Genomic DNA, 57,671 nt, shown 5'->3' with positions numbered 1-57,671 from the left:
CGGTCGGCCACCTCGATCCGCACGCCTTCGTCACCGCGCAGACACAGAACGTCGGCGGAGGTGCCCGCGTGCACGACGGCGTTGGTCACCAGTTCGCTGGTGAGGACGACGGCGTCGTCGACGATGTCGGCGAACCCCCACCCCTGGAGGGTGTCGCGGACGAAGGAGCGGGCGCTCGCCACCGATCGCCCGACGGGATCGAAGCTGGCTGCCGCGCGCGCGGTGATCACAGAACTCCTCGTCCGGTTGTCGACGTGCAGGGCTCCGGCGCCGACCGGCTCCCGCCGCTGGTGCGGCAGGCCCCCGCCCGTCGGCCCGTCCGGGGTTGGTGCCCCCGGGATCAGTCCGGTGGTCATGTCCGGCTGCCCCTCCGTTGCCCGCTCGTGCTCCTCCTGCCACCGCCCAGGCCGGACGGACCGGCGCGGCTGGACAGCCGCATGCAAGGTTACTTACCTTCGCCGTCCGCGCGGATGCCGGTCTGCAGTGTTTCCGTCCGGAGGGTGTGCGGACCATGTGCGAAGCTGCCGAACTGTTATGGCCGGGTTCAGGCGGGGTGAAACACTGGGCAGGCTTCTTGTGAAGGTCCTGGCAGGCTGGGTGTCATGCGCGCACCGCGGGCAGCAGCACGTGGTGCGGCCCGGTGCGTCCGGCGGGACCACCCGGTGGTAGCGGGTACGCGGGAGCAGCAGGACCCGAGCACAGCAGTAACGGTCGACCCCTGCGGGAGGGACACAGTGGAGTCTGGCGCGGCGGCGCGGAGCACTAGGACGCGCGCGAAGGGCGGACAGTCCCCGAAGGATCAGCGCCCGGTGCGCGGCGGGACCACCGCGGTGGACACGGCTGCCCTGAACCGGCTGATGGCGGCCCTGGTGTCGATGCGGGACGGCAACTTCCGCAAGCGGCTCACGGTGTCCGGGGACGGCGTGATGTCGGAGATCGCCGCCGTCTTCAACGAGGTGGCCGACCGCAACCTCCATCTCACGGGTGAGCTGTCGCGGGTGCGGCGCGTGGTCGGGCGTGAGGGCAAGCTCACGGAGCGGCTGGAGACGGGCGCGTGCGAGGGCTCCTGGGCCAGCGCCGTCGACCACTCCAACGCCCTGGTCGACGATCTCGTACGGCCGGTCTCCGAGGTCGGCCGGGTGCTGACGGCGGTGGCCGAGGGCGACCTGTCGCCGCGCATGGAGCTGCGGACGCAGGCCCAGGACGGGGCGGGGCATCCGCTGCGGGGGGAGTTCCTCAAGGTCGGCCGGACCGTGAACAACCTCGTCGACCAGCTCTCGACGTTCACCGACGAGGTCACGCGCGTGGCCAGCGAGGTGGGGACCGAGGGCAAGCTCGGCGGGCAGGCACGCGTGCGTGGCATGTCCGGGTCGTGGAAGGACCTGACGGACTCAGTCAACACGATGGCGTACCGGCTGACGGCGCAGGTGCGCGACATCGCGCTGGTGACGACGGCCGTGGCCAAGGGAGACCTGTCGCGGAAGGTCACCGTCCAGGTGGCCGGCGAGATGCTGCAGCTGAAGAACACCGTCAACACGATGGTGGACCAGCTGTCGTCGTTCTCCTCCGAGGTGACGCGCGTCGCGCGCGAGGTGGGCACCGAGGGTGAGCTGGGCGGCCAGGCCCAGGTGCCGGGTGTGGCAGGCGTGTGGAAGGACCTCACCGATTCGGTGAACCTGATGGCCGGCAACCTGACGGCCCAGGTGCGCGGTATCTCGCAGGTGACGACCGCGGTCGCCAACGGTGACCTGTCGCAGAAGGTGACCGTGTCGGCGCGGGGCGAGGTCGCCCAGCTCGCGGACACGATCAACCAGATGACCGAGACGCTGCGGATCTTCGCGGACGAGGTCACGCGCGTGGCCAACGAGGTCGGTGCCGAGGGGCGGCTGGGCGGCCAGGCGAACGTGCCGGGCGCGGCGGGCACCTGGAAGGATCTGACGGACTCCGTGAACACGGTGTTCCGGAACCTGACGGTGCAGGTGCGCGACATCGCCGCGGTGACGACGGCGGTGGCCAGTGGTGATCTGTCGCAGAAGGTCACGGTCGACGTGGCCGGCGAGATGCTGGAGCTGAAGAACACCGTCAACGGGATGGTGGACCAGCTGTCGTCGTTCGGCAGCGAGGTCACCCGGGTCGCCCGTGAAGTGGGTGTCGAGGGTGAGCTGGGCGGCCAGGCGCAGGTGCCGGGGGCCGCGGGGACGTGGAAGGACCTGACGGACTCCGTCAACACGGCGTTCCGGAATCTCACCGGACAGGTGAGGAACATCGCTCAGGTCACCACGGCGGTGGCCAACGGCGACCTGTCGCAGAAGGTCACGGTGGACGTCTCGGGCGAGATGCTCCAGCTGAAGAACACCGTGAACACGATGGTGGACCAGTTGTCCTCGTTCGCCGACCAGGTCACGCGGATGGCCCGGGACGTGGGCACCGAGGGCCGGCTCGGCGGTCAGGCCGTCGTACCGGGTGTGTCCGGTACGTGGAAGGAGCTCACCGACTCCGTCAACTTCATGGCCGGAAACCTGACGTCCCAGGTCCGGCAGATCGCCCAGGTGACCACGGCGGTGGCGCAGGGTGACCTGTCGCAGAAGATCGACGTGGACGCGCGCGGGGAGATCCTGGAGCTGAAGAACACCATCAACACGATGGTCGACCAGCTCTCCGGGTTCGCCGAGCAGGTGACGCGGGTGGCCCGCGAGGTGGGCACCGAGGGCCGGCTGGGCGGGCAGGCGCAGGTGCCGGGCGTCGCCGGTGTGTGGCGCGACCTGACGGACTCCGTGAACGGCATGGCAGGCAACCTGACGGCGCAGGTACGCAACATCGCGCAGGTCGCGACGGCGGTGGCCCGCGGTGACCTGTCGCAGAAGATCACCGTGGACGCGCGCGGGGAGATCCTGGAGCTCAAGAACACGCTGAACACGATGGTGGACCAGCTGTCGTCGTTCGCGGAGGAGGTCACCAGGGTCGCCCGCGAGGTCGGCACGGAGGGCCAGCTCGGCGGCCAGGCCGAGGTGCAGGGGGTCTCCGGCACCTGGAAGGACCTCACGCAGTCCGTGAACTTCATGGCGAACAACCTGACCATCCAGGTGCGCCAGATCGCCGAGGTCACGACCGCGGTCGCCAAGGGCGACCTGTCGAAGAAGATCACCGTCGACGCCAAGGGCGAGATCCTCGAGCTGGTCACGACGGTCAACACGATGGTCGACCAGCTGTCGTCGTTCGCCGAGCAGGTGACCAGGGTGGCCCGTGAGGTGGGCACCGAGGGCATCCTGGGCGGTCAGGCGCACGTTCCGGGTGTCACGGGCATCTGGAAGGACCTCAGCGGCAATGTGAACCTGATGGCCAAGAACCTGACCATGCAGGTGCGGAACATCTCCCAGGTGGCCGCGGCCGTCGCCAACGGCGACCTGACGCGCACGGTGACGATCGAGGCGCGCGGTGAGGTCGCTCAGCTGGCCGACACCTTCAACACCATGGTGAAGACGCTGAGTTCGTTCGCCGACCAGGTCACCAAGGTGGCCCGCGAGGTGGGCACGGACGGCATCCTGGGCGGTCAGGCGCATGTCCCGGGTGTGGCGGGCACCTGGAAGGACCTCACCGAGTCCGTGAACCAGATGGCGTCCAACCTGACCGGCCAGGTGCGCAACATCGCCATGGTCACCACCGCCATCGCCAAGGGCGACCTGACGAAGAAGATCGACATCGACGCCCGGGGCGAGATCCTGGAGCTGAAGACGACGATCAACACGATGGTCGACCAGCTGTCGTCCTTCGCCGAGGAGGTCACCCGGGTGGCCCGCGAGGTGGGCACCGAGGGGCAGCTCGGCGGCCAGGCACGCGTGCGTGACGTCGACGGCACCTGGCGCGACCTCACCGAGTCCGTGAACGAGATGGCCGGGAACCTCACCCGGCAGGTGCGGGCCATCGCGCGCGTGGCGACCGCGGTGACCCGCGGCGACCTGAACCTGAAGATCGACGTCGACGCCTCCGGCGAGATCCAGGAACTCCAGGACTACATCAACAAGATGATCGCCAACCTGCGCGACACCACGATCGCCAACAAGGAGCAGGACTGGCTCAAGGGCAACCTGGCCCGGATCTCGGCGCTGATGCAGGGCCGCCGGGACCTGGCGGACGTCGCCTCGCTGATCATGAGCGAGCTGACCCCGGTCGTCTCGGCGCAGCACGGCGCGTTCTTCCTGGCGATGCCGCGGATGGTCGACGGCAAGGACGTGGGAGCCGAGGGCGAGGACCGGTACGAGCTGCGGATGCTGGGGTCGTACGCCTACTCGATGGGGTCCATGCCGACCTCGTTCAGCCCGGGGGAGGGGCTGATCGGGACCGCCGCGCTGGAGAAGCGCACGATCCTCGTGGAGAACGCGCCCAGCGGCTATCTGAAGATCTCCTCGGGTCTCGGTGAGGCGCCGCCGGCGCAGGTGATCGTCCTGCCGGTGCTGTTCGAGGGGAAGGTGCTCGGCGTGATCGAGCTGGCGTCGTTCACGCCGTTCACGCAGATCCAGAAGGACTTCCTCAACCAGATCGCGGAGATGATCGCGACCAGCGTCAACACGATCTCGGTCAACACCAAGACAGAGGTGCTGCTGAAGCAGTCGCAGGAGCTGACCGAGCAACTGCGGGACCGCTCGGAGGAGTTGGAGAACCGGCAGAAGGCCCTCCAGGCGTCCAACGCCGAGCTGGAGGAGAAGGCCGAGCTGCTGGCCCAGCAGAACCGCGACATCGAGGTGAAGAACACCGAGATCGAGGAGGCACGCCAGGTCCTGGAGGAGCGCGCCGAGCAGCTCGCGGTGTCGATGCGCTACAAGAGCGAGTTCCTGGCCAACATGTCGCACGAGCTGCGTACGCCGCTGAACTCGCTGCTGATCCTCGCCAAGCTGCTCGCGGACAACGCCGAGGGCAATCTCTCGCCCAAGCAGGTCGAGTTCGCCGAGACCATCCACGGCGCGGGCTCCGACCTGCTGCAGCTGATCAACGACATCCTGGACCTGTCGAAGGTCGAGGCGGGCAAGATGGACGTCTCGCCGACCCGGATCGCGCTGGTCCAGCTCGTGGACTACGTGGAGGCCACGTTCCGGCCGCTGACCGCGGAGAAGGGCCTGGACCTGTCGGTGCGGGTCTCCCCGGAACTGCCCGCCACCCTGCACACGGACGAGCAGCGCCTCCTGCAGGTGCTGCGCAACCTGCTGTCGAACGCGGTGAAGTTCACCGACTCCGGTTCGGTCGAGCTCGTCATCCGGCCCGCCGGCACGGACGTGCCGCAGACGATCAGGGAGCAGCTGCTGGAGGCCGGTTCGCTGGCCGAGGCGGGCGCGCCGCTGATCGCGTTCTCCGTGACCGACACCGGCATCGGGATCGCGGCCAGCAAGATGCGGGTGATCTTCGAGGCGTTCAAGCAGGCCGACGGCACGACCAGCCGCAAGTACGGCGGTACGGGTCTGGGGCTGTCCATCTCGCGGGAGATCGCGCAGCTGCTCGGCGGGGAGATCCACGCGCAGAGCGAGCCGGGGCGCGGCTCGACGTTCACGCTGTATTTGCCGCTGCACCCCAGTGAACTGCCTCCGCACGGCTACCAGCAGCAGTTGCCCGCGCTGGACGCGGGCGACCTCGTGGCCTCGGCGGCGGAACTGGCCGAGCCCGCCGACGTGGAGGTCGAGACGCCGGCGGAGGTCAGGTCGTACCGCGAGACACAGAACGGGGCGGCCGCCCTCTTCCGGCGCCGCCGCCGGGCCGCCTCCGAGCTGGAGCAGCGGCCGGCCTCCCAGGAGCAGTGGTCGCCGCTCGGCGAGCAGGAGCCGGCGCCGAGGTCGATGCGGGGCATCCGCTTCAGCGGGGAGAAGGTGCTCATCGTGGACGACGACATCCGCAACGTCTTCGCGCTGACCAGCGTGCTGGAGCAGCACGGGCTGTCCGTGCTGTACGCGGAGAACGGCCGTGAGGGCATCGAGGTGCTGGAGCAGCACGACGACGTGGCGGTCGTCCTGATGGACATCATGATGCCGGAGATGGACGGTTATGCGACGACGACGGCGATCCGCAGGATGCCGCAGTTCGCCGGGCTGCCGATCATCGCGTTGACGGCGAAGGCCATGAAGGGCGACCGTGAGAAGGCGATCGAGTCGGGGGCGTCCGACTACGTCACCAAGCCGGTCGACCCCGATCATCTGCTGGCCGTGATGGACCAGTGGATGAGGGAGCAGTGACAGAAACGGACAGCGTTCACCGGATGTTGCTGACGGAGTGTGCGCGAAGCCGTGTAGAAGTGCGGGATCCGGGGAACCTTCTGTTCTCTCGCCGCGTTTCCGCTACGTGCACAGTGACATCGCGGTGACAGGGTGTGGCGACAGGCGGGGTGCGGCTACCATGACCGGCACGAGGACGGGCGGCGTTAGGGAGTCGTCCCCTGGGGCGGAGCCCGGTGCACTGCCGGGACGAGGAGGGCGGGCCATGGTGCAGAAGGCCAAGATCCTCCTGGTCGATGACCGGCCGGAGAATCTGCTGGCGCTGGAGGCGATCCTCTCCGCGCTGGACCAGACCCTGGTGCGGGCATCGTCCGGGGAGGAAGCGCTCAAAGCACTGCTGACGGACGACTTCGCGGTCATTCTGCTGGACGTCCAGATGCCGGGAATGGACGGTTTCGAAACCGCCGCGCACATCAAGCGGCGGGAACGGACCCGGGACATCCCGATCATCTTCCTCACCGCGATCAACCACGGCCCGCACCACACCTTCCGCGGGTACGCGGCGGGCGCGGTGGACTACATCTCCAAGCCGTTCGACCCGTGGGTGCTGCGGGCGAAGGTCTCGGTGTTCGTCGAGCTGTACATGAAGAACTGCCAACTGCGCGAGCAGGCGGCCCTGCTGCGGCTCCAGTTGGAGGGCGGCGGCAAGGCGGCGGGAGCCGACGCGAAGGAGCCTGCCGGACTGCTGGCCGAGCTGTCGGCGCGGCTCGCGGCGGTCGAGGAGCAGGCGGAGGCGCTGTCGAAGCAGCTCGACGACGACTCGGCGGACGCCGCCGCGGTGGCCACCGCGGCCCATCTCGAACGCAAACTCACCGGATTGCGGCGGGCGCTGGACGCGCTCGAACCGGGCACCGGCAGCACCTCCCCGGTGTCCTCGCAGAACTGACGCCATGACGGCTCCGGTTGACGGCTCCGTGTTCCGCTATGTCCGGTGTGTGAATCCGTGTCAGTTCACCGTCCCGGGCAGGGCGACACGAACGGGTGAAGCAGTGAGCACACGTGTCCACTGTCGCCTCCCCCGGTAACCTCACCTCCATGGCCTCACGTTCCCCCGCAGCCAAGAAGCCGCCCGCGAAGAAGGCGGCCGCTTCGGCGAAGGCTCCGGCGAAGAAGGCCGCCGCCAAGAAAGCCCCCGCGAAGAAGGCGCCGGCCAAGAAGCCCGCGGCGAGGAAGAGCGCGCCCCCGCCCAAGCCGGCACCCAGCCCCACCGGGGGCGTGTACCGGCTCGTCCGCGCCGTCTGGCTCGGCCTCGCGCACGCCGTCGGCGCGGTGTTCCGCGGCATAGGACAGGGTGCGAAGAACCTCGACCCCGCCCACCGCAAGGACGGCGTGGCGCTGCTGCTGCTCGGCCTCGCGCTGATCGTCGCCGCCGGCACCTGGTCCAATCTGCGCGGCCCGGTCGGCGACCTGGTCGAGATCATCGTGACCGGCGCCTTCGGCCGGCTCGACCTCCTGGTGCCGATCCTGTTCGCCCTCGTCGGTGTGCGCTTCATCCGGCACCCCGAGAAGCCCGAGGCCAACGGACGCATCGTCATCGGCCTGTCCGCGCTCGTCATCGGCGTGCTCGGCCAGGTCCACATCGCCGTCGGCGCGCCCGCCCGCAGCGACGGGATGCAGGCCATAAGGGACGCCGGCGGGCTGATCGGCTGGGGAGCGGCGACCCCGCTGACGTACACCATGGGCGAGGTCCTCGCCGTTCCGATGCTCGTGCTGCTCACCGTGTTCGGCCTGCTGGTGGTCACCGCGACCCCCGTCAACGCCATCCCGCAGCGGCTGCGGCTGCTCGGCGTCAGACTCGGCATCCTGCCCGACCCCGAGGACGACGAGGACGCGTACGCGGACGACGACGAGCGCTACGACGACCAGTGGCGCGAGGCACTGCCCGCGGCGCGCGGCCGCAAGCGCGCTCCGGCGCGTGAGCCCTACGACCCCGACGGCGCCGAGCAGGAGGCCCTCTCGCGGCGTCGCGGCCGCCCGAGGCGTTCCGCGGTGCCGCAGCCCGAGACGGACCGTCCCCTGGACGCTGTGGACGTCGCCGCGGCGGCCGCCGCGGCGCTCGACGGCGCCGTCCTGCACGGGATGCCGCCCTCGCCGATCGTCGCCGACCTCACCCAGGGCGTCAGTGTCGGCGACCGCGAGGAGACCACCCCGGTGCCCACACCGGTCCCGGCGGCGCGGCCCAGGCAGGAGAAGCTCCCCAAGGCCGGACCCGCGGCGGGCGTACCCGACCTGACCAAGGCCGAGGTGCCGGACCTCACCAAGGAGGCGCCCGAGCAGACCCGCGACCTGCCGCCGCGCGCCGAGCAGCTCCAGCTCTCCGGCGACGTCACCTACGCGCTGCCCTCGCTCGACCTCCTCGAACGCGGCGGTCCCGGCAAGTCGCGCAGCGCCGCCAACGACGCCATCGTCGACTCGCTCACGCAGGTCTTCACCGAGTTCAAGGTCGACGCCCGCGTCACCGGCTTCACGCGCGGGCCGACGGTCACGCGCTACGAGGTCGAGCTCGGGCCCGCGGTGAAGGTCGAGCGGATCACCGCGCTGACCAAGAACATCGCCTACGCCGTCGCCAGCCCGGACGTACGGATCATCAGCCCGATCCCCGGCAAGTCCGCGGTCGGCATCGAGATCCCCAACACCGACCGCGAGATGGTCAACCTCGGCGACGTGCTGCGCCTGGCGGCCGCCGCGGAGGACGACCACCCGATGCTGGTCGCGCTCGGCAAGGACGTCGAGGGCGGCTACGTGATGGCCAACATCGCGAAGATGCCCCATGTGCTGGTCGCCGGCGCCACCGGATCCGGCAAGTCGTCCTGCATCAACTGCCTGATCACCTCGATCCTGATGCGGGCGACCCCCGAGGACGTGCGCATGGTCCTGGTCGACCCCAAGCGCGTGGAGCTGACCGCCTACGAGGGCGTCCCGCACCTGATCACGCCGATCATCACCAACCCCAAGCGGGCCGCCGAGGCCCTCCAGTGGGTCGTACGCGAGATGGACCTGCGCTACGACGACCTCGCCGCCTACGGCTACCGGCACATCGACGACTTCAACGCGGCCGTCCGCAACGGCAAGGTGAAGGCCCCGGAGGGCAGCGAGCGCGAGCTGCAGCCCTACCCGTACCTGCTCGTCATCGTCGACGAGCTCGCCGACCTGATGATGGTGGCGCCGCGGGACGTCGAGGACGCCATCGTGCGCATCACCCAGCTCGCGCGTGCCGCCGGCATCCATCTGGTGCTGGCCACCCAGCGCCCCTCGGTCGACGTGGTCACCGGCCTCATCAAGGCGAACGTGCCCTCCAGGCTCGCGTTCGCCACCTCCTCGCTCGCCGACTCGCGCGTCATCCTCGACCAGCCCGGCGCCGAGAAGCTCATCGGCAAGGGCGACGGGCTGTTCCTGCCCATGGGCGCGAACAAGCCGACGCGTATGCAGGGCGCGTTCGTCACCGAGGACGAGGTCGCGGCCGTCGTCCAGCACTGCAAGGACCAGATGGCGCCCGTCTTCCGGGACGACGTCGTCGTCGGGACCAAGCAGAAGAAGGAGATCGACGAGGAGATCGGCGACGACCTCGACCTGCTCTGCCAGGCGGCGGAACTGGTGGTGTCCACGCAGTTCGGGTCGACGTCGATGCTCCAGCGCAAGCTGCGCGTCGGGTTCGCCAAGGCGGGCCGTCTGATGGACCTCATGGAGTCGCGCGGGGTCGTCGGACCCAGCGAGGGCTCCAAGGCGCGTGACGTCCTGGTGAAGGCGGACGAGCTGGACGGCGTGCTCGCGGTGATCCGCGGGGAGGCTTGAAAGCGCCGGTGCCCGCGGGCCGGAAGGCGTGAAGACGACGGCGGCGGCAAAGCGAGATCAATGGCCGCCGTACGGGTGGGTGGGCGAGGGGCCGATGTCCGATCGTGACCCACCCGTGAGCGATCATTGAGCAACCGTTCCCCCTCGGCGTACGTCAAGTTGAGGGAAGCGGCAACTCGCGCCCGACCATCGGTGTGTCCGGCCATACCGATGGCGTACAAAGTCCCGCCGTCCGGTTGCCCCGCTCTTTCGTCACCCCCCTAGACTGAACCTCCAGCACAGGTGGCTCAAACGCTCGAAAGGCGCCCCCGTGTCCCTCGACAACTCCCCTGAAGACGAGCGTCCGTTCGAAGACGTGTCCGACGACTCCCGCCCCTCGATCGGGCGTGCCCTCCAGCAGGCGCGCGTCGACGCCGGGCTGACCGTCGAGGACGTCACCAACGCCACCCGGGTCCGTATCGCCATCGTGCGGGCCATCGAGGCCGACGACTTCACCCCCTGCGGCGGTGACGTGTACGCCCGCGGCCACATCCGGACCCTGGCCAGGGCCGTCAACCTCGATCCCGCGCCGCTGCTCGCACAGTACGACGACGCGCACGGCGGACGGCCGGCGCCGACCCCGGCGGCTCCCCTGTTCGAGGCGGAGCGCATCCGCCCCGAGCGGCGCGGTCCCAACTGGACCGCGGCCATGGTCGCGGCGATCGTCGCCGTGGTCGGTTTCGTCGGATTCACCGCCTTCAAGGGCGAGGACGACACCGGCAAGTCGTCCGTCGCCGGGGGCGGCCCCGCGCCGTCGGCCGACACGTCCACGCCCACCCCGAAGACCGACAAGCCCAAGGACCCCCAGCCGGAACCGTCGGACAGCGCCATCGCCGCCGTCCCCCAGGACAAGGTCACCGTCCAGGTGACCGCCACCGACGGCCGCAGCTGGATCTCGGCCAAGGACCGCAGCGGCAAGCTGCTCTTCGACGGCCTCCTCAAGCAGGGCGACACCAAGACCTTCCAGGACAGCGACAAGATCAACCTGGTCCTCGGCGACGCGGGCGCGATCGACCTCTACGTCAACGGCAAGAAGATCGAGGACGAGTGGCAGCCGGGCGCGGTCGAGCGCCTCACCTACACCAAGGGTGACCCGCAGGCCGGTTAGCGCCGGGCGACACCGCGACGGGGTCGGCCATGTTCGGCCAACCCCGTCGACGTGGGCTGTCAGAGAGACAAAGTAGTCTTGAGCCCATGCCTGAACGCCGTACCGTCGCACTCGTCACTCTTGGCTGCGCCCGCAACGAGGTGGACTCGGAGGAGCTCGCAGGCCGTTTGGAGGCGGACGGCTGGGATCTCGTGGACGACGCCGCCGACGCGGACGTCGCCGTCGTCAACACCTGTGGCTTCGTCGACGCCGCCAAGAAGGACTCCGTCGACGCCCTCCTTGAGGCCAACGATCTCAAGGGCCATGGCAGAACCCAGGCCGTGGTGGCGGTGGGCTGCATGGCCGAGCGGTATGGGAAGGACCTCGCGGAGGCCCTTCCCGAGGCCGACGGCGTGCTCGGTTTCGACGACTACACGGACATCTCCGACCGGCTCCAGACGATCCTGTCCGGCGGCGTCCACGCCTCGCACACCCCGCGCGACCGGCGCAAGCTGCTGCCGATCAGCCCGGCCGAGCGGCAGGAGTCCGCCGCCGCCGTCGCGCTCCCCGGGCACGCTCCCGCCGACCTCCCCGACGGGCTCGCTCCCGCCTCGGGCCCCCGCGCGCCCCTGCGTCGCCGCCTCGACGGCGCCCCCGTCGCCTCCGTGAAGCTCGCCTCCGGCTGCGACCGGCGCTGCACCTTCTGCGCCATCCCGTCCTTCCGCGGCTCCTTCATCTCGCGCCGCCCGAGCGACGTGCTGAACGAGACGCGCTGGCTCGCCGAGCAGGGCGTCAAGGAGATCATGCTGGTCTCCGAGAACAACACCTCCTACGGCAAGGACCTCGGCGACATCCGCCTGCTGGAGTCCCTGCTGCCGGAACTCGCCGAGGTCGACGGCATCGAGCGCGTCCGCGTGAGCTACCTCCAGCCCGCCGAGATGCGGCCCGGCCTGATCGACGTCCTGACCTCCACGCCCAAGGTCGCCCCCTACTTCGACCTGTCCTTCCAGCACTCCGCGCCGGACGTGCTGCGCTCCATGCGGCGCTTCGGCGACACCGACCGGTTCCTGGAACTGCTCGACACCATCCGCGGCAAGGCCCCCCAGGCGGGCGTGCGCTCCAACTTCATCGTCGGCTTCCCCGGCGAGAGCGAGGCCGACCTCGCCGAGCTGGAGCGGTTCCTCGACAGCGCGCGGCTGGACGCCATCGGTGTCTTCGGCTACTCCGACGAGGAGGGCACCGAAGCCGCGACCTACGACAACAAGCTCGACGAGGACGTCGTCGCCGAGCGGCTGGCCAGGGTCTCCAGGCTGGCCGAGGAACTCGTCTCGCAGCGCGCCGAGGAGCGCCTCGGGGAGACCGTCCACGTCCTCGTCGAGTCGCTGGGCTCCGACGAGACCGGTGAGGGTGCGCACGGCCGCGGCGCGCACCAGGCCCCCGAGACGGACGGCCAGGTGCTGCTCACGAGCGGCGAGGGGCTGGGCATCGGTCGTATGGTCGAGGCGAAGGTGGTGGGTACGGAGGGCGTCGACCTGGTGGCCGAACCGCTCCAGGGCGCGTCCGCGGGCAGCGAGGAGGACGGCAGATGACGGGAGTTCCGGCGTCCGCCGCGGGCGGTTCCTCCGGTGCGGGCAAGGCCGGTGCGCTGGGCGCGCCGGTGCCCGGCGCGGTGTCGGCCGCGGACGCTCTGGCGGCCGGCAGCGACCTGGGGCCCGAGGGCACGGCCAGGTCCGTGCGCGGCGGGAAGATCGCGGCGGCGGCCGTCAACCAGGCGAGTGTCTGGAACATCGCCAACCTCCTGACCATGCTCCGGTTGGTCCTCGTGCCGGCGTTCGTCGCCCTGATGCTGGCCGACGGCGGCTACGACCCGGCGTGGCGCTCGTTCGCGTGGGCCGCCTTCGCGGTCGCCATGATCACCGACCTGTTCGACGGACATCTGGCGCGGACGTACGACCTGGTCACCGACTTCGGGAAGATCGCCGACCCCATCGCCGACAAGGCGATCATGGGTGCCGCGCTGATCTGTCTGTCCGTGCTGGACGATCTGCCGTGGTGGGTGACGGTCGTGATCCTCGGCCGGGAACTCGGGGTCACGCTGCTGCGTTTCCTTGTCATCCGGTACGGAGTGATCCCGGCGAGCAGGGGCGGCAAGCTCAAGACCCTCACGCAGGGCGTGGCCGTCGGGATGTACATCCTGGCGCTCACGGGATGGCTGGCCACCCTGCGCTGGTGGGTGATGGCCGCGGCGGTCCTGCTGACCGTGGTGACCGGGCTGGACTATGTCAGGCAAGCCATGGTGCTGCGCAGGCAGGGGATCGCCGAGCGCAAGGCCGCGTTGGAGGAGACGCAAGGGTGAACTCTCCGGCCGCGGACATCGTGCGACTACTCACCGTGAGGGGCGAGACGCTTGCCGTCGCCGAGTCGCTGACGGGCGGACTGGTCGCGGCGGAGGTCACGACGGTTCCGGGGGCGTCCAAGGCGTTTCGGGGGGCGGTGACCGCCTACGCGACCGAGCTGAAGCATCGGCTGCTGGGCGTGGACATCACCTTGCTGGAGCAGCACGGCGCGGTGAATCCGCAGGTCGCGGCGGAGATGGCGGCCGGTGTGCGGAAGGCGCTCGGGGCCGACTGGGGCATCGCCACGACGGGCGTCGCAGGCCCCGACGAGCAGGACGGGCAGCCGGTGGGCACCGTTTTCGTGGCCCTGGATGGACCCTTTCGTCCCGATTCTGGTTCTGCCGGTGGCGGAAAAGTGGAGGCCCTGCGGTTGAACGGCAGCCGGGCGGAAATTCGTATGGAGAGTGTACGGAGCGTGCTCGCGCTGCTTCGGGAGGAGCTTGCGGGCGAACACGGCGGGAATGAGCGCGCACAGGATACGGAACAGAACGGGGGGTTTTGATGTTTGCAGCCCTGAGTGAACACGACATCGCTCCCCGCACGGCCGCGGCGCAAGGCGGTACGGTGGGGCGTGAAGGATGCGGCTACGCGGTCCGAGGAGGGAGCCACCGATGATTCTGCTCCGTCGCCTGCTGGGTGACGTGCTGCGTCGGCAGCGCCAGCGCCAGGGCCGTACTCTGCGCGAAGTCTCCTCGTCCGCCCGAGTCTCGCTCGGCTATCTCTCCGAGGTGGAGCGGGGGCAGAAGGAGGCGTCCTCCGAGCTGCTCGCCGCGATCTGCGACGCGCTGGACGTACGGATGTCCGAGCTCATGCGGGAAGTGAGCGACGAGCTCGCCCTCGCCGAGCTGGCCCAGTCCGCTGCGGCGACCCCCAGCCAGCCCGTGCCCGCGTCGGTCCGTCCGATGCTGGGCTCCGTGTCGGTGACCGGTGTGCCGCCGGAGCGGGTGACCATCAAGGCGCCCGCCGAAGCGGTGGACGTGGTCGCCGCGTGACGGTGACAGGCCCGTGCGCATGACCTGACCATGCGCCGAGAAGCGTGTGAGGCCCCGGCCGGGGCTTCTCCAGGGAGACCTGGGGGAGCGTGGTCGGGGTTTCGTGCTGTTCGGGGAGCCCGGGGCCGGTCGGCGGGCGTGCGGGGGCGCGTGGGGGTGTTGGGGGGCTTTCGGGGCGCGTCGGTGCGGGTTTTGCCTCGTGCGCGGAACGCCGAGGGGCGCTGCGTGCGTTTGCCGGGCGCTACTCCCGCGGTCATCGTGGAGGGTGACGGCGTGTGACGCGGGGTGAGGGGGGTCCCGGTCGAGTGGAGAGAGTACGGCGTGCCGGGTGCGCGATGAGCGATGAGGGCTGTGCCGCTTCGGGTGGTACGGGGTCGGGTACGGGGCCGGCCGCCGAGGCGCCCACGCTGGCGCTGTGCGGGCGTTTCTGGCCTCGGGGCTGGAGGTGAGTGGATGGCACGGCCGATAGTGCGCCGGGGGGTGGCCCTGGGGTTCGGGGCGCTGTGGTGGTGGGCGGTACTGCGGCTCGCGGTGGTGCCCGACGCGGGGGTCCTGGAGGCGGCGGTCGCGGCCGGTGGGTGGGGGCTGGGGCTGCTGCCGGTGCACGCCGTGTCCAAGGAGCGGGCCGCTGGTGCCGTGGACGGGCGGCGGTGGGCGGCGGCCTGGCGTGCCGGGAGCGCGGGGCGGGGCGGCGGGGAAGCGGGTCCGGACGGCTGAGTTCGGGTCAGGGTGCTCGGGCTGAGGATGGCGCGGGCGGCTTCGGGTCGGTGTACTCGGGCTGGGCGGGCCGCCGTGCCCCGGGGCGACGGCTGGCGGTTCGCGCTGGCCGGAGGCCGGAGGCCGGAGGGTGTCGGGCGCCGGGCGGAGGGCGGAGGGTGGAGGGTGGAGGGTGGAGGGCACGGCGGGCGTCGGGGCGGGCTGGGCTACCAGGGCATGGCCACCCCGCCGTTCGGGCGAAGGATCTGGCCCGTGGTGAAGGACGAGGCGTCGGACGCCAGGTGGAGCACCGTGTGCGCCACGTCCTCCGGCTCGCCGACCCTGCCCAACGGTGACATGCGCGCCATGAACGCCTCGGTCCGCGCCTGCTGCTCGGTCTCGTGACGGCTGGTCATGGGGGTGCGGATCCAGCCCGGGGCGACCGCGTTGACGCGGATGCCGTGCGGGCCCAGCTCCGTCGCCAGCGTCTTCGTCAGCTGCACGACGGCCGCCTTGGCCACGCCGTAGCAGAGCAGGCCGGCGCCGCCGGTGTCCACGGCGCCCGAGGCCATGGTCACGATGCTGCCCCTGATGTCCCGGTCGAGCATGGCGCGGGCGGCTTCCTGGCAGGCGTGGAGCACCCCCTTGAAGTTGACGTCCAGGACCCGGTCGAGGTCCTCGTCGCGGGTCTCCAGGACGGTGCTGCTGTGCATGATCCCGGCGACCGCTGCCATCACGTCCAGCCGGTCGCACGAGGCGACGGCTCGGTGCAGCCCTTCGCGGTCGGTGACGTCGAGCGGGTGCGCGTGCGCGGTGCCGCCGCGCGCCCTCGCCAGGGTCGCCGTCTCGTGCAGGCCCTGTGCGTCGCGGTCCGCGCAGTGCACGGTGGCGCCCGCCTCGGCGAGCAGTACCGCGCAGGCGCGGCCGATGCCGCCGGCCGCGCCGGTGATGAACGCGGTGCGCCCGGTGAGGTCGTACGCCCTGACGGCCATGAAGGGACCGTACGAGTACTTCTGACGGACCGTCAATTGGCCGGACGGGGCCGAACTGCCCCGCGGCGAACGGAACCGGAACTTCCGATGGGCGAGGGGCCGGCCTGGCAGGCGGGGCACCAGTAGGTGGGGCGTTCCCGGGAGCCGTCGCCCTGTTCGGCCCGCCGGATCGGGGTGGCGCAGCGCAGACACGGGCGGTTCCTGCGGCCGTACACGAAGAGGTCCTGGTCGGGGCGGCCCGTCGTACGGCGGATCGGGCGCTCACGGTTGGCTTCCAGGAGCTTCCTGGCCAGCACCGGCAGCTGGGCCCTGTGCTCGGCCGGGAGCGCGCCCACGGGCAGCCAGGGGGTCGCGCGGAGCAGGAAGCACAGCTCGCTCTTGTAGACGTTGCCGACGCCCGCGAGATTGCGCTGGTCCAGCAGCGCCTCGCCGAGGGAGCGCCCGGGGTCGGAGAGCAGGTTCGACAGGGCGCGCTCGGCGTCCCAGTCGGGGCCCAGCAGGTCGGGGCCGAGGTGGCCGACCGCCCGGTCCTCCTCGGTGGTGCGCAGGACTTCCAGGACGGGCAGGCGGTAGCCGACGGCGGCCCGCTCGGCGGTGGTGAGGACCGCGCGGATCTGGAACGCGGGACCGCCGGACCAGCGCTGCCCCTCGGCGAAGATCTTCCAGGCCCCCTCCATACCGAGATGCGAGTGGATCGTGAAGCCGCCCTCGACGCGAGTCAGGAGGTGCTTGCCCCGCGGGGTGACGTCCAGGACGGCGCGGCCGGAGAGGTCGACGGTGGCGTACGACGGCACCCGGAAGTCGCTGCGGAGCAGCGTGCGGTCCGCGAGAGCGGTGTGGAGCCGCTTCGCGGTCTGCCAGACCGTGTCTCCTTCGGGCATGGGTCAAGGGTGGCACGCGACCGGTGAGGGGCGCGGGACGGACCGGGTCGGCGGGGGTCGCCGCCGGGCGGCTCACGCGGACGTGTTCCGTTCGGCCCGCCCTGGGAGCGCCCGGTGGCCCTGGCTCAGGCGCGCAGGCGCAGGCCGCGGGGGGTGGCGATGAAACCCGCTCCTTCCAGGACGGTGCCCACGGGGGACGTCAGCGCCGACGCGCCGTTCACACGCTCCACCGTGACCGTGCCGAGGGAGCCGGCCTTCGCCGCGGCGGCGAGGGCCTCGGCCGCCCCGCGCAGCCGTGGGTCGTCGTCGGGCTCGGTGTCCGGGGCGGCGGACCAGGCCAGCAGGGTCTTGCCGCCGCGCTCCATGTACAGCGTCAGCTCGCCGTCGACGAGGACCACGAGGGAGCCCGCCTTGCGCCCGGCTTTGTGACCGGCGCCGGTGGGGGGCTCCGGCCAGGGCAGGGCCGCGCCGTACGCGTTCGCCGGGTCGGCGGCGGCGAGGACGACGGCTCGGGCGCCGGGTGAGGGGCGGGACCGGCCGGTGGCGGACGCCGTGCCGTACGGAGGGGCGCCGCCGAACCCGCGCCCGCCCGGACGGCGGTCGTACGCGCCCTGCGCGCCCTGGGGTGCGCCGTCCCGGGGCGAGGCGTACGCGTCGGGTCCCGGATGGTTCAGATGGGCGTCCAGGAAGTCGTGGTCCAGGTCGGGGATGTCGTACGCGGGGGCGCCGTCCGGCCGTGCCGGTCCGGAGGAGTCCGCCGTGCCGGGGCCGGGCAGGAAGTCGCCCCGGTCGCGGGCGTTGGAGACCGCCCGCAGCCGGTCCACCGCGCCGTCCATCGCGAACTGGGCCGCGCCGAGCCCCTCGACGACGTAGCCGCGCCGCGCCTGACCGCTCTCCTCGAAGACGGACAGGACGCGGTACGTCGCCGAGAAGCCGCCCTCGACGCCCTCGGCCGTGACCGCGCCCCGGGTCACCACGCCGTGCCGGTCGAGGAGGGCGCGGGCCAGGGCGTGGGCCCGCACGGTCGCGTCCGCCTCGTGGGCCGGGAGCACGGACCAGCGGCCGGCGACCGTGGGCGGGCCGGTGCGGGAGGTCGCGCGGGCGGCGGCCGTCAGGGAGCCGTAGCGGCCGCGCGGGACCGAGCGCTTGGCCCGGTGTGCCGTGGCGCCCGCGGTCCGGCCCGAGCCGAGCAGGGCGCGCATGGGGGCCAGGGTGTCGTTCGTCAGCCGTCCCGACCAGGCCAGCTCCCAGAGCGCGTCGGCCAGTTGGGGATCGGTGGCCTCGGGGTGGGTGGTGGCGCGGACCTGGTCGGCGATCTGGCGGAAGAACAGGCCGTAGCCCGCGGAGAGGGTGTCCAGGACGGACCGGTGCAGCGCGGTCGGCTCCAAGGGGTGCGGCTGCGGCAGGAGCAGCGGGGCCGCTTCCGCCAGGTACAGCGAGACCCAGCCGTCCTTGCCGGGCAGCGAGCCCGCGCCCGCCCAGACGACCTCGCCGGCCGAGGTCAGCTCGTCGAGCATCGCGGGGGTGTAGTCCGCGACCCGGGACGGCAGGACCAGTTTCTCCAGGGCGGAGGCCGGTACCGACGCGCCCTGCAACTGCTCGATGGCGCGCACCAGTCCGTCGACGCCCCGCAGACCGTGGCCCCGCCCGATGTGCTGCCACTGGGGCAGGAACTGCGCCAGCGCCGCCGGTGGCACCGGTTCCAGCTCGTGCCGCAGGGCGGCGAGGGAGCGACGGCGCAGACGGCGCAGGACCGTGGCGTCGCACCACTCCTGGCCGATGCCCGCCGGATGGAACTCGCCCTGGACGATCCGCCCGCTCGCCGCCAGCCGCTGGAGAGCGCCCTCCGTGATCGCCACACCCAGGCCGAAGCGGGTCGCCGCGCCGGCCGACGTGAACGGGCCGTGGGTGCGGGCATGGCGTGCCAGGAGATCGCCCAGGGGGTCTTTGACCGGCTCGGTGAACGCCTCAGGGACGCCGACGGGCAGGGCGGTGCCCAGGGCGTCGCGCAGCCTCCCCGCGTCCTCGATCGCCGCCCAGTGGCCGGCACCGGCGATGCGGACCCTGATGACGCGGCGGGCGCCCGACAGCTCCTCGGCCCACTGCGGCTCGGCGCCCCGCTCGGCCAGCTCGGCGTCGGTGAGCGGACCCAGCACGCGCAGCACGTCGGCCACTCCCTCCGCGTCCTTGACGCGCCGGTCCTCCGTGCGCCACCGGAGCTCCCGCTCCAGCTCGGTCAGGGCCTCGGCGTCGAGCAGTTCGCGCAGCTCCGCCTGGCCGAGCAGCTCGGCGAGCAGCCGCGAGTCCAGCGACAGCGCGGCGGCGCGGCGCTCGGCGAGCGGGGAGTCCCCCTCGTACAGGAACTGGGCGACGTACCCGAAGAGCAGGGAACGGGCGAAGGGCGACGGCTCCGGGGTCGTCACCTCCACCAGGCGCACCCTGCGGGACTCCAGGTCGCCCATCAGCTCGACGAGTCCGGGCACGTCGAAGACGTCCTGGAGGCACTCCCGGATCGCCTCCAGGACGATCGGGAACGAGCCGAACTCGCTCGCCACCTGGAGCAGTTGCGCGGCGCGCTGGCGCTGCTGCCACAGCGGGGTCCGCTTGCCGGGGCTGCGGCGCGGCAGCAGCAGCGCGCGGGCCGCGCACTCGCGGAACCGGGAGGCGAACAGGGCCGAGCCGCCGACCTGGTCGGTGACCAGCTGGTCGACGTCGCCCTTGTCGAAGACGACGTCCGCCGCGCCCACGGGCGCCTGCTCGGCGTCGTACTCGCTGCCGCTCCTCGCCGGCTCCCGGTCCAGCAGGTCCAGGCTCATCAGGTCGGCGTCCGGGAGGCGCAGCACGATGCCGTCGTCGGCGTGCATGACCTGCGCGTCCATGCCGTAGCGCTCGGAGAGCTTCGCGCCGAGGGCGAGTGCCCAGGGGGCGTGGACCTGCGCGCCGAACGGGGAGTGCACGACGACGCGCCAGTCGCCGAGCTCGTCGCGGAAACGCTCGACGACGATCGTGCGGTCGTCGGGGATGTGGCCGCACGCCTCGCGCTGCTCGGCGAGATACGACAGGACGTTGTCCGCCGCCCAGGCGTCCAGGCCGGCCGTCACCAGGCGCAGCCGTGCGTCGTCCCGCGGCAGCGAGCCGACCTCGCGCAGGAACGCGCCCACCGCGCGGCCCAGTTCGAGCGGACGGCCGAGCTGGTCGCCCTTCCAGAACGGGAGGCGCCCCGGCACACCCGGCGCGGGGGAGACCAGGACCCGGTCGCGGGTGATGTCCTCGATGCGCCAGGAACTGGTGCCCAGCGTGAAGACGTCGCCCACGCGCGATTCGTAGACCATCTCCTCGTCCAGCTCGCCGACCCGGCCGCCGCCCTTCTTGGGGTCCGATCCGGCGAGGAAGACCCCGAACAGGCCCCGGTCGGGAATGGTGCCGCCGGAGGTGACGGCCAGCCGCTGGGCGCCTGGACGGCCGGTGATCGTGCCGGCCACCCGGTCCCACACCACGCGCGGGCGCAGCTCGGCGAACGCGTCGGAGGGATAGCGCCCGGCCAGCATGTCGAGGACGGCGGTGAACGCGGACTCGGGCAGGGACGCGAAGGGCGCGGCCCTGCGGGCGGTGGCGAGGAGGTCGTCGACCTGCCAGGTGTCCATCGCCGTCATGGCGACGATCTGCTGCGCGAGGACGTCCAGCGGGTTGGCCGGGACCCTCAGGGACTCGATCGAACCGGTGCGCATCCGCTCGGTGACGACGGCCGCCTGGACCAGGTCGCCGCGGTACTTGGGGAAGACCACACCGGTGGAGACGGCGCCGACCTGGTGGCCCGCGCGGCCGACGCGCTGCAGGCCGGAGGCCACCGAGGGCGGCGACTCGACCTGGACGACGAGGTCCACGGCGCCCATGTCGATGCCCAGCTCCAGGCTGGAGGTGGCGACGACCGCGGGAAGGCGGCCTGCCTTCAGGTCCTCCTCGACCAGCGCCCGCTGCTCCTTGGAGACGGAGCCGTGGTGGGCGCGCGCGATGACCGGGGGCGCGCCCTGCGCCGCTCCGGAGCCGCCCATGAGCTCGGCCGGGGCGTGGTGTTCGTCCAGGGGCTCGCCGGTGGCACGCTCGTAGGCGATCTCGTTGAGGCGGTTGCACAGGCGCTCGGCGAGACGACGGGAGTTGGCGAAGACGATGGTGGAGCGGTGGGACTGGACGAGGTCGGTGATCCGCTCCTCGACGTGCGGCCAGATCGAGGGGCGCTCCGCTCCCCCGGAGCCGTCCGCGACCGGGGAGCCGCCCAGCTCACCGAGGTCCTCGACGGGGACGACGACCGAGAGGTCGAACTCCTTGCCCGACTGCGGCTGGACGATCTCCACCCTGCGCCGGGGCGAGAGGTAGCGGGCGATCTCGTCGACCGGCCGGACCGTGGCGGAGAGGCCGATCCGTCGGGCCGGCCTCGGCAGCAGCTCGTCCAGCCGCTCCAGGGTGAGTGCGAGGTGGGCGCCGCGCTTGGTGCCCGCGACGGCGTGGACCTCGTCCAGGATCACCGTCTCGATGCCGGTCAGGGCCTCGCGCGTGGCCGACGTCAGCATCAGGAAGAGGGACTCGGGCGTGGTGATGAGGATGTCCGGCGGGCGCGTGGCCAGGGCCCGGCGCTCCGCAGCGGGGGTGTCGCCCGAGCGGATGCCCACCTTCACCTCGGGCTCGGGCAGGCCCAGGCGCACGGACTCCTGGCGGATGCCGGTCAGCGGGCTGCGGAGGTTGCGCTCCACGTCCACGGCCAGGGCCTTGAGGGGGGAGACGTACAGGACCCGGCAGCGCTTCCTGGGGTCCGCGGGCGGGGGAGTGGCGGCGAGCTGGTCCAGGGCCGCCAGGAAGGCGGCCAGCGTCTTGCCGGAGCCGGTGGGGGCGACGACCAGCACGTCCGAGCCCTCGTGGATGGCCTGCCACGCGCCTGCCTGGGCCGCGGTGGGCGCGGAGAAGGCACCCGAGAACCAGCCGCGGGTCGCGGGCGAGAAGCCTTCCAGGGCTCGGTGCGGATTGCTGACCATGCGTCCATCCTGCACCCGGCCACTGACAACGCGGCTGAGCTGGGCGGACGGCGCGGCGATGCGGCGGCGGACACGCCGCGTCCGGCTGGACGGCAGGGCGCGGCGGGGACGCTGCACGGCAGTGCGCCGCCTCCGGGGCCCAGGCGTGTGCCCCTCTCGCGGCGAAGGAGAATGGGGGCATGGCAGGTTCGATCGAGCAGGCGCGGCACTGGCGGTACGCCGAGCTGCCCGGGGTCGACCTCCTGCGGGCCCGCTACATACGCAAGACCTTCGTACGGCACACCCACGAGCACTTCGTCATCGCCGCCGTCGTCGACGGCGTGGAGGTCTTCCACCACGGGGGAGCGGACCAGTACGCCGGCGCCGGCGCTCTGGCGCTGGTCAATCCGGACACCCCGCACACCGGGCGGGCCGGCGTCCCCGAGGGATGGCGCTATGGGGCCGTGTACCCCTCGCCGGAACTGGTGGCCGAGATCGCCGCCGAGACCACGGGTGTCCGGGGAACCCCGGGCTTCGTACGGCCCGTCCTCGACGACCCGTACGCGGTGTCCCTGGTGCACCGGGTGCTGCGCGCCGCCGACGAGGGCAACGCGCTGGCCGCCGACACCCTGCTCAGGGTCGCCGTGACCCGGCTCCTGCGGCTGAACGGCGGGCCGCTCCCCCAGCGCGCCGTGCGTACGGCGGGAGCCGGGGTCGCCGCACGCGCGCGTGAGGTGCTGGAGGGGCGGATGGCCGAACCGCCGAGCCTGGAACGGCTGGCCGACGACCTCGGCACGGGCCCGTTCGCCCTGCTGCGCGCGTTCCGGGACGTGTACGGCATGCCACCGCACACCTGGCTGACCGACGCGCGGGTCCGGCGGGCCCGCCGGATGCTGGACGCGGGCGTCTCGCCGGCCGAGGCGGCGGTCGCCGTGGGCTTCACCGACCAGCCCCATCTGAACCGCCACTTCAGCCGGATCGTCGGCGTCCCGCCCGGCGCCTACCAGCGGGAGCGCAAGAACGTACAAGACACCTGGCGGGAGCCGTTCTAGCGTCGCAGGCGTGTCAGAACAGAACACTCCAGCAGAACCCCGTGCGGACAGGGACGAACCCGATGCCGCCGTCGTACGGGACGCCCTCGGTGTCGGAGTGGCCGTGGGGCTCTCCGGGTTCGCCTTCGGGGTGACGTCGGCCGGCAGCGGGCTCACGCTCCTGCAGACCTGCGCGCTCAGCCTCCTGGTGTTCACGGGGGCGTCGCAGTTCGCCCTGGTGGGGGCGCTCGCCGCCGGTGGCAGCCCGCTGACCGCGGCGGCGGGCGCCTTCTTCCTCGGCGTGCGCAACGCCTTCTACGGACTGCGGCTGTCGCAGCTGCTGCGCCTCACGCGCGCGGTGCGGCCGTTCGCCGCCCAGTGGGTGATCGACGAGACGACCGCCGTGGCGCTGGCCCAGCCGACGCGGCGGAGCGCGCGGCTCGGGTTCGTCGTGACCGGCCTGAGCCTGTACGTGCTGTGGAACCTCACCACGCTCCTCGGCGCACTGGGCGCCGAGGCCATCGGGGACACCGACGCCTGGGGGCTCGACGCGGCCGGTCCGGCCGTCTTCCTGGCGCTGCTGGCGCCGATGCTGACGTCCACGACCGAGCGGGCCGTGGCCGGTCTGGCCGTGGTGCTCGGGCTCGGGCTGCTGCCCGTCCTGCCCGCCGGTGTGCCGGTCCTGGTCGCCGCCCTCGCGGCACCGGCTGTGCTGTGGGCCGAAGGCCGCCGCCGGGGCGCGGCGCGGAAGCCGGGGCAGCCGCGGGAGCGGCGAGAGACCCCGGACGCGGGGGAGTGGCGAGAGACGCGGGCGGGCGAGCGATGAACATATGGATCGCGATCGGCGCCACTGCGATCGGCTGCTACGCCGTCAAACTCATCGGACTGCTCGTGCCCGCGGGCGCGCTCGAAAGGCCCCTCGTACGGAGTCTGGCAGCCCTGCTGCCGGTCGCGCTGCTGGCCGCGCTGACCGCGCAGCAGACGTTCGGTGACGGGCGCGCGCTCGTCCTGGACGCGCGCGTGGCCGGGCTCGCCGCGGCCGCCGTGGTGCTGATGCTGCGGGCCCCCTTCCTGCTCGTCGTCGCGGCGGCCGTGGCGGTGACGGCCGGGGCGCGGGCCCTCGGCGGGTGACCTGGGTCTCCGGCCGGGCGGGACACGGCGCGTGACGCGCGGCGCGCGTGCGCGCGAGGTGCGACGGACGCCGTACGCGCGCCAGGACGGCCCGGTCCAGGGCGCGCGTGCCCGCGGGGACCGCCGGACGGTCAGCCGATGTGGCGGCCGTACGCCCTGAGGGTGCGCAGCGCGTCGATCGTCGCCATGGGGCGGGCTTCCAGACCGACGCCGGGCGCCCACCGCTGCCGGCGGGAGGGCCAGCCGCCGTCCTCCCGCTGCTCGCCCGCGAGATGGTCCAGAGAGCGGCTGATCTCGGCTTCCGTGAACCACGCGCGCGCCAGCGAGCGTGGTGTCGCCGCGAAGTCGTGCGGGAGGAAAGCCCCGCCCGGCGTGCTGCCGGGTGAGGACGGGCCGGTGTCGACGATGTCGCGCTCCGGGTCCAGCGCGGCGAGGCGCTGGTCGCGCACCATGCGGCCCAGACGGTCGGCGACGGCCTCCGCGCGCGGGCGGTCGGGAGCGGCGTCCAGGAACGCCACCGCGGCCCGGACTTCCTGCGGATGGGACTTCTCCAGGGACTCGACGGCCTGCCAGCAGAAGTCCGTCGCCCGGAACAGCCAGGCGTGCCACACCTCGTTGCGGTGCAGCAGGCCGACGACGGGCCCGGTGGCCAGGAGCGAACTCGGAGGCGCCTGCACGATCGTCCACGAGGGCGCGGCGGGGTAGCCGCGCTGGCGGGGATCGGTTGCCGGAAGGGCCCCGTCCGGGGTGGAGACCGAGGTGAGATAGCGGCACACGCGTTCCACCCGCTGTCCCCCGCAGCGCCCGATCGCGTCCAGCACGCGCAGTGCGTGACCGCTGTGCAGCGGCTGGCTGACCGGGCCGCGCAGGTCCGGGTCCAGGGCGTGGCCGTACCCGCCGTCCTCGTTGCGATAGGCGTCCAGCGCGGTGTCCACCGGGTCGGCCGAGCCGTTCAGGAAGTGGTACGCGAACAGCCGCTGCTCCAGCACCCGCGCGGTGAGCCAGACGAACTGCTCGGCACGGAAGAGCGGGGAGTGCGCCGGGGGCGCCGGGGGGAGTGGGGATGCTCCGGATTCAGCCATGCGTCAGACCGTAGGGCGCCGAGCGGCCCTGGCAAGCGGTCCCGTCACAGGCCCACCCTCAGGGGCGGGATACTGGACGCATGCGGTTGACGGTCTTCTGGCAGCGGATGGCGGACCACTTCGGTCCGGGGCACTCGGACACCTTCGCGCGCGATCACGTGATGGCGGAACTGGGCGGGCGCACGGTGAACGAGGCGCTGGAAGCGGGCTGGGACACCAAGGACGTGTGGCGTGTGGTCTGCGACGTCATGAACGTTCCGGGGGAGCGGCGTTGACCTGTACCGAACACCGCACGACCAGGCCCGATTGTCGGCGGGGTGGGCGAGACTTGCTCCGTGGCAAGCACTGACGAGACCGGGCCGCTCGCCCGGCACGGGTCCCCGTTCGGCACGACGCCGCCCCTTCCGCCCCCGGGCGAGGGTGGCGCCGGGCCCGGTTCCCGCATGCCGCGCTGGCTGCCGCGCGCCATGGTGCTGGCGTTGACGCTCGTCGGCGCGTTCCAGCTGGGCAGCTGGGCGTTCCACCAGCTCACCGGGTTGCTGATCAACATCCTCATCGCGTTCTTCCTTGCCCTCGCCATCGAGCCCGCGGTGAGCTGGATGGCGTCGCGCGGACTGCGCCGGGGACTGGCCACGGCCACCGTCTTCCTCGCCGTGATGGTGATCGCCGCCGGGTTCGTGACCCTGCTGGGGTCCATGCTCGCGGGCCAGATCATCAAGATCGTCGAGGACTTCCCGCAGTACCTCGACTCCGTCATCAACTGGATCAACGGGCACTTCAACACCGAACTGCGCCGTGTCGACGTCCAGGAGGGGCTGCTCCGCTCCGACTGGCTGCGCAACTACGTGCAGAACAGCGCCACCGGCGTCCTCGACGTGTCCGCCCAGGTCCTCGGCGGGCTCTTCCAACTGCTGACGATCACGCTGTTCTCGTTCTACTTCGCCGCGGACGGCCCGCGACTGCGCCGGGCACTGTGCTCCGTGCTGCCGCCGGCCCGGCAGGCCGAGGTGCTGCGCGCGTGGGAGATCGCCGTCATCAAGACCGGCGGCTACCTGTACTCACGCGGACTGATGGCGCTCGTCTCCGGCATCGCGCACTACATCCTGCTGGCGAGCCTCGATGTGCCGTACGCGCCCGTGCTCGCGGTGTGGGTGGGCCTGGTCTCGCAGTTCATCCCCACCATCGGCACCTATCTCGCGGGTGCCCTGCCCATGCTGATCGCGTTCACCGTCGCTCCCTGGTACGCGCTGTGGGTGCTGGTGTTCGTCGTGGTCTACCAGCAGTTCGAGAACTACATGCTCCAGCCCAAGCTGACCTCCAAGACCGTCGACATCCACCCCGCCGTGGCCTTCGGGTCGGTCATCGCGGGCACCGCCCTCCTCGGCGCGGTGGGCGCGCTGATCGCCATTCCGGCTGTCGCCACGCTCCAGGCGTTCCTGGGGGCGTACGTGAAGCGGTACGACGTCACGGACGACCCGCGTGTGCACGGGCACCGGGTGCGGGCCGCGGGCCGCGGTCTGGTCGTCCGCGTACGCACGCTGTGGTATCACGTACCGGGAGCGGCACGGCCGGAGCCGAGGCCGCGACCCGAGCCCGGACCTGGCCCGGAGCCCCGGCCCGGACCGGATTCCGACCCGGACGCCGCCTCGGGCCCGGACCCCAGACCCGGACGGGGCTCCAAGCCCGGTCCGGACACCGAGCCCGGTCGGGACCCCGGTTCGGGCACCGGGACTGATCCGGACTCCAACGGCTCCGGCGGCTCCAACGGCTCCAACGGCTCCGGCGGCGGCTCCGCCTGAGACGGACGCCCGTCACGGCCGGACGGCCGGGGGCAGGCGAAGGCCGGGCCGCAGACGGGGGCGGTGACCTCCGGCAACGTCCCGGAAACGGGACGTCGGATGCGGGCCGCCGGGGGAGTCCGGGCCCGTCCCGGGCCCCCACATCACCCCCGCGAGTGTCGCGTGGTGCGCTTGACACAAAAATCGAACATCCATTCTTATGGAAGCTCCGGCAGGGTGCGCAGCGGGTGGTTCGCCTGGTTTTCTACGGAGAAGTACCCGAGTTATCCACAGGCTGGACGGGCGTCGGGGCGCATTGTCAGTGGCAGGCGTTAGCGTCTTTGACGTGAAGCGATCGACTCAAGCAAACCGGGTGGAACCCATGGCAGGAACCGACCGCGAGAAGGCTCTCGAAGCCGCACTCGCACAGATTGAACGACAATTCGGCAAAGGCGCGGTCATGCGCATGGGCGAGCGGTCGATGGAGCCCATCGAGGTCATCTCGACCGGGTCGACCGCGCTCGACGTGGCCCTCGGCGTCGGCGGCCTGCCACGCGGCCGTGTCGTCGAGATCTACGGACCGGAGTCCTCCGGCAAGACCACGCTGACCCTGCACGCGGTGGCGAACGCCCAGAAGGCCGGCGGCCAGGTCGCCTTCGTGGACGCCGAGCACGCCCTCGACCCCGAGTACGCGAAGAAGCTCGGCGTCGACATCGACAACCTGATCCTGTCCCAGCCGGACAACGGCGAGCAGGCCCTGGAGATCGTGGACATGCTGGTCCGCTCCGGAGCGCTCGACCTCATCGTCATCGACTCCGTCGCCGCGCTCGTCCCGCGCGCGGAGATCGAGGGCGAGATGGGCGACAGCCACGTCGGTCTCCAGGCCCGTCTGATGAGCCAGGCCCTGCGGAAGATCACCAGCGCACTCAACCAGTCGAAGACCACCGCGATCTTCATCAACCAGCTCCGCGAGAAGATCGGCGTGATGTTCGGCTCGCCGGAGACCACGACCGGTGGCCGCGCGCTGAAGTTCTACGCCTCGGTGCGTATCGACATCCGCCGCATCGAGACCCTGAAGGACGGCACCGACGCCGTCGGCAACCGCACCCGCTGCAAGGTCGTCAAGAACAAGGTCGCGCCCCCCTTCAAGCAGGCCGAGTTCGACATCCTCTACGGCCAGGGCATCAGCCGTGAGGGCGGCCTGATCGACATGGGCGTGGAGCACGGCTTCGTCCGCAAGGCCGGCGCCTGGTACACGTACGAGGGCGACCAGCTCGGCCAGGGCAAGGAGAACGCGCGCAACTTCCTGAAGGACAACCCCGACCTGGCCAACGAGATCGAGAAGAAGATCAAGGAGAAGCTGGGCGTCGGCGTGCGGCCGGAGGAGCCGGCGGCCGAGCCGGGCGCGGACGCGGCCGGCTCCGCCCCCGCGGACGACGCCGCGAAGACGGTGCCCGCCCCGGCGGCCAAGGCGGCGAAGACCAAGGCCGCGGCGGCCAAGAGCTGATCCGTGACACGGCGAACGGACTGGGCCGAGTACACCTTCTCCCCGGAGACCCCCCGGGGGCGGGGCAGCGGTGACGAGGGCTTCTCCGACCCGGGCACGCATGCCCGGGGAGAGGGCGCGGCCCAGGAAACGGACGGGGGACACGACAGCGAGGCACGGCGTGAGGGCGGCTCGGCGTACGGGGCCGGCGGCTCTCGGGGCGGTTCGCGCCGCGCACGCGGCGGGACCCGGGGCACGGACGGTCCGGGTGGCACCCGAGGGCGCCGCAGACGCGGGCACACGGAGCCGTCCGGTGAGGACGGAGGCGCCTCTTCCTCGTCGAGGGCCGAGGAGGGGACGCCCCCAGGGGACCCGGTGGAGCGGGCACGGGCGATCTGCCTGCGCCTGCTCACCGGGACCCCGCGCACACGCAGACAGCTCGCGGACGCCCTGCGCAAGCGGGAGATCCCGGACGACGCCGCCGAGGAGGTGCTGTCGCGGTTCGAGGAGGCCGGCCTCATCGACGACAGCGCGTTCGCGGACGCCTGGGTGGAGTCCCGGCACCACTCCCGGGGGCTCGCCCGGCGCGCGCTCGTCCAGGAGCTGCGCACCAAGGGCGTCGACTCCGCACTGATCGACACGGCCGTAGCCCAGCTCGACTCCGAGCAGGAGGAGGCGACCGCACGCGACCTCGTCGCCCGCAAACTGCGCTCCACACGCGGGCTGGACCGCGACAAGCGGCTGCGGCGGCTCGCGGGGATGCTGGCCCGCAAGGGCTATCCCGAGGGCATGGCCCTGCGCGTGGTCCGGCAGGCCCTGGAGGAGGAGGGCGAGGAGACGGAGTTCCTGGGGGACGAGGGATTCTGACGCCGGCGAGGGCCGGGATCGGACGGAGGGCGCCGGCCCGGACACGGTGGACGCGCGGGGGCGCCCATCGCGTCCGGAACCGAGCCCCCGATGAGGAACCACGAGTACGGAGGCGACCCTCCGGTGCGGACCGGGCCCTTGAGGAGGCGCGACGTCCGGGGACGTGCGCGCGACGTCAGTGCGCGGACTCCGGTGTCACCGGCAGGCCCAGCGCCCGCCACGCCTGGAATCCGCCGATCAGATCCGTGGCCCGGTACAGCCCCAGGCGCCGCAGCGATTCGACGGCCAGGCTCGACGCGTACCCCTCGTTGCAGAACACCACGACGCGCAGCGCGTGACCGGTGGCCTCGGGGACGCGGTGGCTGCCCTGCGGATCGAGCCGCCACTCCACCTCGTTGCGCTCGATGACGAGGGCGCCGGGGATCAGTCCGTCCCGCTCGCGCAGCGCCGCGTACCGGATGTCGACCAGCAGGGCCTCGCCGCCCCGCGCGGCCTCGTACGCGTCCGGCGCCGCTATCCGCTCGTAGCCGGAGCGCACCCGCTCCAGCAACTCGTCGATGCCGACGGGCCGTTCACCCGGGAAGTCCGCGTCCGGGCCGGTCTCGTGCGCGCTCACTGCCAGTCCTCCGGGCTCTCCACCTGCTCCAGTCGCAGGACCGGCCCGCTGCGGCTGAAGCGGCGGATCCGCGGCAGGGGCGGGTAGTAGGCGTGTACGGAGACAGCGTGCCGGTCGGAGGACTCGTTGAGGACCTCGTGGACATGATGACGGCCGAAGGAACGCCCCTTGCCGGCCGGCAGCAGACGTGAGCGGTCGACGTCCTCGTGCAGTTCGAGCGTCTTCCAGCCGTCGGCGGGCAGCCGGACGGCGAGGGAGTGCTCCCTGAGTTCACCGGACGCCGTGACGAACGCCCCCACGGACTCCGCGTGGTCGTGCCAGCCGGTGCCCGTCCCGGGTGGCCAGCCGATCAGCCACGCCTCGCTGCCACCGGGACCGTCGAGCCGTACCCAGGTGCGGCCCTCGGGGTCGAGCGGGAGTGAGGCGATCAGTTCGGTGTCGGCGGCCGTGCGCCGCGCGAAGTCGAGGAGATCCGCCTGGGTCGGCTCGGAAGCCGGTGCGGGAACCGCCGCGCCGGCCGGGACGGAAGCCGTTCCGGAGGCGACGGCCATCCGCACGGAAGCCGCCGCGGAATCCGGCTGGGAGGCGGCAGTCGCGGCGGTGAGAGAGGGGACAGACAAGGGGCACCGTCCTGGAGAAGTTCGCGAAGAGCGCGCGCGACGGCGCAGTCGGCGACTGGCGGCGCACGGCGGAAAAGGGGGATGCGAGTTCAGCAGGACGGGCGACACACGCAGCCCGCGTAGCGGACGAGGTCCATGTGGACCCTCCGCCACAGGCGTACACAGGTGTCGGTCACGGTCCGGAGTAGACCACGCCGGTACGAGCCGGTCAACTCGCTGTCACCATGCGGACCGCACGGTGACAGCGAGCGCGACGCGGGCGGCGGTCAGCGCGAGCCGGCCGCGGCGCCGGCCTGCGCGGCGGCCTCGGCGGGTGCCTTCACCGGTCCGCCCAGGACGGCCTCGGCGGCCGCGTACAGATCGGCGGGCCGCACCCCGCTCAGCGCCGTGACGAGGTGGCCGTCGGGCCGCACCAGCAGGACCGAGTGCGCGGCCGCCCCGGGGTAGCTCTCGGCGACCAGCAACTCGGCCCGGTAGGGCAGCGCCGTCACCGCCGCCGCGAGCCGGGGCATGATCCCGGCCGTCGCCCAGTGCTTGCGCTCCCACACACCCGTGCCCGGGGCGATCAGCAGGACCAGCAGCGCGCCACGCCCGAGCCGGTCGCGCAGCTGTACGAAGGAACCGTCCTCCGCGGTGACCCGTACGTCGGCGACGGGCGCCCCGCGCGGGGTGTCCACGGGCACCTCACCCTCCAGGGCGCCCGGCGCGAGCGGTGAGCCGGCGTACGTCCCGGGGGCGCCGATCGCCCCCTGTCCCAGGTGGCCGTCCGTCAGCAGCGCGTCGTGCCCCCGGGTCGAGCCGGGGACGTACGCGCGCAGGCCGCTGCCGGGCCGCAGCAGCGGCAGGGCCTGGTCGGCGGCCCGCAGCCGGGCGGCGACGACCGCGCGCCGCTCGCTCTGGTAGCTGTCGAGCAGCGCCTCGTGCGGCCCGTGGTGCCAGGCCGGGGCCAGCTTCCAGGCGAGGTTGTCGGCGTCCCGCAGCCCTTCGTCCAGCCCGTGCGTACCGAGCGCGCCGAGGCAGTGGGCCGCGTCCCCGGCGAGGAAGACCCGCCCCACGCGCCAGCGGCGGGCCAGGCGGTGGTGGACCGTGTGCACACCGGTGTCGAGGAGTTCGTACGACGGTGTCGGGCCGTCGGTCCACCCGCCGAGCGTCTCCCGGACATGGCCCACCAGCAGCTCGGGGGTGACGAGGTCCTTGCCCGGCGGCAGCAGCCAGTCCAGACGCCACACCCCTTCCGGCAGCGGGCGCCCGGTCACCTCCCCGCCCGAGGGGCCGGACGTCCGCCACGGCGGCATCCGGTGGAGCAACGCGCGGCCCTCCCAGGGAAGTTCCACGCGCAGTGCGGCCACGGCGTGTCGTTCGACGGCCGTTCGACCGGGGAAGCGGATGTCCTGGAGCTTGCGCACGGTCGAGCGGGGGCCGTCGCAGCCGACCACGTAACTGCCGCGCCACCAGGTGCCCTTGGGGCCGCGGGTGTGGGCCGTGATGCCGGAGCGTTCCTGCTCCAGGGCGTCCAGCCGGCTGTCGACGCAGACCTTCACCAGCGGCTCGTTCACGAGGGCGGCGCGCAGGGCGCCGGTCAGCACGTGCTGGGCGATGTGCAGCGGAGCGGGGCCGGTGAGGTGTTCGGGCCCGTCCGGGGCGTCGCCGAAGGAGACCTCGCGCATCACCTGCTTGCGCCGCATCGACCGCCATCCGGCCCAGCGGGTCCCGGCGCGGGCGACGGGCGACCCGGTCAGGCGTTCGAGGAGCGCGGTGGTGTCCTCGCGCAGGACGACGGTACGCGCGAGACGGGGTTCGTCCTTGCCGGGGCCCTCGTCCAGGACGACGGACGGCACCTCCTGGCGGGCCAGGGCCAGGGCGAGCGTGAGCCCGACGGGTCCCGCCCCGACGATGATCACCGGGTCCACGGCGCGGCGCCCCCTGCCCGCAGCGGTGCCCCGGGGGACGCGGGTGAACAGAACGTGGGAGCAGGGTGCACGATCACAGAACGTATGCAACCCATTGCCAGTGTTTGCGTCAAGTGATGAAGGGCAGTGGCGATCATGCCACTGCCCTCCGTCGGCTCAAGCGATATGACGTGACGTCAGGTCTTCCCGCCCGCGCCGGCCCCGTAGGTGCCTCCGGTGGCCGCCGGGTTCAGCTCCTCCATGTCCTCGGCGCCGAGCACCGCGCCCGTGCTGCGCTTGCTGCGCCGCAGCCGCTGCTCCAGCCAGCTCGCGAAGCTGGTGAGGACGAAGTTCAGGAGGATGAAGACGGCGGCGACGACGACGAAGCTCGGGATGACGTTGCCGTAGAAGGCCGCCAGGGTCTGGCGCGAGTTCAGCAGCTCGGTGAAGCCGATCATCACACCGCCGAGCGCCGTGTCCTTCACGATCACCACGAGCTGGCTGACGATGGCCGGCAGCATCGCGGTGACCGCCTGCGGGAGCAGGATCGCCGTCATGGTCTGGCCCTTGCGCAGACCGATGGCGTGGGCCGCCTCGGTCTGGCCCTTGGGGAGGGCCAGGATGCCCGCGCGCACGACCTCGGCGAGCACCGAGGCGTTGTAGAGGACCAGGCCGGTGACCACCGCGTACAGGGGCCGTTCGTTGCTCGGGATGCCCGTGGAGCGGACGTAGAACTCGTTGGCGAACAGCATCAGCAGCAGCACCGGGATGGCCCGGAAGAGCTCGACCACCACGCCCGCGGGTACCCGCACCCACTTGTGGTCGGACATCCGTGCGATGCCGAAGGCGGCGCCCAGCGGGAGGGCGATCACCATGGCGAGCGCCGCCGCCTTCAGCGTGTTGAGCAGGCCGGGCCACAGATAGGTCGACCAGGCCTCGGACTGGGTGAAGGGCTTCCACAGGGCCCAGTCGAGCTGGCCCTTGTCGTCCATCGTCTTCCAGACCCACCACACCAGGGCGACGATCAGGACGACGAAGACGACCGAGAGCAGGACGTTGCGCCGCTTGGCGCGGGGGCCCGGGGTGTCGTACAGGACCGAGCTCATCGCTTCACCGCCAGTCGCTTGCTGAGCCAGCCGAGGAAGAGGCCGGTGGGCAGGGTCAGTACCACGAAGCCGAAGGCGAAGACGGCCGCGATGAGCACTGTCTGAGCCTCGTTCTCGATCATTTCCTTCATCAGCAGCGCCGCTTCCGCCACACCGATCGCGGCCGCCACCGTGGTGTTCTTGGTCAAGGCGATCAGCACGTTGGCCAGGGGGCCGATGACCGCGCGGAACGCCTGCGGCAGCACGATGAGCCGCAGCGTCTGGGTGAAGTTCAGGCCGATCGCACGGGCCGCCTCGGCCTGTCCGAGCGGGACGGTGTTGATGCCGGAGCGGATCGCCTCGCAGACGAACGCCGCGGTGTAGGCGACGAGTCCGAGCACGGCGAGCCGGAAGTCCCGGGTCTTGAAGATGTCGGACCCCATCGTCACCCCGAAGATGTCGGCCAGGCCGAGCGAGGTGAAGAGGATGATGACCGTCAGGGGGATGTTCCGGACGACGTTCACGTACACGGTTGCGAAACCGCGCATCAGCGGGACCGGGCTGACACGCATGGCTGCCAGAAGGGTGCCCCAGACCAGGGAGCCGACGCCGGAGAACAGGGTGAGCTTGATCGTCACCCAGAAGGCGCCCAGCAGGGTGGGGTCGTCATAGTCAGAAAGAAAGTCGAACACGATCTCCCGCGCTTCCGGGTGGGTGAGGAACGTGGACAGCGCGGCGTGCCGTCGCCTTGATCGCGGTCGGCGACGGCACGCCGGTGGGGGACGCTCGCGCTACTTGACGACGTTGCCGATCTTCGGCGCGGGCTCGTTCTTGTAGTTGGCCGGACCGAAGTTGTCCTGGACCGCCTTGTCCCAGGCGCCGTCCTTGACCATCTTCTCCAGGGCCTTGTTGATCTTGTCCAGGGTCGCGGAGTCGCCCTTCTTGACGCCGATGCCGTAGTTCTCGTTGCTCAGCTTGAGGCCGGCGAGCTTGAACTTGCCCTTGTACTGGCTCTGCGCGGCGAAGCCCGCGAGGATCGAGTCGTCGGTGGTCACCGCGTCCACTGCGCCGCTCTGCAGGGCGGCGATGCACTCGGAGTAGCCGCTGTACTGCTTGAGGTTGGCCTTCGGGGCGATCGAGTCCTTGACGTTCTGCGCCGAGGTCGAGCCTGCGACGGAACACAGGTTCTTGCCGTTGAGGTCGGTGCCCTCGGCGATGTCCGAGTCCGCCTTGAGGAGCAGGTCCTGGTGGGCCAGCAGGTACGGGCCGGCGAAGTCCACCTTCTGCTTGCGCTCGTCGGTGATCGAGTACGTCGCCGCGATCATCTTGACGTCGCCGCGGGCCAGGGCGTTCTCGCGGTCGGCGCTCTTGGTCTCGACCCACTCGATCTTGTCGGGACCGTAGCCGAGCTCCTTGGCCACGTACGTCGCCACGTCCACGTCGAATCCGGCGAACGAGCCGCCCGGCTCCTTCAGCCCCAGGCCGGGCTGGTCGTACTTGATACCGATCTTGATCTTGCCGCCGCCACCGGAACCCGAACCGCTGTCCTTGCTGCTGTCACCGCCGCACGCGGTGGCGGTGACCGAGAGGACGAGGGCGGCGGCGACCGCGGCGGAGGCCTTGCGGAGCTTCATGGTGAACATCCTTTGCGTGATGAAGAGATGCGTCCCCTCAGGGGGTGGTGACGCAGGTCGTCGGGTGCGTGACGCAGTCCGTCAGTGGTGCAGGATCTTGGACAGGAAGTCCTTGGCGCGGTCACTGCGCGGGTTGCTGAAGAACTGGTCCGGCACGGCTTCTTCGACGATCTTGCCGTCGGCCATGAAGACCACCCGGTTGGCGGCCGAGCGGGCGAAGCCCATCTCATGGGTGACGACGATCATGGTCATGCCGTCACGGGCGAGCTGCTGCATGACCTCCAGGACCTCGTTGATCATCTCCGGGTCGAGAGCCGACGTCGGCTCGTCGAACAGCATGACCTTGGGGTCCATGGCCAGCGCCCGGGCGATGGCCACACGCTGCTGCTGGCCACCGGAGAGCTGGGCGGGGTACTTCTCGGCCTGGCTGGCGACGCCCACCCGGTCGAGCAGGGAGCGGGCCTTCTCCTCGGCCTTCTTCTTGTCCGCCTTGCGGACCTTGATCTGCCCCAGCATCACGTTCTCGAGCACGGTCTTGTGCGCGAAAAGGTTGAAGGACTGGAAGACCATCCCGACGTCCGCGCGCAGCCGGGCCAGCTCCTTGCCCTCCTGCGGCAGCGGCTTGCCGTCGATGGTGATCGTGCCGGAGTCGATCGTCTCAAGGCGGTTGATGGTGCGGCACAGAGTGGACTTACCGGACCCGGAGGGCCCGATGACCACGACGACCTCACCGCGGGTGATCGTCAGATCGATGTCCTGCAGTACGTGCAAAGCGCCGAAGTGCTTGTCGACGTTCTTCAGGACGACCAGGTCGCCGGTCGCGGCCGCGTCCACCTTGGCCACCGATACTTCGGTCATCGCTGTAAGGCTCCGTCCTCCTCGGTTTCGGAGGACAGTAGTAACCGCATGCGACCTGCGTCATCAGTTCTGAGGTGAATCTGAGCATCACGATCCGATAGCAATCGGACACGTGTCGTAGCTCGTGACGGCCGGGCGCGTACCGGCTGGATAACGGAAGCCGCCCGCAACCGGAACCCCCTTGACGGCGTCCTCGTCCATCAGCGTGACTCTCTTGATGCACGCGCGCGTGTACGCACTGTGTACACGTTCGAACCGTACGGCCGGTGAACCGAAGGAGGCCGGGGTGAGACTGCTCCTCGTCGAGGACGACAACCACGTCGCCGCAGCACTGTCCGCGGTTCTGGCGCGGCACGGCTTCGACGTCACGCACGCGCGCAGCGGCGAAGAGGCCCTTCAGGCACTCGTCCCCGAGGCCGACGGCTTCGGGGTCGTCCTCCTCGACCTCGGCCTGCCCGACCAGGACGGCTACGAGGTCTGCGGCAAGATCCGCAAGCGCACCGCCACCCCGGTGATCATGGTGACCGCGCGGTCCGACGTCCGCTCGCGCATCCACGGCCTCAACCTCGGGGCCGACGACTACGTGGTGAAGCCGTACGACACCGGTGAGCTGCTCGCCCGCATCCACGCCGTCAGCCGGCGCACCGTCCAGGAGGACGCCGGGAGCGGCACCGAGGGGATGCTGCGGCTCGGCGCCGTCCACATCGAACTGCCCACCCGCCAGGTCAGCGTCGACGGCTCGGTCGTCCAGCTGACCCGCAAGGAGTTCGACCTGCTCGCCCTGCTCGCCCAGCGCCCCGGCGTGGTCTTCCGCCGCGAGCAGATCATCAGCGAGGTGTGGCGCACGAGCTGGGAGGGGACCGGGCGCACCCTTGAGGTGCATGTGGCCTCCCTGCGCGCCAAGCTGCGCATGCCGGCGCTGATCGAGACCGTCCGCGGCGTGGGCTACCGGCTCGTCGCCCCGGCCGCGTAGCGGGGCAGGGTGCGCACCCGGCTCCTCCCGCTGCTCATCGTCCTGATGGCGGCCGTACTGCTGGCGCTCGGCGTGCCGCTCTCCGTCAGCCTGGCCGCGGCGCAGCAGCAGAACGTCGTCATGGACCGGATCGACGACACCGCGTACTTCGCGGCGATCGCGCGGCCCGCGGCCGACGCCGGCAGCACCCGCGACGAGCGGCGCGTCCTCAGCAGCGAGCTGGAGAGCTACTACGAGGTCTACGGCATCCGCGCGGGCGTCTTCCTGCCCAACGACACGCCCCTGGCCAGCGGTCCCGCGACCTGGTTCCTGCCGGGCGCCGGCGAGGTGCGCGACGCGTTCGAGGAGTCGCTGCTCAGCAGGCGCAGCCACGACCCCGAGCAGGTGTGGCCCGGACAGCGGGGGCGGCTCGTGATCGCCTCGCCGGTCATCCGGGACGGCGACGTCGTCGCGGTCGTCGTCACCGACTCGCCCACGGGGCAGATGCGGTCGCGGATCCTCGACGGCTGGCTGCTCGTCGGCGCCGGGCTGACGGCCGCGATGCTGGTGGCCGTCGGCGCCGCCCTGCGGCTGACCGGCTGGGTGCTGCGGCCCGTGCGCGTGCTGGACGTGACCACGCACGAGATCGCCAGCGGCCGGCTGAAGTCCCGCGTCGCGGTGGCCAGCGGGCCCCCGGAGCTGCGCCGGCTGGCCCGCTCGTTCAACGAGATGGCGGACAACGTGGAGGACGTCCTGGAGCAGCAGCGCGCGTTCGTCGCGGACGCCTCCCACCAGCTGCGCAACCCGCTCGCGGCGCTCCTGCTGCGCATCGAACTGCTCGCCTTCGAACTGCCCGAGGGCAACCAGGAGATCGCCTCGGTGCAGGCCGAGGGCAAGCGGCTGGCCCAGGTGCTGGACGACCTGCTGGACCTGGCCCTGGCCGAGCACACCGAGGCCGACCTGCGGCTCACCGACGTGGGCGCGCTGGCCGCGGAGCGCGTCGCGGCCTGGTCGCCGACCGCCGAGGCCAAGGGGGTGAGCCTGCGCGGCGCCTGCCCGGCGACCACCGCCTGGGCCGATCCGGTGGCGCTGTCCAGCGCGCTGGACGCGGTGATCGACAACGCGGTCAAGTTCACGCCGCGCGACCAGAGCGTCGAGGTCACCGTCGAGTCCACCGGCACCGCGTCGACGATCACGGTCGCCGACCGCGGCCCCGGCCTCACCGACGAGGAACTCGCGCGCGTGGGCGACCGCTTCTGGCGCAGCGGCCGCCACCAGAACATCAAGGGGTCCGGCCTCGGCCTGTCCATCTCGCGGGCCCTGCTCGCGGCGGGCGGCGGCGCGATCTCGTACGGCCGCCACGAGCCGCACGGACTCCGGGTGACCGTGACGGTCCCGAGGTCGGGCCCGGCCTCCTGAGCGGCCCTACGGCTTGACCGAGCGGTAGTAGCCGCGAGCGCCCTCGTGCAGGTCCAGCGGATCGGTGTAGATCGCCGTCCGCACGTCGACGAGCTGCGCGGAGTGCACCTGGTCGCCGATCCGGTCGCGGCTCCTGATCACCGTCCGGGTCAGCCACTCGGTGAGCCGGGGATCCATGTCCTTGCGGGTGATCAGCAGGTTGGAGACGGCGATCGTCGGCACGGTGTCGCCGTTCTGGACCGTCGGGTAGGCCGACTCCGGCATGTTGGTCGCCCGGTAGAACTGCGCCGCGTCCCCCTGGGCGTGCACCTTGGCGACGAGCCTCGCGTCGATCGGCACGAAACGGAACGAGGACGTCTCCGCGATCTTCGCCAGCCCGTCCGTCGGCACCCCGCTCGACCAGAAGAACGCGTCGAGCTCCTTGCCGAGGCGCCCGGGGCCGGTGTCGATGCCGTCCGACCGGGGGGTGATGTCCTTCTCCGGGTCGATCCCGGCCGCCTCCAGCACGCGCGTGGCGATCAGCCGCACCCCGGAGTTCGGCAGCCCGATGGCCACCCGCTTGCCCTTGAGGTCGGCGACCGACCGGATGTCCGAGTCCGGCGGGACGACGAGCTGCACGTAGTCGTCGTACAGGCGGGCGACACCGCGCAGCCGGCTCTGGACCGGCTTGCCGCCGATCCTGAACGTGTCCACGGCGTCGGCGGCGGCGATCGTGAAGTCGGCCTTGCCGGTGGCCACGCGCTCGACGTTCTCCTGCGAGCCGTCGCTCGTCAGCAGCCGCACCTCCAGCCGCGGCATGTCCTTGGCCAGCTCCTTGCGCAGCAGCTCGCCGTACTCCTGGTACACACCCGCGCGCGTGCCGGTGCTGAAAGTGATCGTCCCGCTCGGCGGCGCCTCGCCCAGGGGCAGGACCCACCACAGCAGCAGCCCCAGGGCCACGGCCCCGGCGGCCCCGCCCCGCAGGACGTGGCGCCTGCGGAGACGGATGCGGGTCGGTGCGCTGGCCATGGCGGAGATCCTGCCAGTCGGTCCGGGCCGCTGACCAGGGCCGGGGTCACAGGGCCGCCGGAGGATGCCGCCGGGGGCCTCCGGCGCGGACACCGCGCTGTCCGACCCGGCCGCTACAGTCGGCCGTATGAGTTCCTCGCCCGCCGACCTGGTCCGTGAGTTCCACCGCGCGTTCGGCCTCGACGCCCGCACCCGGCCGACGGAGGTCGCCCCGGGACTCGCCGCGCACCGCGGGGAACTGCTCGCCGAGGAGGCGGCGGAGGTCGCCGAGGTGGCCGTCAGCGGCCCGCTCGACCGGCTCGCGCACGAGCTGGCGGACGTCGTCTACGTCGCGTACGGGACGGCCCTGGTCCACGGCATCGACCTGGACGCCGTGCTGGCCGAGATCCACCGCTCCAACATGACCAAGCTGGGCCCGGACGGACAGGTCGCCCGCAGGGCCGACGGCAAGGTCCTCAAGGGCGAGCACTACGAGGCGCCGGACGTCTGCGCGGTGCTGCGCGGACAGGGGTGGGCGGGCGCCGCCAGGTAGCCGCGGGGGTGCCCCGCCCGCCCGAAACACAGGGACGAGGGATTCGTACGACCGCATACCCTTGTCCCATGAGCAGCAGCGACCGGAGCCAGGCAGTGGGCGTGAAGACTTACGAGGTGCGCACCTACGGGTGCCAGATGAACGTCCACGACTCGGAGCGATTGTCGGGGCTGCTCGAGGACGCCGGTTACGTGCGCGCACCCGAGGGCGCGAACGGCGACGCTGACGTCGTCGTCTTCAACACCTGCGCCGTCCGCGAGAACGCCGACAACAAGCTGTACGGCAACCTCGGCCATCTCGCCCCCATGAAGACGCGGCGGCCCGGGATGCAGATCGCGGTCGGCGGCTGCCTCGCGCAGAAGGACCGCGACACCATCGTCCGGCGCGCGCCCTGGGTCGACGTCGTCTTCGGCACGCACAACATCGGCAAGCTGCCCGTCCTGCTGGAACGCGCGCGCGTGCAGGAGGAGGCGCAGGTCGAGATCGCCGAGTCGCTGGAGGCGTTCCCGTCGACGCTGCCGACCCGGCGCGAGAGCGCGTACGCCGCCTGGGTCTCGATCTCCGTCGGCTGCAACAACACCTGCACCTTCTGCATCGTCCCCGCCCTGCGCGGCAAGGAGAAGGACCGCCGTACCGGCGACATCCTCGCCGAGGTCGAGGCCCTGGTCGCCGAGGGCGTCAGCGAGATCACCCTGCTCGGCCAGAACGTCAACGCCTACGGTTCCGACATCGGCGACCGCGAGGCGTTCGGCAAGCTGCTGCGGGCCTGCGGCGCGATCGACGGCCTGGAGCGGGTCCGCTTCACCTCGCCGCACCCGCGCGACTTCACCGACGACGTGATCGCGGCGATGGCCGAGACGCCCAACGTGATGCCGCAGCTGCACATGCCGCTCCAGTCCGGCTCGGACACGGTCCTGAAGGCGATGCGCCGCTCCTACCGTCAGGAGCGCTACCTGGGGATCATCGAGAAGGTCCGCGCCGCCATCCCGCACGCGGCGATCACCACCGACATCATCGTGGGCTTCCCCGGCGAGACCGAGGAGGACTTCGAGCAGACGCTGCACGTCGTGCGCGAGGCGCGCTTCGCACAGGCGTTCACCTTCCAGTACTCCAAGCGGCCCGGCACCCCCGCGGCCACCATGGAGGACCAGATCCCCAAGCAGGTCGTCCAGGCCCGCTACGAGCGCCTCGTGGCCCTCCAGGAGGAGATCTCCTGGGAGGAGAACCGGGGGCAGGTCGGCCGCACGCTGGAGCTGATGGTCGCCGAGGGCGAGGGCCGCAAGGACGACGCCACCCGCCGTCTGTCGGGGCGCGCGCCCGACAACCGCCTCGTGCACTTCGCCAAGCCGGACCAGGAGGTCCGCCCCGGTGACGTCGTGACCGTCGAGATCACCTACGCCGCCCCGCACCACCTGCTCGCCGAGGGAGCCGTCCTGGAGGTGCGCCGCACGCGCGCGGGTGACGCCTGGGAGAAGCGCAACGCCGCCGGCCGGGTCCAGCCGGCCGGTGTGCTGCTGGGCCTGCCCAAGGTGGGCGTGCCCGAGCCGCTGCCGGCGGTCACCGGCGGCTGCGCCGTCGACTGACGCGGACCGACCCGCCCGGCCCCGGGACGGGCGGCCGACAGGACCGCCGTCCCGTCTCCGGGACGGGCGTGTCCTGGGGGCGAGCAGCCCGGCGTCCTCCGAGGGGCCCGCAGTAGGCTGCCGATCATGCTTGTCGCCGCCGCAGTCTGCCCGTGCCCGCCCCTCCTCGTGCCCGAGGTCGCCGCGGGCGCGGCACCCGAGATGGACGCCGCGCGTGCGGCGTGCGTGGACGCGCTCGGCGTCCTGGCCGCGTCCCGGCCCGGCCTCCTCGTGGTCGTCGGTCCCGCCGGGCGGAGCGGGCGCGGCAGCCACCCCGAGGGCACGCCGGGCTCCTTCCGGGGCTTCGGCGTCGACGTCGGCGTACGGCTGGGCGGGGCGGCGTCCGATGCGGGCGCGGGGCGTGTGCTGCCGGCCTCGCTGGCTGTGGCCGCCTGGCTGCTGGAGCGAACGGGCTGGTCGGCCGCCCCGGTCGGGGGCTTCGGGGTGGGGGAGTCACTGGAGCCGGAGCGGTGTGCCGAGGCGGGCAGGGACCTCGCCGCCCGCGAGGACCGGGTGGCGCTGCTGGTGATGGGCGACGCGAGCGCCTGCCGCACGCTCAAGGCGCCCGGCTATCTCGACGAGCGGGCGGCGCCCTTCGACGCGTCCGTCGCCCGCGCGCTCGGCAGCGCGGACGTGCCCGCACTCCAGGCCCTCGACACCGCTCTCGCGGCAGAACTCCAGGCGTCGGGCCGCTCCTCATGGCAGGTGCTCGCCGGGGCCGCCGAGCAGGCGGGGCTGGCGGGTTCCCTGCTGTACGACGACGCGCCGTACGGCGTCGGCTATCTGGTCGCCGCCTGGTCGTAGCGGACCGGCGCGCCGGGGGACACGCGGGCACGCACCCGCGCGCGTGCCCGCTGGGCCCGCACTCCCGCGGACGGCCGATGCCCGTGCGAAGGGCGGACGGCCGGGAGCGTGTCGTCTCCACGGCCGTCCGTCGATGTGCCGTTCACGTGGTCGGCGGGGGTGCGTCCGGCGGCGGGGTGCCGCTGCCGGACGCCGTGCCGTCGCCCTTGTGCGCGAGTCGGTCCACGGCGCCCTTGGCCTTGCCCGTACCCGTCTGGATCTTGTCGCTGTACTTGCCCTTGGTCCTCTCGTCGACCACCTTGGCCGCCTTGTCGAGACCCTGGGCCACCTTGTCCTCGTGCCGCTGTGCGAAGTCGGAGACCTTGCCCTTGGCCGGTGCGAGTTTGGCTTTCAAATTGTCCATCAGACCCATGCTTCACCTTCCCGCGCGGGGCAGTTATGTGCGTGCGTTCTCGCCGGTCTCGCTGTCGGCGGCCTCGTCGGCGGACTGCTGCTTGGGGATCTCGACGCCGTCGTCGGAGCCGGACTCCGCCGGCTTGTCGGCCGACGGCCGGTCGGGCTCCCCCTCCGGTGCCGCGGCCGACCCCTTCGCCTCCGTCTCCGACGTCGTCTCCGCGACCGCCTCGGCCGCGGTCGTGTGTGTGCCGGCCTGTGCCTCGGCGGCCGATTCCTCTTCCGTGGTCTTCGCCTTACGGAAAATTCGTGCGAAAACGCCCATGTCCACTCCATACGTTACTCGTGCGGGCGAAATCCCGCGTCGTCCGGTGCGTCCGTTTGCGCCCCCGGTGCGCCGCCTCCCCCCGACGGGCGGCAAGACCTCGCAACTGGCAACGACCCCGCACGAGTGCCGTCACGTAACTCGTTCGAGTCCACCCCCCGGAGTTTGGGAGACTGGGCCCGTGAGCAGTGCACTCTCCCCCCCGCGCGTCATCGCCGTCGTCGGTCCCACCGCGGCCGGGAAGTCCGATCTGGGCGTCTTCCTGGCCCACCGGCTCGGCGGCGAGGTCGTCAACGCCGACTCCATGCAGCTGTACCGAGGGATGGACATCGGCACCGCCAAACTGACGCGGGAGGAGCGCGCCGGCGTCCCTCACCATCTCCTGGACGTCTGGGACGTGACCGTCACCGCCTCGGTCGCCGAGTACCAGCGGCTCGCCCGGGAACGCATCGACGCGCTGCTCGCGGAGGGGCGCTGGCCGATCCTGGTCGGCGGCTCCGGCCTGTACGTGCGCGGCGCCGTCGACAACCTGGAGTTCCCCGGCACCGACCCCGAGGTCCGGGCGCGGCTGGAGGAGGAACTCGCGCTGCGCGGCTCGGGGGCGCTGCACGCGCGCCTCGCCGCCGCCGACCCCGAGGCCGCCGTGGCGATCCTGCCCAGTAACGGCCGCCGTATCGTGCGGGCCCTCGAAGTGATCGAGATCACCGGCCGACCCTTCACCGCCAATCTCCCCGGCCACGACAGCGTCTACGACACCGTCCAGATCGGCGTCGACGTGGCGCGCCCGGAACTGGACGAGCGCATCGCGCGCCGGGTCGACCGGATGTGGGAGGCGGGACTCGTGGACGAGGTCCGCGCACTGGAGGCGCGTGGGTTGCGTGAGGGGCGTACGGCCGCCCGCGCGCTCGGCTACCAGCAGGTCCTCGCCGCGCTCGCCGGTGCGTGCACCCTGGAAGAGGCGCGCAGCGAGACCGTTCGTGCCACCAAACGCTTCGCGCGCCGTCAGGATTCATGGTTCAGGCGCGACCCGCGGGTGCACTGGCTGAGTGGAGCTGCGGCGGATCTCACAGAACTTCCGCATCTCGCACTGGCGTTGCTCGAACGACCGGTCACAGCCTGATCACGTGATGGCATCGGGACGCTCCGGCCGCCGTCCGGGCCTCCGGCGCCGTGCCATCATCGAGCTTCGATCGACCAAGTGAGTCCGAGTTGGGAGGGGCGCGTGGCGATGGAGGCCGGCCCTCGCGACACCGCACAAGGCACCGAGCACGTCACGGCCGACCGTGACGAGCGAGAGCGGGACGCGGACAGCCTGAGCCCCGACGGCCCCCCCGAGCCCGAGGACGGCGTCACCGACGACGGCCCCGAGCCCGAGGAGATGTACGCGAGCGGCCCGGAGGTCGAGGTCGAGCTGCGCCCGCAGCGGCGCCTGCGCATCTGGCAGCTCGCGCCCATCGTGGGGCTCGCCGCGGTCGGCTCCCTGATGTTCGCCTTCCCGCTGGCCTTCGACTTCGGCGACAGCGGCGCCGTGATCGCGATGCTCGGGCTGCTCATCTGCTCCACCGCGGCCGGCTGGGGCATGATGGCCGCCCGGCGGGTGGGCTCCACCTGGCCCGGACTGCCCGCCCGGGGTTCCGGACGCCGGCCGGACTGGCGGGTCGTCCTCGCGTACGCCCTGCTCGTCGCCGCGGTCGTGGTGCTCGCCGTGTGGCGCGTCGCCCGCCTGCGCTGACCTCCCGCGGCCGCCGTTCCGCCTCCTTCCCGGCGCTGTCGTACCCGCACCGTACGATCGAGGAATGAGCACGCGGATCGCCTTCCTCAAGGGCCACGGCACCGAGAACGACTTCGTGATCGTCCCGGACCCGGAGAACACCGTCGACCTGCCCCCGACCGCCGTCGCCGCCCTGTGCGACCGGCGCGCGGGGATCGGCGGTGACGGCCTGCTGCACGTCGTGCGCTCCGCCGCCCACCCCGAGGCGGCGCACCTGGCGGCCCAGGCGGAGTGGTTCATGGACTACCGCAACGGCGACGGCTCGATCGCGGAGATGTGCGGCAACGGCGTGCGCGTCTTCGCGCGCTACCTCCAGCGCGCCGGTCACACGGCCGAGGGCGACCTGGCCGTCGCCACGCGCGGGGGCGTGAAGACCGTGCACCTCGCCAAGGACGGCGACATCACGGTCGGCATGGGCAGGGCGCTCCTCCCCGAGGGCGCCGTCACCGTGAGCGTCGGCGCCCGCAGCTGGCCCGCGCGCCACGTGAACATGGGCAACCCCCACGCGGTCGCCTTCGTCGGCGACCTCGCCGACGCCGGGACGCTCCACGACGCCCCGCCGTTCACCCCGGCCGCCGCCTACCCGGACGGGGTGAACGTCGAGTTCGTCGTCGACCGCGGCCCCCGCCACGTGGCGATGCGCGTCCACGAGCGCGGCTCCGGGGAGACCCGCTCCTGCGGCACGGGCGCCTGCGCGGTCGCCGTCGCCACCGCCCGCCGGGACGGCGCCGACCCGGCCCTCACCGGCGCTCCCGCGACGTACACCGTGGACGTCCCCGGCGGCACCCTCGTCATCACCGAGCGACCCGACGGCGAGATCGAGATGACCGGCCCGGCGGTGATCGTGGCGGAAGGCACCATCGACGCGGAGTGGCTGGAATCGTTCGCTCGCTGAGCGCCGCCGCCGACACGACCGTCCGCACGCCGGTCGGCCGCGCCCCCGCAACCACGGGCCACCGCCATGAGCGGCACGTTCGAAAGCCTCAACTGCGGCCGTCCGTATGGCGCAAAACCATAAACCCGGGGACCCTCGCTCGAATGGGTGATCCGTTTCACGCTCGGCGAGAGGCGGTCGGGAGCACGTGATGGGCTCGGTAGCATCAAGCACCGGCCCGGACGGGGAGAAGTCGCCATCCCCTGTGCCGAGTCCGCCCTGGGGCACTCCGTCCGCCGGTCCACGCAGCCGGAGGTGCCCATGAGTGCGGAGGCCACGAATTCCGCGACGCCAGGCCCGGTCGCGGGCCCCGTGACGCCTGCGGTGCCTCGCCGGAAGGCCCGAGCCCGCATCGACCTGCGCCGCCTCGGCCGGGCGGCGCTGCTCGGCCCCGCCACCCGCGGCCGGCTGCCGGACGCGATCAGCCATGTGGTCGACGCGCACCGGGCCCACCATCCCGACGCCGCCCTCGAACCGCTGCGCCGCGCCTATGTGCTGGCCGAGTCCTCCCACCGCGGTCAGATGCGCAAGAGCGGTGAGCCGTACATCACCCACCCCCTCGCGGTGACGCTGATCCTCGCCGAACTCGGCGCCGAGACGACGACCTTGACCGCGTCCCTGCTCCACGACACCGTCGAGGACACGGACGTGACGCTCGACCAGGTGCGCGAGGAGTTCGGCGAGGAGGTCCGCTTCCTGGTCGACGGCGTCACCAAGCTGGAGAAGGTCGACTACGGCGCCGCCGCCGAGCCGGAGACCTTCCGCAAGATGCTCGTCTCCACCGGCAACGACGTGCGCGTGATGTCGATCAAACTCGCCGACCGGCTGCACAACATGCGCACCCTCGGCGTGATGCGCCCCGAGAAACAGGCCCGCATCGCCAAGGTCACGCGCGACGTGCTGATCCCGCTCGCCGAGCGGCTCGGCGTGCAGGCGCTCAAGACCGAACTGGAAGACCTGGTCTTCGCGATCCTGCACCGCGAGGAGTACGAGCACACACGGGAGTTGATCGCCGACAACGCCGCCCGCGCCGACGACCCGCTCGCCGAGATGGCCGAGGGGACGCGCGCGGTCCTGCGCGAGGCCGGCATCCAGGCCGAAGTCCTCATCAGACCGCGCCACTTCGTCTCCGTGCACCGCGTGTCCCGCAAACGCGGCCGGCTGCGCGGCGCCGACTTCGGACGGCTGCTGGTCCTGGTCAACGAGGACGCCGACTGCTACGGCGTCCTGGGCGAACTGCACACCTGCATGACGCCCGTGGTCTCGGAGTTCAAGGACTTCATCGCCGTCCCCAAGTTCAACCTGTACCAGTCGCTGCACACGGCGGTGGCCCGCGAGGACGGCCAGGTCGCCGAAGTCCTCATCCGCACCCACCAGATGCACAAGGTCGCCGAGGCCGGGGTCGTCGCGCTCGGCAACCCCTACGCCGCGCCCCAGGAGGAGCAGACCGCCGCAGGCGACGGCGAGCGCGCCGACCCCACCCGGCCCGGCTGGCTCTCCCGCCTCCTCGACTGGCAGGAGGCCGCCCCCGACCCGGACACCTTCTGGTCGACGCTGCGCGAGGACCTCGCCCAGGACCGCGAGATCACCGTCTTCCGGCCCGACGGGGGCACCCTGGGCCTGCCTGAGGGCGCGACCTGCGTGGACGCCGCCTACGCGCAGTACGGCGAGGACGCGCACGCCTGCATCGGCGCCCGCGTGAACGGGCGTCTGGCGACCCTCAGCACCGTCCTGCGGGACGGCGACACCGTGCAGCTCCTCATGGGCCAGGACCCCGCCTCGGAGCCCTCCAGGGAGTGGCTGGAGCACGCCCACACCCCCGGCGCCCGGATCGCCATCCAGCGGTGGATCGCCAGCCACCCCGCCCAGGACGACGGCACCGAGCGGGGCGTGTCCTTCCGGTCGGGCGACGCCGGGGCGTCGGGCCAGGACACCCTGACCGTCCGCCGGTCCGCCGACGCGCCGTCCGGCCGCGCCGCCGCCAGCGTCCTCGTGGACCCGCCCGGCGCGAGCGTACGACTCGCCGGCTGCTGCACGCCCGTACCGCCCGACGAGGTCACCGGCTTCGCCGTGCGCGGGGGCGTGGTGACCGTCCACCGCGTGCAGTGCCCGGCGGTGGCCCGCATGAAGAGCGCCGGGCGCGCGGACGTCGACGTGCGCTGGGGCGAGTCGACCGAGGTCCGGGTCACCCTGCTCGCCGAATCGTTCGTCCGGCCGCATCTCCTGGCCGACCTCACCGAGGCCATGGCCCAGGAGGGCGCCGAGATCGTCTCGGCGACGGTCGAGCCGCCGAGCCAGCAACGCGTGCGCCACACCTACACGGTCCAGCTCCCCGAGGCGGCACTGCTGCCCGCACTCATGCGGGCGATGCGGAACGTGGCGGGCGTGTACGACGTGAGCAGGGCGCAGACGCCCGGAGCCTGAGGAACGCGGGGGCCGCACGGCCATCCGGTCGGCGCCGAGGGACGCCGGGGAGCGCTGGGCGTAGGAACCTCCCACGCGCGTAGGCGGGGTGTGGACGCGGGCGCGGGCGGCGCGTAGGAACCTCCCGCGCGCGGACGCGCGAAGCACGGCGGTCGCCACGGCCGCGCAGACCATCGGGAACCTCCCGCGCGCGGACGCGCGAAGCGCGGGGTCGTGTGGAGCACCTCGTTGCACGCCCGCACCTCCCGCGCGCGTACACGGCAAGTGACGGCCCGGCGGGCTGGCTGACCGGCCTGGCGCACCTCCCGCGCGCGTACGCGGGAGGTGCCCGGCAAGCCCGCACCTCCCGCGTACACGAACGCGCGGGACCGCGGTGCGCCCGCTGGTCCGCGCTCCGCACCCGTTCGAGTGGGCCGGTCGCGCGCCGTCGACGCCCCGCGCGCGGGCGCTGATAGCCGTGGTTCATGCTGCTCACCCCCCGCACCGAGGCTCGGCGACCGGCCCCGGGCACCTCCCGCCCCCGCTCCGCAAGCCGTCGGCGCCTGAAGACGTCCGCCCTGATCGCCCCCGTCCTCTCGTGCTGCCTGCTCGCGGCCGGCGCCCCCGCCACGCCGCTGGGCATCGGCGACCGGCTCTACCCGCAGCTGGGCAACCCCGGCTACGACGTGACGTCGTACGACCTCTCCTTCACCTACTCCGGCTCCAACAGCAAGCCCCTGAAGGCCGTCACCACCATCGAGGCGCGCACCACGACGGCCCTGAAGCGCCTCAACCTCGACTTCGCCCACGGCAAGGTCGAGTCCGTGCAGATCGACGGCGAGCCCGCGTCCTTCAGGAGCGCCGGTGAGGACCTCGTCGTCACGCCCGAGGACCCGCTCGCCGAGGACGAGGAGGTGACGATCACCGTCCGGCACACCAGCGACCCCGTGTACAGCGCCCGGCGCGAGGGCGGCTGGGTCCGCACCTCGGACGGTCTCGCCATGGCCAACCAGGCCGACGCGGCCCACGTCGTCTTCCCGGGCAACGACCACCCGTCCGACAAGGCGATGTTCACCATCCGGATCACCGCGCCGAACGGCTACACCGCCGTCGCCAACGGCCTGCGCACCGGCGTGGACCGCCGGGGCGCCTCGACCACCTGGACGTACCGCACCCGGCACCCCATGGCCACCGAGCTGGCCCAGGTGTCCATCGGCCGGTCCGAGGTCCTGCGCCGCACCGGCCCGAACGGACTGCCCGTACGCGACGTCGTCCCGGCGGCGGACCGCGCGAAGCTCGAACCGTGGCTGAAGAAGACCCCGGGCCAGATCTCCTGGATGGAGGACAAGGTCGGCCGCTACCCCTTCGAGACGTACGGCCTGCTCATGGCCGACGCCACGACCGGGTTCGAACTGGAGACGCAGACGCTCTCCCTGTTCGAGAAGGACCTCTTCACCCAGCCCGCCTACCCCAAGTGGTACGTCGAGTCGATCATGGTGCACGAGCTGGCGCACCAGTGGTTCGGCGACAGCGTCAGCCCGCGCACCTGGTCCGACCTGTGGCTCAGCGAGGGCCATGCCACCTGGTACGAGACCCTCTACGCGGCCGGGAGGACGGACCGGCCGATGGAGGCGCGGATGAAGGCCGCCTACGCCGCCTCCGACCGCTGGCGCGCGGCCGGCGGACCGCCCGCGGCCCCCAAGGCGCCGGCGCCCGGCAAGAAGACCGGCATCTTCCGGCCGAACGTCTACGACGGCGCGGCCCTCGTCCTGTACGCCCTGCGCCAGGAGATCGGCACCCAGGCGTTCGAGCGCCTGGAGCGTGCCTGGGTCAGCCGCTACCGCGACCGCTCCGCGTCGACCGCGGACTTCGTCGCGCTCGCCGAGGACGTCTCCGGCCGCGATCTGGGCGGATTCCTGCGGCCCTGGCTGTACGGCGAGAAGACCCCGCCGATGCCCGGCAGGCCGGAGTGGAAGGCCGCGGACCCGCAGAAGCCGGCGGCGAAGGGGAAGCCGGGAGGCAGGGGCACGGCGGTCGCCCCTGGCAAGGCCGCGGGGAAGGGCTGATCGCAGGCCCCGGCCCCGGCCCCGGCCCCGGTCCGTGTCCGAGGCCGGCGCCGGGGCGTCCCGGACGAGCCGACGCGCAGGAGAAACCGAGCCGTGCGATAACTCGGTGACGAGACGGCTCGTGCCGTGCGACCATCGTCGGGTCGGCGCGGCACGGGACCGGGAATCTCCCGGAGCACTCGTGCGTTGTGGACAGTGACGGAACAGACACCGCGTCGCGATCCGAAAGATCGTGCCGGTCGCACTGCCGCCGTCGCCGCACAACCGGTCTCCAACGACGTAAGGACCCAATGACCTCCTCTTCTTCCCTTTCCCAGGACACGAAGCGCTTCGCGAACAGTCATCCCGAAGGTCTTCGGGCCGATGCCCTGATGGAAGAGGACGTCGCCTGGAGCCACGAGATCGACGGAGAGCGGGACGGCCACCAGTTCGACCGCTCCGACCGTGCGGCGCTGCGCCGCGTGGCCGGCCTCTCCACCGAGCTCGAGGACGTCACCGAGGTCGAGTACCGCCAGCTCCGCCTGGAGCGGGTCGTGCTCGTCGGTGTCTGGACCTCGGGCACCTCGCAGGACGCGGACAACTCCCTCGCGGAACTCGCCGCCCTCGCGGAGACCGCGGGCGCGCTCGTGCTCGACGGCGTCATCCAGCGCCGCGACAAGCCCGACGCGGCCACCTACATCGGCTCCGGCAAGGCCCAGGAGCTGCGCGACATCGTGCTGGAGTCCGGTGCGGACACCGTCATCTGCGACGGTGAGCTCAGTCCGGGTCAGCTGATCCATCTCGAGGACGTCGTCAAGGTCAAGGTCATCGACCGTACGGCCCTGATCCTCGACATCTTCGCCCAGCACGCCAAGTCCCGTGAGGGCAAGGCGCAGGTCGCCCTCGCGCAGATGCAGTACATGCTGCCGCGGCTGCGCGGCTGGGGTCAGTCGCTGTCCCGCCAGATGGGCGGCGGCAAGGGCGGCGGCCTCGCCACCCGCGGTCCCGGTGAGACCAAGATCGAGACCGACCGGCGGCGGATCCGCGAGAAGATGGCGAAGATGCGCCGGGAGATCGCGGAGATGAAGACCGGCCGCGACATCCAGCGCCAGGTGCGCCGGCGCAACAAGGTGCCCTCGGTCGCCATCGCCGGCTACACCAACGCGGGCAAGTCCTCGCTGCTCAACCGCCTCACGGGCGCCGGTGTCCTCGTGGAGAACGCCCTGTTCGCCACCCTCGACCCGACCGTGCGCCGGGCCGAGACCCCGGGCGGACGGCTGTACACCCTGGCCGACACGGTCGGCTTCGTACGGCATCTGCCGCACCACCTGGTCGAGGCGTTCCGCTCCACCATGGAGGAGGTCGGCGACTCCGACCTGATCCTGCACGTGGTGGACGGCGCGCACCCGAACCCGGAGGAGCAGCTGGCCGCCGTGCGCGAGGTCATCCGGGACGTCGGCGCCACCGGGGTGCCCGAGATCGTCGTGATCAACAAGGCGGACGCGGCCGACCCGCTGACGCTCCAGCGCCTGCTGCGGATCGAGAAGCGCGCGCTCGCCGTCTCGGCCCGCACCGGTCAGGGCATCGACGAACTGCTCGCCCTGATCGACAACGAACTGCCGCGGCCGTCCGTCGAGATCGAGGCCCTCGTGCCGTACACCCACGGCAAGCTGGTCGCCCGAGCCCACACCGAGGGCGAGGTGATCTCCGAGGAGCACACCCCGGAGGGCACGCTCCTGAAGGTGCGGGTGCACGAGGAACTGGCGGCGGATCTCGCCCCGTACGTGCCGACCGCGACGGCCTGACACCCGGGGCGCGTGGCGGCCCGGCAGGCCGTAGCGCGCGCTGAACGCCGAAGGCCCGCTTCCCTTTCCCGGGAAGCGGGCCTTCCGTCGTGTCCGTGTCCGTTCCCGAAGCGCCCGGCCGCCCGGGGCGCGGCGGCCCTCAGGACCGCCCCGCCGCCGCCCCGCGCCCCGCTGCGGCCGTCGCCGAGGCAGCCGCCCCTGCCGCCCTCAGCGCCCGGCGAACTTCTGGCTCACCCCGTCGAACACGGTCTTGGCCTCCTTGCCCAGGCGCGGACCGGCCAGCCAGCCGGACTCCACCGGACCGATCGACGTGTTCGACACCAGGGCGGGCTTGCCGTCCGGGCCGGCCGCGATCCAGCCACCGCCCGACGAGCCGCCGGTCATGGTGCAGCCGATCCGGTACATCGTCGGGGCGGAGTCGCTCAGCGACAGCCGGCCCGGCTTGTCCTGGCACTGGTACAGCTTCTGGCCGTCGTACGGCGGAGCGGCCGGATAGCCGATCGCCTTGACGGCGTTCACCTGCGGAACGGCGGGAGCGTTGAAGTCCACCGCCACGGCCGAACCGACCGTCTCCTCAAGCGACTTGCCGTTGCCGCCCTGCTCCGGCTTCACGTGCAGCACGGCGAAGTCGTAGGGGGCGCCGTCCCCACCCGTCGGGCCGCCCTGCGCGATCCACTGGTCCGAGGTCTGCGCCCAGTCGGCCCACCAGACGCCGTACGGAGTGACCTGCTCCTTGGGGGCGCCCTTCAGCCGGGCCGCGTCCATGCCCTGGTTGTTGTACGCCGGCACGAACGCGAGGTTGCGGTACCAGCCGCCCTTCTTGCCCGCGTGCACACAGTGCCCGGCCGTCCAGACGAGGTTGGACCTGCCGGGGTTGGCCGGGTCCTTCACGACCGTCGCCGAGCAGACCATGGTGCCCTTGGGGGAGTCGAAGAACACCTTGCCCGCCTCGGGAGCGTTGGCGTTGTAGGCGGGCGGCACGGCCTGGGCGTCCACCGGATCGGGCGCCGGGTCGGTCACCCCCTGGTCGCCCGAGACGTCGCTCTCGTCGACACCGCGGTCCGGGTCCTGCGCCTCACGCATCCGGTCCGGGTTCCACAACCCCGCGATGATCGGGTTGATGTAGTCCTGGGCCTCGCGCAGCCAGTCCTCCTGGTCCCACTTCTTCCAGGCCCCGCCCCGCCACTTGTCGATGTCGATCCCGCGCTCCTTGAGCTGCTCCTTGATGTCGTCCGGGATCGTGATCTGGCCCTCGCCGCCGGCCGCGGCGGAGGGCGTGGCCTCGGCGCCCGCGTCCGCTCCGCCCGACTGGCAGGCGGTGGTGGCGAAGGCCAGCGCGGCGGCGAGCGCCACCACGGGCAGCGGGGAGGTTCTGCGACGCGGGCTCCTCCTGCCCCGGCGAGTGGTGAACGACGCCCATATGGATCGCATGGTCTGACTCCCCCTGAGGTGAAAGTACTTGGTGCCGCGGGTGCGGGAACGATCCGGTCGCGTCGAGCGCGCGCTCGCCCGATCGGCCTGCCCGCAAGGCGTGTGGGAACGGCAACACACACTATGCGGTCGCTGTCGGCGAGTTCCGACGGTACGGCAACGGTTCAGCCACAGGCTGCCTGACCTGGGCACGAGGCCCCGGGCACGGCAACGATCTCGAAGTCACCCGTAACCCGGTGCCGGGAGCGGGGTTGGTAGCGGTGGGGACCAGCCGCCGACGCGCGGTCCTCGGTGCCCAGTTCCCTGGAGTTTCGAGTGGACGCTCGCGGGGCTGCGTATCTCGGGTCGGGCGAGGAAGCGGCAATCCTGCTCGCCCCCGGACAGCGGGAGGACAGGGAGCCATGACCGTGACCGAATCTGTGCGCGGAGCCGCATCCGACCCGGCGGGTGCGCGCGCGGTGCACGAGGGAATCCTGCGGCGGCAGTCCGCGCGCGAGTCCGCGGCGCGTACGTACGCACGCGCCCTGCCGATCGTGCCGGTGCGGGCGCGCGGGCTGACCATCGAGGGCGCTGACGGCCGCCGTTACCTCGACTGCCTCTCCGGCGCCGGCACCCTCGCGCTCGGCCACAACCACCCCGTGGTCCTCGAAGCCATCCGCAAGGTCCTGGACTCGGGCGCGCCCCTGCACATCCTCGACCTCGCGACCCCGGTCAAGGACGCGTTCGTCACCGAGCTGTTCCGCACCCTCCCGCCCGGCCTCGCCCGCAACGCGCGCGTGCAGTTCTGCGGCCCGGCCGGCACCGACGCCGTGGAAGCCGCCTTCAAGCTGGTGCGCGCCGCCACCGGACGCAGCGGCATCCTCGCCTTCAGCGGCGCCTACCACGGCACGACCGCCGGAGCACGGGAGGCGTCGGGCGGCGCGGGCGACGTACGGGTCGCGCGCCTGCCCTGTCCGCAGGACTACCGCTGCCCCTTCGGCGTCGGCGGTGCCCGCGGCGCCGAACTCGCCGCTCGCTGGACCGAGTCCGTCCTCGACGACCCCAAGTCGGGGGTGCCGCAGCCCGCCGGGATGATCCTCGAACCCGTCCAGGGCGAGGGCGGGGTCGTCCCCGCGCCGGACGAATGGCTGCGCCGCATACGGCGGATCACGGCCGACCGCTCCATCCCGCTGATCGCCGACGAGGTGCAGACCGGGGTGGGGCGCACCGGCTCCTTCTGGGCCGTGGAGCACAGCGGGATCACTCCCGACGTCATGGTCCTCTCCAAGGCCATCGGCGGCAGTCTGCCGCTCGCCGTGATCGTCTATCGGGACGAGCTCGACGTCTGGCAGCCCGGCGCCCACGCGGGCACCTTCCGGGGCAACCAACTCGCCATGGCCGCGGGCACCGCCACCCTCGCCCACGTCCGCGAGAACCGGCTCGCCGAACGCGCCGCCCGCCTCGGCGCGCACATGCTCGGCCAACTCCGCGGACTGGCCGCCGACTTTCCCTGCGTCGGCGATGTGCGCGGGAGGGGCCTGATGATCGGCGTGGAGGTGGTGGACCCGGCGCACGAGGAGCCTCGGTACGAGGTCCCGCCGAGGGACGCCGGTGAGGCCGGGCACGCGCCGGCCGTCCGGGACGGTGATCGAGCGCACGGCGGCGACGCCCGGACGGGAGGCGGGGGAGAGCCGGACAGCGGGCCTGAGCCGGGCGGTGGAAGGCCGGGCGCCGGGCCGGAGGCGAGCCGTGGAGAGCCCGGCAACGAACCTGCGCGGGACGGCCGTACGGCACATCCCGCCGCGCCCGACCTGGCGGCCGCCATCCAGCGGGAGTGCCTGCGGCGCGGACTCATCGTCGAACTCGGGGGCCGCCACGGCGCCGTCGTGCGGCTCCTCCCACCCCTGACCATCAGCGACGAGCAGGCCGCCGCCGTGCTCGACCGGCTGGCCGACGCGGTGGCCGCCGTGTCGCGCGGCCGCCCCGACCCCGACCGGATCGGCGTACCCCGCCGGGACCACCGGCGGCCCGGCGACGGCGGCCCGGCGGAGCGCACCGGGCGGGCAGGACCGGCCGGGCAGCGCCGGTAGACCGGGTGGTCGGCCGATCCCCAGCGGCCCGCCATCGCCCAGCCGCGTCCCCTTCGACCGCCCCCCCACGACGTGGGCGCCCGTGGCTCACGTGCACGGCCGTACGGCACCCCACCGCCGCACCGCCCGAACCATCGAGAAGGGCCAGCCTTGACCACCACCCCCACATCCGACGGCCGTCCCACGGCCCCTCCGCAGGCCGGCCCCGCCCTCGCCCCGCCCTCGCCGCACCCGCCCGGCTCGCCGCCGGACGCGCGGCTCCACGGGCCGGGCGACGCCGGCGGGCACGGTGACGTCCGCGAACACCGTGACGCTCCCGATCAGGGTGACGCCCCCGACCCCTTGGAGCACCCGGACCCCCGCACCGCGGCCGAGGCCGCCGCCGTGGAGAACCTGCTCCGCTGCTGGGTCCGCGAGACCGGTGTGTCCAGGCCGGTCGACGGACTCCTCCGCATCCCGTTGCCCGCCACCGGAGTGCCCCTGGTCGCCCCGGTCCGGTACTGGTCCCCGACCGGCTGGCACCGCTTCGGCTTCCCCAGGCTCGCCGGGGCCGCGCTCCGTTCCCCGCAGATCGACGCGGTCACCCTCGCCGCACTCCTGGCCAGGGAGTCGCACCCAGGGGACCAGGACCGCGCGGCAGCCGCCACCGCCGTGCCGGCGGCGACCGAACTCGTCGCGCGCGTCGCCGACTCCGTACGCCGGACCGCCCTGTTCATCGGCCACCGTCGCGCCGTTCCGGCCACCGGCTCCGACCTCTTCCTCTCGGCCGAGCAGGCCCTGCTGCTCGGCCACCCGCTCCACCCGACCCCGAAGAGCCGCGAGGATCTCTCCGACGCCGAAGCCCTGCGCTACTCACCCGAGTCGCACGGTTCCTTCCCCCTGCACTGGTTCGCGGTCTCTCCGTCGGTGACGGCCGCGGACTCGGCGTGGACCGAGCGCGGCCGGGTCGTCCCCGCCGCCCTGCTCACGGCGCGGCTCGTGGGCACCGAACTGCCCATGCCCGACGGGTACACGGCGCTTCCCCTGCACCCGTGGCAGGCGCGCGAGATCCGCCACCGCCCGGGTGTCGCGCCGCTGTTCGACGCCGGGCTGCTGCTGGACCTCGGTGCCCGTGGCGCGCCGTGGCAGGCCACCTCCTCCGTCCGGACCGTCCACAGGTCCGGCGCCGCCGCCATGCTCAAACTGTCGTTGGCGCTGCGGATCACCAACTCCCGCCGCGAGAACCTGCGCAAGGAGCTCCACCGCGGTGTCGAGGTCCACCGGCTCCTGCGGAGCGGCCTCTCGGCGCAGTGGCGGTCCGCCCACCCGGGCTTCGACATCGTGCGCGACCCGGCCTGGCTGGCCGTCGACGGCCCGGACGGCCGGCCGGCGACGGGCCTCGACGTGATGATCCGGCACAACCCCTTCCGGCCGTCGGACGACGTGTCCTGCGTGGCCGGGCTCGTCTCGCCCTGCCCCGTCTCCCTCACCGGCGCGGCCCGCGGCGGCGCGACCGGCAGCCTCGTCACACCCGGCCACCCCGCCCCGTCCCGCCTCGCCGTACTGATCAGCCGCCTCGCGGCCCGAACCGGACGTTCCGCGGGAGCCGTGTCGGCCGAGTGGTTCCTGCGCTACCTGGAACAGGTGATCCGGCCCGTGCTGTGGCTGGACTCCGAGGCCGGCATCGCACTGGAGGCACACCAGCAGAACACGCTGCTCCTGCTGGACGGGGACGGCTGGCCCTGCGGCGGCCGCTACCGCGACAACCAGGGCTACTACTTCCGCGCGTCCCGTCGCCCGGAACTCGACGCCCGGCTCCCCGGCATCGGAGAGCGCAGCGACACCTTCGTCGCGGACGAGGTCACCGACGAGCGCTTCGCCTACTACCTCGCGATCAACAACGTGCTCGGACTGATCGGCGCGTTCGGTTCCCAGGGCCTCGCCGACGAGCGGTTGCTGCTCGCGGC

Annotated in this window: 45 protein-coding genes and 1 pseudogene (2 of these 46 cut by a window edge); 29 read left to right on the top strand and 17 right to left on the bottom strand. The window is 72.3% G+C overall.

Annotated elements, in window-relative coordinates:
* Positions 1 to 356: the beginning of a SpoIIE family protein phosphatase gene (locus tag SZN_RS04180; RefSeq protein ID WP_007491698.1), read on the bottom strand. Its footprint begins 2,389 nt before the window's first position; only the first 356 of its 2,745 coding nucleotides appear in the window; it begins with the start codon at positions 354 to 356; the stop codon falls past the left edge of the window.
* A gap of 378 nt (positions 357 to 734) precedes the next feature.
* On the opposite strand from SZN_RS04180, the gene SZN_RS04175 reads away from it, so the two are divergent.
* The 9 genes from SZN_RS04175 (at position 735) to SZN_RS04135 (ending at position 15,277) form a co-directional block, all read left to right on the top strand.
* A complete protein-coding gene (locus SZN_RS04175) occupies positions 735 to 6,215 on the top strand; it encodes a HAMP domain-containing protein (RefSeq protein ID WP_086021331.1) in 5,481 nt (1,826 codons plus the stop codon).
* A gap of 244 nt (positions 6,216 to 6,459) precedes the next feature.
* Positions 6,460 to 7,140 carry a response regulator gene (locus SZN_RS04170; RefSeq protein WP_007491696.1) on the top strand — a complete coding sequence of 227 codons (681 nt, stop codon included), beginning with the start codon at positions 6,460 to 6,462 and terminating at the stop codon, positions 7,138 to 7,140.
* Positions 7,141 to 7,289: 149 nt separating this feature from the next.
* The gene (locus tag SZN_RS04165) at positions 7,290 to 10,046 is read left to right on the top strand and encodes an FtsK/SpoIIIE family DNA translocase (protein WP_043728033.1); all 2,757 of its coding nucleotides are present in this window, start codon (positions 7,290 to 7,292) and stop codon (positions 10,044 to 10,046) included.
* A gap of 310 nt (positions 10,047 to 10,356) precedes the next feature.
* Complete coding sequence (locus SZN_RS04160; RefSeq protein ID WP_007491692.1) at positions 10,357 to 11,193, top strand: helix-turn-helix domain-containing protein; 837 nt, start codon at positions 10,357 to 10,359, stop codon at positions 11,191 to 11,193.
* A gap of 86 nt (positions 11,194 to 11,279) precedes the next feature.
* Positions 11,280 to 12,761: a 30S ribosomal protein S12 methylthiotransferase RimO gene (rimO, locus tag SZN_RS04155; protein WP_078508432.1), complete on the top strand. Its 1,482-nt coding sequence runs from the start codon at positions 11,280 to 11,282 to the stop codon at positions 12,759 to 12,761.
* Complete coding sequence (gene pgsA, locus SZN_RS04150; RefSeq protein WP_007491688.1) at positions 12,758 to 13,528, top strand: CDP-diacylglycerol--glycerol-3-phosphate 3-phosphatidyltransferase; 771 nt, start codon at positions 12,758 to 12,760, stop codon at positions 13,526 to 13,528. Before rimO ends, pgsA begins: the two co-directional genes overlap by 4 nt.
* The gene (locus SZN_RS04145; protein ID WP_007491686.1) at positions 13,525 to 14,070 is read left to right on the top strand and encodes a CinA family protein; all 546 of its coding nucleotides are present in this window, start codon (positions 13,525 to 13,527) and stop codon (positions 14,068 to 14,070) included. Before pgsA ends, SZN_RS04145 begins: the two co-directional genes overlap by 4 nt.
* Before the next feature lie 109 nt (positions 14,071 to 14,179).
* Positions 14,180 to 14,560, top strand: a complete 381-nt coding sequence (locus SZN_RS04140; protein WP_007491683.1) for a helix-turn-helix domain-containing protein — start codon at positions 14,180 to 14,182, stop codon at positions 14,558 to 14,560.
* Between the two features lie 453 nt (positions 14,561 to 15,013).
* Positions 15,014 to 15,277 (top strand): hypothetical protein, encoded by a 264-nt coding sequence (locus SZN_RS04135; RefSeq protein ID WP_007491680.1) that lies wholly within the window; start codon positions 15,014 to 15,016, stop codon positions 15,275 to 15,277.
* Between the two features lie 206 nt (positions 15,278 to 15,483).
* Here SZN_RS04135 and SZN_RS04130 read toward each other — a convergent pair whose 3' ends face one another.
* The 3 genes from SZN_RS04130 to SZN_RS04120 form a co-directional block, all read right to left on the bottom strand.
* Positions 15,484 to 16,248 (bottom strand): SDR family NAD(P)-dependent oxidoreductase, encoded by a 765-nt coding sequence (locus SZN_RS04130; RefSeq protein WP_007491678.1) that lies wholly within the window; start codon positions 16,246 to 16,248, stop codon positions 15,484 to 15,486.
* Positions 16,249 to 16,280: 32 nt separating this feature from the next.
* On the bottom strand, positions 16,281 to 17,129 hold the full coding sequence (locus SZN_RS04125) for a DNA-formamidopyrimidine glycosylase family protein (protein WP_007491676.1): 849 nt from the start codon (positions 17,127 to 17,129) through the stop codon (positions 16,281 to 16,283).
* Between the two features lie 125 nt (positions 17,130 to 17,254).
* The gene (locus SZN_RS04120; protein ID WP_007491674.1) at positions 17,255 to 22,156 is read right to left on the bottom strand and encodes an ATP-dependent helicase; all 4,902 of its coding nucleotides are present in this window, start codon (positions 22,154 to 22,156) and stop codon (positions 17,255 to 17,257) included.
* A 179-nt stretch (positions 22,157 to 22,335) separates the two neighbouring features.
* Here SZN_RS04120 and SZN_RS04115 point away from each other — a divergent pair.
* The 3 genes and pseudogenes from SZN_RS04115 to SZN_RS04105 all read left to right on the top strand — a co-directional run.
* Positions 22,336 to 23,181, top strand: a pseudogene (locus tag SZN_RS04115) (AraC family transcriptional regulator); the annotation flags it as partial.
* Positions 23,182 to 23,197: 16 nt separating this feature from the next.
* Entirely contained in the window at positions 23,198 to 23,992 is a 795-nt protein-coding gene (locus SZN_RS04110) for an AzlC family ABC transporter permease (protein ID WP_050814996.1), read from the top strand.
* Positions 23,989 to 24,297: an AzlD domain-containing protein gene (locus SZN_RS04105; protein WP_007491668.1), complete on the top strand. Its 309-nt coding sequence runs from the start codon at positions 23,989 to 23,991 to the stop codon at positions 24,295 to 24,297. Before SZN_RS04110 ends, SZN_RS04105 begins: the two co-directional genes overlap by 4 nt.
* A 131-nt stretch (positions 24,298 to 24,428) precedes the next feature.
* Here the strand turns inward: SZN_RS04105 and SZN_RS04100 are convergent, their stop codons facing one another.
* Positions 24,429 to 25,379: a hypothetical protein gene (locus SZN_RS04100; RefSeq protein WP_007491666.1), complete on the bottom strand. Its 951-nt coding sequence runs from the start codon at positions 25,377 to 25,379 to the stop codon at positions 24,429 to 24,431.
* 80 nt (positions 25,380 to 25,459) lie between these two features.
* On the opposite strand from SZN_RS04100, the gene SZN_RS04095 reads away from it, so the two are divergent.
* The 4 genes from SZN_RS04095 (at position 25,460) to recX (ending at position 29,510) form a co-directional block, all read left to right on the top strand.
* Entirely contained in the window at positions 25,460 to 25,654 is a 195-nt protein-coding gene (locus SZN_RS04095; protein WP_043728000.1) for a DUF3046 domain-containing protein, read from the top strand.
* A 168-nt stretch (positions 25,655 to 25,822) separates the two neighbouring features.
* Entirely contained in the window at positions 25,823 to 27,178 is a 1,356-nt protein-coding gene (locus SZN_RS04090) for an AI-2E family transporter (RefSeq protein ID WP_007491662.1), read from the top strand.
* A gap of 361 nt (positions 27,179 to 27,539) precedes the next feature.
* The gene (gene recA / locus SZN_RS04085) at positions 27,540 to 28,664 is read left to right on the top strand and encodes a recombinase RecA (protein WP_043727996.1); all 1,125 of its coding nucleotides are present in this window, start codon (positions 27,540 to 27,542) and stop codon (positions 28,662 to 28,664) included.
* 3 nt (positions 28,665 to 28,667) lie between these two features.
* Positions 28,668 to 29,510: a recombination regulator RecX gene (gene recX, locus SZN_RS38125; RefSeq protein WP_078508431.1), complete on the top strand. Its 843-nt coding sequence runs from the start codon at positions 28,668 to 28,670 to the stop codon at positions 29,508 to 29,510.
* 175 nt (positions 29,511 to 29,685) lie between these two features.
* Here the strand turns inward: recX and SZN_RS04075 are convergent, their stop codons facing one another.
* From SZN_RS04075 to SZN_RS04045, 8 genes are all read right to left on the bottom strand, one after another.
* Positions 29,686 to 30,126, bottom strand: a complete 441-nt coding sequence (locus SZN_RS04075) for a rhodanese-like domain-containing protein (RefSeq protein WP_007491657.1) — start codon at positions 30,124 to 30,126, stop codon at positions 29,686 to 29,688.
* Positions 30,123 to 30,677: a cupin domain-containing protein gene (locus SZN_RS04070; protein WP_007491656.1), complete on the bottom strand. Its 555-nt coding sequence runs from the start codon at positions 30,675 to 30,677 to the stop codon at positions 30,123 to 30,125. Before SZN_RS04070 ends, SZN_RS04075 begins: the two co-directional genes overlap by 4 nt.
* 158 nt (positions 30,678 to 30,835) lie before the next feature.
* The gene (locus tag SZN_RS43320) at positions 30,836 to 30,922 is read right to left on the bottom strand and encodes a putative leader peptide (protein WP_313960178.1); all 87 of its coding nucleotides are present in this window, start codon (positions 30,920 to 30,922) and stop codon (positions 30,836 to 30,838) included.
* A 90-nt stretch (positions 30,923 to 31,012) separates the two neighbouring features.
* On the bottom strand, positions 31,013 to 32,656 hold the full coding sequence (locus tag SZN_RS04065; protein WP_007491655.1) for an FAD-dependent monooxygenase: 1,644 nt from the start codon (positions 32,654 to 32,656) through the stop codon (positions 31,013 to 31,015).
* 176 nt (positions 32,657 to 32,832) lie between these two features.
* On the bottom strand, positions 32,833 to 33,741 hold the full coding sequence (locus tag SZN_RS04060; RefSeq protein ID WP_007491654.1) for an amino acid ABC transporter permease: 909 nt from the start codon (positions 33,739 to 33,741) through the stop codon (positions 32,833 to 32,835).
* Positions 33,738 to 34,412: an amino acid ABC transporter permease gene (locus tag SZN_RS04055; RefSeq protein WP_007491653.1), complete on the bottom strand. Its 675-nt coding sequence runs from the start codon at positions 34,410 to 34,412 to the stop codon at positions 33,738 to 33,740. The genes SZN_RS04060 and SZN_RS04055 overlap by 4 nt, the downstream gene beginning before the upstream one ends.
* 99 nt (positions 34,413 to 34,511) lie before the next feature.
* Positions 34,512 to 35,354, bottom strand: a complete 843-nt coding sequence (locus tag SZN_RS04050) for a glutamate ABC transporter substrate-binding protein (RefSeq protein WP_007491652.1) — start codon at positions 35,352 to 35,354, stop codon at positions 34,512 to 34,514.
* 81 nt (positions 35,355 to 35,435) lie between these two features.
* On the bottom strand, positions 35,436 to 36,212 hold the full coding sequence (locus SZN_RS04045) for an amino acid ABC transporter ATP-binding protein (RefSeq protein WP_007491650.1): 777 nt from the start codon (positions 36,210 to 36,212) through the stop codon (positions 35,436 to 35,438).
* A 286-nt stretch (positions 36,213 to 36,498) separates the two neighbouring features.
* On the opposite strand from SZN_RS04045, the gene SZN_RS04040 reads away from it, so the two are divergent.
* Both SZN_RS04040 and SZN_RS04035 read left to right on the top strand, forming a co-directional pair.
* Entirely contained in the window at positions 36,499 to 37,185 is a 687-nt protein-coding gene (locus SZN_RS04040) for a response regulator transcription factor (RefSeq protein ID WP_007491648.1), read from the top strand.
* A gap of 9 nt (positions 37,186 to 37,194) precedes the next feature.
* Positions 37,195 to 38,583: a sensor histidine kinase gene (locus SZN_RS04035; RefSeq protein ID WP_007491646.1), complete on the top strand. Its 1,389-nt coding sequence runs from the start codon at positions 37,195 to 37,197 to the stop codon at positions 38,581 to 38,583.
* A 6-nt stretch (positions 38,584 to 38,589) separates the two neighbouring features.
* Here SZN_RS04035 and SZN_RS04030 read toward each other — a convergent pair whose 3' ends face one another.
* Positions 38,590 to 39,591, bottom strand: a complete 1,002-nt coding sequence (locus SZN_RS04030; RefSeq protein WP_007491644.1) for a TAXI family TRAP transporter solute-binding subunit — start codon at positions 39,589 to 39,591, stop codon at positions 38,590 to 38,592.
* A gap of 127 nt (positions 39,592 to 39,718) precedes the next feature.
* Here SZN_RS04030 and SZN_RS04025 point away from each other — a divergent pair, with 127 nt between their 5' ends.
* From SZN_RS04025 to SZN_RS04015, 3 genes are all read left to right on the top strand, one after another.
* The gene (locus SZN_RS04025; protein WP_043728030.1) at positions 39,719 to 40,123 is read left to right on the top strand and encodes a pyrophosphohydrolase domain-containing protein; all 405 of its coding nucleotides are present in this window, start codon (positions 39,719 to 39,721) and stop codon (positions 40,121 to 40,123) included.
* Positions 40,124 to 40,191: 68 nt separating this feature from the next.
* On the top strand, positions 40,192 to 41,706 hold the full coding sequence (gene miaB, locus SZN_RS04020; RefSeq protein WP_043727991.1) for a tRNA (N6-isopentenyl adenosine(37)-C2)-methylthiotransferase MiaB: 1,515 nt from the start codon (positions 40,192 to 40,194) through the stop codon (positions 41,704 to 41,706).
* A 126-nt stretch (positions 41,707 to 41,832) separates the two neighbouring features.
* Entirely contained in the window at positions 41,833 to 42,549 is a 717-nt protein-coding gene (locus SZN_RS04015; RefSeq protein ID WP_007491636.1) for a class III extradiol dioxygenase subunit B-like domain-containing protein, read from the top strand.
* A gap of 142 nt (positions 42,550 to 42,691) precedes the next feature.
* Here the strand turns inward: SZN_RS04015 and SZN_RS04010 are convergent, their stop codons facing one another.
* Together SZN_RS04010 and SZN_RS04005 are read right to left on the bottom strand one after the other, a co-directional pair.
* On the bottom strand, positions 42,692 to 42,961 hold the full coding sequence (locus SZN_RS04010) for an antitoxin (RefSeq protein ID WP_007491634.1): 270 nt from the start codon (positions 42,959 to 42,961) through the stop codon (positions 42,692 to 42,694).
* Between the two features lie 24 nt (positions 42,962 to 42,985).
* Positions 42,986 to 43,267, bottom strand: coding sequence for a hypothetical protein (locus SZN_RS04005; protein WP_043727985.1), 282 nt, complete (start codon positions 43,265 to 43,267; stop codon positions 42,986 to 42,988).
* A 181-nt stretch (positions 43,268 to 43,448) separates the two neighbouring features.
* On the opposite strand from SZN_RS04005, the gene miaA reads away from it, so the two are divergent.
* The 6 genes from miaA to hflX all read left to right on the top strand — a co-directional run bounded on the left by miaA (position 43,449) and on the right by hflX (position 52,225).
* A complete protein-coding gene (miaA, locus tag SZN_RS04000; protein ID WP_007491630.1) occupies positions 43,449 to 44,387 on the top strand; it encodes a tRNA (adenosine(37)-N6)-dimethylallyltransferase MiaA in 939 nt (312 codons plus the stop codon).
* 108 nt (positions 44,388 to 44,495) lie between these two features.
* A complete protein-coding gene (locus tag SZN_RS03995) occupies positions 44,496 to 44,999 on the top strand; it encodes a hypothetical protein (protein WP_007491628.1) in 504 nt (167 codons plus the stop codon).
* A gap of 64 nt (positions 45,000 to 45,063) precedes the next feature.
* Entirely contained in the window at positions 45,064 to 45,933 is an 870-nt protein-coding gene (gene dapF, locus SZN_RS03990) for a diaminopimelate epimerase (RefSeq protein WP_007491625.1), read from the top strand.
* 300 nt (positions 45,934 to 46,233) lie between these two features.
* Positions 46,234 to 48,396: a RelA/SpoT family protein gene (locus SZN_RS03985; protein ID WP_043727981.1), complete on the top strand. Its 2,163-nt coding sequence runs from the start codon at positions 46,234 to 46,236 to the stop codon at positions 48,394 to 48,396.
* 464 nt (positions 48,397 to 48,860) lie between these two features.
* A complete protein-coding gene (locus tag SZN_RS03980) occupies positions 48,861 to 50,441 on the top strand; it encodes a M1 family metallopeptidase (RefSeq protein WP_007491622.1) in 1,581 nt (526 codons plus the stop codon).
* Between the two features lie 290 nt (positions 50,442 to 50,731).
* Entirely contained in the window at positions 50,732 to 52,225 is a 1,494-nt protein-coding gene (hflX, locus tag SZN_RS03975) for a GTPase HflX (protein ID WP_043727978.1), read from the top strand.
* Between the two features lie 207 nt (positions 52,226 to 52,432).
* Here hflX and SZN_RS03970 read toward each other — a convergent pair whose 3' ends face one another.
* Positions 52,433 to 53,656, bottom strand: coding sequence for a trypsin-like serine peptidase (locus tag SZN_RS03970; protein WP_078508429.1), 1,224 nt, complete (start codon positions 53,654 to 53,656; stop codon positions 52,433 to 52,435).
* Positions 53,657 to 54,057: 401 nt separating this feature from the next.
* Between SZN_RS03970 and SZN_RS03965 the strand changes: the two genes are divergently transcribed.
* Entirely contained in the window at positions 54,058 to 55,725 is a 1,668-nt protein-coding gene (locus tag SZN_RS03965; protein ID WP_007491616.1) for a diaminobutyrate--2-oxoglutarate transaminase family protein, read from the top strand.
* A 150-nt stretch (positions 55,726 to 55,875) separates the two neighbouring features.
* Positions 55,876 to 57,671, top strand: the 5' portion of a protein-coding gene (locus SZN_RS03960) for an IucA/IucC family protein (RefSeq protein WP_007491614.1). It continues 196 nt past the right edge of the window; only the first 1,796 of its 1,992 coding nucleotides appear in the window; its start codon is at positions 55,876 to 55,878; its stop codon lies off the right edge, out of view.

The organism is Streptomyces zinciresistens K42 (genome assembly GCF_000225525.1).
Lineage (GTDB): Bacteria > Actinomycetota > Actinomycetes > Streptomycetales > Streptomycetaceae > Streptomyces > Streptomyces zinciresistens.
This window is presented reverse-complemented; position numbering and strand designations above follow the sequence as displayed.

Bases quoted from the DNA above. Each gene is read 5' to 3' on its own strand.
- SZN_RS04170 (WP_007491696.1), top strand. From the start codon at position 6,460: ATGGTGCAGAAGGCCAAGATCCTCCTGGTCGATGACCGGCCGGAGAAT.
- SZN_RS04165 (WP_043728033.1), top strand. From the start codon at position 7,290: ATGGCCTCACGTTCCCCCGCAGCCAAGAAGCCGCCCGCGAAGAAGGCG.
- rimO (WP_078508432.1), top strand. From the start codon at position 11,280: ATGCCTGAACGCCGTACCGTCGCACTCGTCACTCTTGGCTGCGCCCGC.
- pgsA (WP_007491688.1), top strand. From the start codon at position 12,758: ATGACGGGAGTTCCGGCGTCCGCCGCGGGCGGTTCCTCCGGTGCGGGC.
- SZN_RS04140 (WP_007491683.1), top strand. From the start codon at position 14,180: ATGATTCTGCTCCGTCGCCTGCTGGGTGACGTGCTGCGTCGGCAGCGC.
- SZN_RS04135 (WP_007491680.1), top strand. From the start codon at position 15,014: ATGGCACGGCCGATAGTGCGCCGGGGGGTGGCCCTGGGGTTCGGGGCG.
- SZN_RS04130 (WP_007491678.1), bottom strand. From the start codon at position 16,248: ATGGCCGTCAGGGCGTACGACCTCACCGGGCGCACCGCGTTCATCACC.
- SZN_RS04125 (WP_007491676.1), bottom strand. From the start codon at position 17,129: ATGCCCGAAGGAGACACGGTCTGGCAGACCGCGAAGCGGCTCCACACC.
- SZN_RS04120 (WP_007491674.1), bottom strand. From the start codon at position 22,156: ATGGTCAGCAATCCGCACCGAGCCCTGGAAGGCTTCTCGCCCGCGACC.
- SZN_RS04105 (WP_007491668.1), top strand. From the start codon at position 23,989: ATGAACATATGGATCGCGATCGGCGCCACTGCGATCGGCTGCTACGCC.
- SZN_RS04100 (WP_007491666.1), bottom strand. From the start codon at position 25,379: ATGGCTGAATCCGGAGCATCCCCACTCCCCCCGGCGCCCCCGGCGCAC.
- SZN_RS04095 (WP_043728000.1), top strand. From the start codon at position 25,460: ATGCGGTTGACGGTCTTCTGGCAGCGGATGGCGGACCACTTCGGTCCG.
- SZN_RS04090 (WP_007491662.1), top strand. From the start codon at position 25,823: ATGCCGCGCTGGCTGCCGCGCGCCATGGTGCTGGCGTTGACGCTCGTC.
- recA (WP_043727996.1), top strand. From the start codon at position 27,540: ATGGCAGGAACCGACCGCGAGAAGGCTCTCGAAGCCGCACTCGCACAG.
- SZN_RS04070 (WP_007491656.1), bottom strand. From the start codon at position 30,677: ATGGCCGTCGCCTCCGGAACGGCTTCCGTCCCGGCCGGCGCGGCGGTT.
- SZN_RS04060 (WP_007491654.1), bottom strand. From the start codon at position 33,741: ATGAGCTCGGTCCTGTACGACACCCCGGGCCCCCGCGCCAAGCGGCGC.
- SZN_RS04050 (WP_007491652.1), bottom strand. From the start codon at position 35,354: ATGAAGCTCCGCAAGGCCTCCGCCGCGGTCGCCGCCGCCCTCGTCCTC.
- SZN_RS04045 (WP_007491650.1), bottom strand. From the start codon at position 36,212: ATGACCGAAGTATCGGTGGCCAAGGTGGACGCGGCCGCGACCGGCGAC.
- SZN_RS04030 (WP_007491644.1), bottom strand. From the start codon at position 39,591: ATGGCCAGCGCACCGACCCGCATCCGTCTCCGCAGGCGCCACGTCCTG.
- SZN_RS04025 (WP_043728030.1), top strand. From the start codon at position 39,719: ATGAGTTCCTCGCCCGCCGACCTGGTCCGTGAGTTCCACCGCGCGTTC.
- miaB (WP_043727991.1), top strand. From the start codon at position 40,192: ATGAGCAGCAGCGACCGGAGCCAGGCAGTGGGCGTGAAGACTTACGAG.
- SZN_RS04015 (WP_007491636.1), top strand. From the start codon at position 41,833: ATGCTTGTCGCCGCCGCAGTCTGCCCGTGCCCGCCCCTCCTCGTGCCC.
- SZN_RS04010 (WP_007491634.1), bottom strand. From the start codon at position 42,961: ATGGGTCTGATGGACAATTTGAAAGCCAAACTCGCACCGGCCAAGGGC.
- SZN_RS04005 (WP_043727985.1), bottom strand. From the start codon at position 43,267: ATGGGCGTTTTCGCACGAATTTTCCGTAAGGCGAAGACCACGGAAGAG.
- SZN_RS03995 (WP_007491628.1), top strand. From the start codon at position 44,496: ATGGAGGCCGGCCCTCGCGACACCGCACAAGGCACCGAGCACGTCACG.
- dapF (WP_007491625.1), top strand. From the start codon at position 45,064: ATGAGCACGCGGATCGCCTTCCTCAAGGGCCACGGCACCGAGAACGAC.
- SZN_RS03985 (WP_043727981.1), top strand. From the start codon at position 46,234: ATGAGTGCGGAGGCCACGAATTCCGCGACGCCAGGCCCGGTCGCGGGC.
- SZN_RS03980 (WP_007491622.1), top strand. From the start codon at position 48,861: ATGCTGCTCACCCCCCGCACCGAGGCTCGGCGACCGGCCCCGGGCACC.
- hflX (WP_043727978.1), top strand. From the start codon at position 50,732: ATGACCTCCTCTTCTTCCCTTTCCCAGGACACGAAGCGCTTCGCGAAC.
- SZN_RS03970 (WP_078508429.1), bottom strand. From the start codon at position 53,656: ATGCGATCCATATGGGCGTCGTTCACCACTCGCCGGGGCAGGAGGAGC.
- SZN_RS03965 (WP_007491616.1), top strand. From the start codon at position 54,058: ATGACCGTGACCGAATCTGTGCGCGGAGCCGCATCCGACCCGGCGGGT.